The sequence below is a fragment of the Streptomyces sp. NPDC006487 genome, assembly GCF_042870555.1.
In the GTDB taxonomy this organism is placed as follows: Bacteria; Actinomycetota; Actinomycetes; order Streptomycetales; family Streptomycetaceae; genus Streptomyces.
In genome coordinates this window covers 284,325-340,817 of the sequence record NZ_JBIAHN010000010.1, presented here as the reverse complement: position 1 = coordinate 340,817, position 56,493 = coordinate 284,325, and the positions used below count along the sequence as shown (strand labels likewise).

The following is a 56,493-nucleotide window of genomic DNA, read 5'->3' as shown; positions in this document are numbered from 1 at the left end:
CCGGAGCGGGCCGCGGACACCTCCACGGTGCCGCCCTCGCCCTGGGTGAAGGCGTGCTCCAGGGCGTTCTGGAGGATCTCCGTCAGCACCATGGACAGCGGGGTGGCGACCTCCGCGTCCAGGATCCCGAAGCGGCCGGTGCGCCGGCAGTCGACCTTGCCCGGGGAGATCTCGGAGACCATCGCGATCACGCGGTCGGCGATCTCGTCGAACTCGACCCGCTCGTCAAGGTTCTGAGAAAGCGTCTCGTGCACGATCGCGATCGAACCGACCCGGCGGACGGCTTCGTTCAGCGCCTCGCGCCCTTGCGGCGAATCCATGCGACGGGCCTGCAGGCGCAAGAGCGCGGCCACGGTCTGGAGGTTGTTCTTGACCCGGTGGTGGATCTCCCGGATGGTCGCGTCCTTGGTGATCAATTCACGTTCGCGACGGCGCAGTTCCGTGACGTCGCGGCACAGGACGAGCGAGCCGATCCGGGTGCCCTTGGGCTTGAGCGGGATGGCCCGCAGCTGGATGACCCCGCCGCTGCCTTCGGCCTCGGTCTCGCGGGGGGCCCAGCCGCTGGCGAGTTTGACCAGGGCCTCGTCCACCGGGCCCCGGGAGGGGGCGAGTTCGGAGGTGATGGTGCCCAGGTGCTGGCCGACCAGGTCGGAGGCGAGCCCGAGCCGGTGGTAGGCGGAGAGCGCGTTCGGGGACGCGTACGTCACCACGCCCTCGGCGTCGAGCCGGATCAGGCCGTCGCCGACGCGCGGGGAGGCGTCCATGTCGACCTGCTGGCCGGGGAAAGGGAAGGAGCCCGCCGCGATCATCTGGGCCAGGTCGGAGGCGGACTGGAGGTAGGTGAGCTCCAGCCGGCTCGGTGTACGCACAGTGAGCAGGTTGGTATTGCGTGCGATCACTCCGAGGACCCGGCCCTCGCGGCGCACGGGGATCGACTCGACGCGGACCGGCACCTCCTCGCGCCACTCCGGGTCGCCCTCGCGCACGATGCGGCCCTCGTCGAGCGCGGCGTCGAGCAGCGGGCGGCGGCCGCGCGGGACCAGGTGGCCGACCATGTCGTCCTGGTACGAGGTGGGGCCGGTGTTCGGGCGCATCTGCGCGACCGAGACGTACCGGCTGCCGTCGAGGGTGGGAACCCACAGCACGAGGTCGGCGAAGGAGAGGTCGGAGAGCAGCTGCCACTCCGAGACCAGCAGGTGGAGCCACTCCAGGTCGGTTTCACTGAGAGCGGTGTGCTGGCGTACGAGGTCGTTCATGGAGGGCACGTGGCGAGCGTACCCCGGGTACGGGCCATGACTTTCCTCAGCGCGATTCTCCGGAGTATCCAGGAGACCCCGGTTCCGCGTAGGGTTGGAGGAAGTGACGGGAACCAGGGTTCCGTCATTGGATGGACAGAACAGATTGGTCTAGTCCACAATTGCATCAAAGCTTCCGCCCTCCCCGCACAGGAGGACGGATCGAGGTAAGCCGCGCGCTCTGCCCTGACCGCGCGTCACCTCCCACCGGCCGCCGGGCACCGCACACCCGTCGGCCGTAAGTACTCCGGGCTACGGTGCCGGGCGGGCTGAGGGTCCCGTTCGGCACCGTGGCCCAGAGGAACGTGCACCGCCCGGAGGGCGGCCCCTACTGCGGCCAGGCCCCCATGGCGAGCTCCGCCACCGCCTCCAGCTCCTGTCGCCCCGCGCCGTCGCGCGACTGCTGGGACATCCCCTGCAGCACCGCTCCGACGTAGCGCGCCAGCGCCCGGGTGTCCGTGCCGCCCGGCAGTTCTCCCGCGGCCACACCGGCCCGGATCCGGCTCTCGAACGCCACCAGGTTCGCCTCGCGCCGTGCGCGCAGCGCCTGCGCCACCTCCTCCGAGGTGGTGTTGACCGCCGCGCTGATCACCATGCAGCCCGGCGGGTGGGCGGCGTCGGTGTAGACCTCCGCCGCCTCGCGCAGGATCCGGCCCAGCGCCCCGCGGGCGGTGGGCTCCTCGGCGAGGGCCACGGCCCCGAAGTCCCCGTAGCGGCCGCCGTAGGCCACCACGGCCTCGTCGAAGAGCTTGCGCTTGTCGCCGAACGCCGCGTAGAGGCTCGGGGCGCTGATTCCGAGCGAGGCCGTCAGGTCGGAGATCGACGTCGCCTCGTAGCCGCGCTCCCAGAAGGCGAACATCGCCTTGTCGAGCGCCGCCTCACGGTCGAAGGAGCGGGGCCTGCCGCGCTGTCCGGTCACCATGGAACGCATTCTATAGCGGGCGCTACGAAATCGAATGGGTCCCCGCCGTGACGCGGTGGCGGCCGGAGAGCCCGTGGGAGCCGCCGGGGCGGCCGGGGGCCGCGACTCCGCGGCAGGGGGCGGAGGTCCGGCCCCGAGGGCGGCGCGGGGCCCTCCGGGCGGCTTCAGGGGGGTCGCGGACGCCGCTGCCCGCCCGGCCTCCCCGCACTCGCACCGGGTCGCGGGCCCGGGAGGCCGGAGCGGCGGATCCGGCCCACCATGGAATGTGCGAAGACCCGGCAACGGGGCCCCGCCTCTGCTAGATTGGTCTATACCACAACGTCACACACTCCAGATCGGCAGGCCCCGCGTGGAAGTTGTCATCGTCCCGGACGCCAAGGCAGGCGGCGAGCTCATCGCGGAGGCCATGGCCGCCCTGGTCCGCCGCAAGCCCGACGCCCTGCTCGGCGTGGCGACCGGCTCTACCCCGCTGCCCATCTACGAGGCGCTCGCCGCCAAGGTCAAGGCCGGACTGGTCGACGCCTCCCAGGCCCGCGTCTGCCAGCTCGACGAGTACGTCGGCCTGCCGGCCGGGCACCCGGAGTCCTACCGCGCCGTCGTCCTGCGCGAGGTCGTGGAGCCGCTGGGCCTGTCCGAGGCCTCCTTCATGGGCCCCGACGGCTCGGCCGCGGACATCGTCGGCGCCTGTGACGCCTACGACCGCGCCCTCGCGGAGGCCGGCGGCGTCGACCTCCAGCTGCTCGGCATCGGTACGGACGGGCACATCGGCTTCAACGAGCCCTGCTCCTCCCTCGCCTCCCGCACCCGCATCAAGACGCTGACGGAGCAGACCCGCGTGGACAACGCGCGCTTCTTCGACAACGACATAGAGCAGGTGCCTCACCACGTCATCACCCAGGGCATCGGCACCATCCTCGACGCCCGCCACCTGGTCCTGCTGGCCACCGGCGAGGGCAAGGCCGAGGCGGTCGCGCAGACCGTCGAGGGCCCGCTGTCCGCCCTCGTCCCGGCCTCCGCGCTCCAGCTGCACCGCCACGCCACGGTGATCGTGGACGAGGCCGCCGCGTCCAAGCTGAAGCTTGCGGACTACTTCCGCCACACCTACGCCAACAAGCCCGCTTGGCAGGGTCTGTAAGCCCGTAGGAACGTAGACCCGTCAGGTACGGCGAAGGCCGGGTCCTCCCCAGGGGGAGGACCCGGCCTTCGCCGTGTCCGCGCACCCGGCGGGCCGGACGCGGCGGAGCCGGGCACCCCCGTGACGGGTGCCCGGCTCCGGTCCCTGCCTTCGGCTACACGCCCGCGATGACCTCCGCGGCGGCCCGCCCGCAGACCCGGGCTGCGCCGTGCGTCGCGATGTGCAGCGCGCCGCGCGGCTCGGCCCGCGGCACGCCCATCTCGACCACGATCGTCTTCGGCCGCGCCGCGACGAGCGCGTCCAGGGCCTCGGTCATCCAGGGGTGCCGGTGCGCGTCGCGGACCACCGCGACGACGGTGCGGTTCCCCGCGGCGGCCAGGATGCCGTCGGCCGTCGACCCCTCCGGGTACACGCCCGACTCGGTGCCCGGGATCAGCGCGGACACTTCCCCGGCCACCCCCCACGGGGTCTCGTCGCCGACCGCGAAGTTCGCCACCGGGGTGAGCGTGGCGATGTACGGGGCGTTCACCGGGGAGGCCGCCTTCGGCGAGCCCGTCACGACCACCGCGCGGCGGGCCGCCGCCAGTCCGATGCCGGGCGCGCTGCTCCCCTCCGGCCGCGCGCCCTGACGGACCTGACGGGTCCACTCGGCCAGCGAGCGGACCCGGGCGGCGGCCTCGGCGAGCCGCTCCTCCGGGAGCGATCCCTCGCGGACGGCCGCGACCAGCGCGTCGCGCAGGCGCAGCACGGTGCCCTCGTCGGCGAGCCCGCCGCCGACGCAGATGGCGTCGGCGCCGGCCGCGATGGCCAGCACCGAGCCGCGCTCGATGCCGTACGTCCCGGCGATGGCCTTCATCTCCATGCCGTCGGTGACGATGAGGCCCTCGTAGCCGAGCTCCTTGCGCAGCAGACCGGTCAGGATCTGCGGGCTGAGGGTGGCCGGGCGGGTCGGGTCCAGGGCGGGCACCAGGATGTGGGCGCTCATGACGGCCTTGGTGCCGGCCTCGATGGCGGCCCGGAACGGAACGAGTTCCCGCGCGGTCAGGGTCTCGAGGTCCACGTCGATGCGCGGCAGCGCGTGGTGCGAGTCGACGTTGGTGTCGCCGTGGCCCGGGAAGTGCTTGGTGCAGGCGGCGACGCCGGCGGCCTGGAGGCCCTCGACGTACGCGGCGGTGTGCCGCGCGGCGAGGTGGGTGTCGGCGCCGAAGGACCGTACGCCGATGACCGGGTTGTCCGGGTTGGAGTTCACGTCGGCGGACGGGGCCCAGTTGAGGTTGACCCCGCACTCGGCGAGCCGGCGGCCCAGTTCGCGGGCGACGTCGCGGGTCAGGTCCACGTCGTCCACGGCGCCGAGCGCCAGGTTGCCGGGGAAGGACGAGCCGCCCCGGACCTCCAGGCGGGTGACGTCGCCGCCCTCCTCGTCGATGGCGACGAGGACGTCGTCCCGCTCGGTACGCAGCTGCGCGGTCAGCGCGGCGAGCTGGTCGGGCGAGGTGATGTTGCGGCCGAAGAGGCCGACGGCGGTGAGTCCTTCGGCGACCTGGCGCAGCAGCCAGGCGGGGGCGGTGGTGCCCTCGAAGCCGGGCTGGAGGACCGCGAGCGCGTCCCGGGTCAGGGTGTCTGTGCGGTGCGCAAGGACAGTCATGGGCCGTTATCCCTTCACGGCGCCGGCGGTCATGCCGCCGACGGCCTTGCGCTGGAGGAAGACGAAGATGAGCAGCACCGGGACCGCGAAGAGCGAGGAAGCGGCCATGGTGGCGCCCCAGTCGTTGCCGAAGGCCGTCTGGAACTGGGTCAGCCACAGCGGCAGGGTCTGCGCGGTCTTGTCCTTGTGCAGGATCAGGACCATCGCGAACTCGTTCCAGGCCGTGATGAAGCCGAAGAGCGAGGTGGACATCAGGCCGGGGGCCAGCAGCGGGAAGATCACCTTGCGGAAGGCCTGCCCGCGGGTGCAGCCGTCGATCTGGGCCGCCTCCTCCAGGGTCACCGGGACCGCGGCGATGAAGCCGCGCAGGGTCCAGATGGTGAAGGGGAGGACCATCACGAAGTAGATCGCGGTCAGCACGCCGAGGTTGTTCAGCATCTCGGCATCGCGGACGATCATGTACATCGCGATGACCATGACCTCCCAGGGCGCCATCTGGGCCAGCATCACGGCGAGCACGAGGCCCTTGCGGCCCTTGAACTTCATCCGGGCGATGGCGAAGCTCGCGGCGAGGGCGACGAGCAGGGCCAGCGCGACGGCGCCGACGGTGACGATCAGGCTGTTCGTGACGTAGGTCCAGAACAGGTCGACGCCGGTGGCCTTGGTGAAGTTGTCCAGCGTCGGGGTGAAGACGAAGACGGGGTCCTTGGAGAGGATCTCGCTGGACGGCTTGAGCGCCGAGGAGAACATCCAGTAGACGGGGAAGACGAAGAGGACGGCCAGGAGCAGGGCGCCGATGTTCTTGGCGACGGCACCGGGACGGACCGGCCGGCGGTTGCGCTGCTGTGCCGTCTTCGCGGACGCGGCGGGCTTCGCGGACGGCGCGGGCTTCGGGGCGGTGGTGGTGGTCACTGCTCCTCCTCCTGCTTCAGGATCAGACGGAAGTAGAAGGACATGACGATCACGAGCATCAGGATCGTCAGGACGGAGATCGCCGCGGCCAGGCCGTAGTGGAACTGGCTCTGACCCTCGACGTAGGCGAAGACGGGCAGGATCTCGGAGCCGCGGTCGGGACCGCCGGCCTTCATCGCGTACACCTGGGTGAAGGCCTTGAAGACCCAGATCACCTCGAGGAACGTGGTGACGAGGAAGAACGACTTGAGGTTCGGGAAGACGACCTTCCAGAAGGTCTGCCAGCCGTTGGCGCCGTCCATCCGGGCCGCCTCGTACAGCTCGCCGCTGACGGTGGTCAGACCGGCGTACATGTTGAGGGCGACGAAGGGGATCGAGCCCCAGACCACCAGGACCGTCACGATCACGAGGGTGGAGAAGCCGGTGCCGAACCAGTTGTGCTGGTCGTAGCCGGAGAAGCCGAGCGTGCGCATCAGCCAGTTCATGACGCCGAACTGCTCGTCGAACAGCCACTGGAAGACGGTCACCGAGGCGACGATCGGCATGGCCCAGGCCATCACCAGCGCCATCGACAGGACCAGGCGCATCCATTTGCCGAGCTTGTTCAGCAGGATGCCGATGAGGCTGCCGATGATCATGATCAGCGCGACGTTGGCCGCGGTGAAGGCGAAGCTCCGGGCCACCACGGTCCAGAACTGCGAGTCGCCCAGCAGCTGGGTGTAGTTGTCCAGACCGGTGAACGGCGACTTCCGCTGAATGAACTCGATCTTGTCGACCTTCTGGAACGACAGGATGATGTTCTTGATCAGCGGGTACAGCAGCAGGGCGGCCATGCTGAGCACGGCCGGCCCGACCAGGAGGTAGGGCCACCACCCCGCGGGGAGCGACTTTCTGCTCTTTCTGCTCCCGCGAGGAGACGTGGACGTTTCCTTGGCACCGGCGGGCGGCGGCGTCTCGGCCACCCCTGCGGACTTCTGTGGTGCGTCCTGTGGAGCGGAGGTCGCCGCTCCCTGGGAGTGCACGGTCATGTCTGGCTTCCTCGCGGTTGACTGTGGCGACCCGCACCCGCTTCCCCGCTCGGAGCAGGCGGCTCTTACTTCCGTCAATGCGCGACCGGGGGCGCGGCGGGCGCTCGGGGCGCCCGCCGCACCCCCCGGTGCGATCACTGCTGGTACTGCGTACTTCAGGTGATGCCGGGTGTTACTTGTTGATGCGGTTCGCGATCTCGGCGTCGGCGTCCGCGCCGGCCTTGGCCGGGTCGGTGCCGTTCAGGACCTTGGTCATGAAGTCCTTGATCGGGTTCGGCTCGGTCTCGACGTTCGCCCAGCCCGCGGTCACCGGGGTGATCTTGCCGTTGGCGCCGGCCTTGGCCATGGCCTCGGCGAAGGAGCCCGCCGGCGGGGTGAAGTTCGCACCCGCCTGGTTGGGGAGCAGCGCGCCCTTGGTCTCGGCGGCGTACTTGGTCATCTGGTCCTTGCCTGCGGCGAGGGCCAGCCACTCCTTGGCGAGCTCCTTGTTCTTGGAGCGCTCGGCGATCGCCAGGTTCGAGCCGCCGAGGAACACGGTGCCCGTCTTGTCGGCGGTCTTGCCCGGGATCGGGAAGTAACCGAAGTCGGCTTCCTTGCCCGCGTCCTTCAGCGCCTTCTCCGCGCCGCCGGCCTCCCAGCCGAGACCGATCCAGGACGAGACGCCGCCCTTGGGAACGATGTCGGTGGACTGCTGCGGGGTCGCCTCGTCCTTGTCCTTCGGGGCGGTGGAGAAGGACTGGAGCTTCTTGTAGAAGTCCATCGCGGAGGCGGCCTGCGGGGTGGCGAGGCCACCCTTCCACTTGGCGCCGTCCTTGGTGGCGAGGTCGCCGCCCTCGTCCCAGATGAAGCCCGCGAGGACGTACCAGCTCTGACCGGGCAGGTAGATCGGCTGCGACTTCGGGTCGGCCGCCTTCAGCTTCTCCAGACCGGCGACCCATTCGTCGCGGGTGGTCGGCGGGGTGACGCCGGCCTTCGCGTAGGCCTTCTTGTCGTAGATGACGACGCGGTTGGCCGCGTACCACGGAGCCGAGTAGAGCTTGCCGTCCATCTCGGCCGAAGCCAGCATGCCCTTCGCCCAGGCGTCCGCGCCGAGCTTCGCCTTGTCCTTCGTCAGCTCGGCGAGGCCACCGGTGACCGCGTAACCCGCGGTCTGGGTGTTGCCGAGCTCCAGGACGTCCGGCGGGGTGTCCTCGGAGAGGGCCGTCGTGACCTTCTCCTGGATGCCCTTCCACTGCTGCGTCTCGACCTTGACCGTGACGCCGGGGTGCTTGGCCGAGAACTCGGCGTTGACCGCGTCGATCCAGGCCTTCGGCGCAGAGCCGTCCATCACCCAGACGGTGATCTCCTTGGGGCCCGCGTCGGCCTTGGCCTTGCCGTCGCCGTCGTTGCCGCACGCCGCGACTCCGGCCATCATGCCCACGACACTGACCGCCACGATGAGCTTGCGCTTCACGCCACCCTCCTCAGGGATGCTGCCTGCAACTTCCCTTGCCCGCCGCGGTGACTCAAAAAGCACCAAGTACTGCCCGTGGGGCCGGGATCCGATCCATATTGGTGTAGACCAGTAGCTGGAGCTTGGCCTAGACCTTTAGGGGTGTCAAGGGTCTAATGAGCGGGTGATCGGTCCGTTATCGGACCGACACCTGGGGGAGGGAGGAGGCCTGCCCTCCCTCCCGTGTCACGATGTGACCGCACATATCGGAGGAGCCGGTGACGGCAACGAAACTGGAGTCGGGAAGGCGGGCGGCGATGGCCACCGAAGGGGCGATCACGGAGCCGGACAGCGGGGCGGCCACCCGCACGGCACGCGTGCCCAAGTACTACCGGCTCAAGCGCCACTTGCTCGATATGACCGAAACCCTTCCACCCGGTACACCCGTACCGCCCGAGCGCACGCTCGCGGCCGAGTTCGACACCTCCCGCACCACGGTGCGACAGGCCCTCCAGGAGCTCGTCGTCGAGGGACGGCTGGAGCGGATCCAGGGCAAGGGAACCTTCGTCGCCAAGCCGAAGGTCTCCCAGCCGCTCCAACTCTCCTCGTACACCGAGGACATGAGGGCGCAGGGCCTGGAACCCACCTCCCAGCTCCTGGACATCGGCTACGTGACGGCCGACGACACCCTCGCCGGCCTCCTCAAGATCGCCACCGGCGGCCGGGTCCTGCGCATCGAACGCCTCCGCCTGGCCAGCGGGGAGCCGATGGCCATCGAGACCACGCACCTGTCGGCCAAGCGCTTCCCCGCGCTGCGCCGTTCGCTGGTCAAGTACACCTCCCTCTACACCGCCCTCGCCGAGGTGTACGACGTGCGCCTCGCCGAAGCGGAGGAGACCATCGAGACCTCGCTGGCCACCCCGCGGGAGGCCGGACTGCTCGGCACCGACGTCGGACTGCCGATGCTGCTGCTTTCCCGCCATTCGCTGGACACCGACGGGGAGCCCGTCGAGTGGGTGCGTTCCGTATACCGCGGCGATCGTTACAAGTTCGTCGCCCGACTCCAGCGCCCCGCCGTCTGATTCGTAGTTGACTCTCGTTCCGCTATACGGACGGGGGGTTACGTCCAGCGGTCGGCCCCCCGTAGATTCCCTGCGCCATTACGCAGATGATCAACGAGGGGACGAGGATCATGACGGAACCACGACCGGAAGCAACACCGCCGGAAGCAACACGGCCGGAAGCCGCACAGGCCGTACGGGACGCGGCGAGTCCGGGAACCACGCCGGGCTCGCCTTCTCCATCGGGGGGCACGTCCCCCAAGGCCGTGGCCGTGTGGGTGCTGGTCGGGCTCGTGGGGGCCATCGGCTGGGGCGTGCTGGCGCTCTCGCGCGGCGAGGAGATCTCGGCAGCCTGGCTGCTCGCCGCCGCCCTGGGTTCCTATGCGATCGGCTACCGCTTCTACGCGCGCTTCATCGCGCACCGCGTCCTGAAGGTGGACAAGACCCGCGCCACCCCCGCCGAACGCCTTGACAACGGTGTCGACTTCCACCCGACCGACCGGCGGGTGCTTTTCGGCCACCACTTCGCCGCCATCGCCGGCGCAGGACCCCTCGTGGGCCCCGTACTCGCCTCGCAGATGGGCTACCTGCCCGGCACCATCTGGATCGTCGTCGGCGTGATCTTCGCGGGCGCCGTCCAGGACATGGTCACGCTCTTCTTCTCCACCCGGCGCAACGGCCGTTCGCTCGGCCAGATGGCCCGGGACGAGATCGGCCCGGTCGGCGGCGCCGCTGCTCTGATCGGCGTCTTCGCCATCATGATCATCCTGCTGGCCGTGCTGGCCCTGGTCATCGTCAACGCGCTGGCGCACTCACCGTGGGGCGTCTTCTCCATCGGCATGACCATCCCGATCGCCCTCTTCATGGGCTTCTACCTGCGCGTCCTGCGCCCGGGCAAGGTCACCGAGGTCTCCGTCGTCGGCGTCGCGCTGCTGCTGCTCGCCATCGTCGCGGGCGGCTGGGTCGCCGAGTCCTCGCTGGCGGACACCTTCACCCTGGAGAAGGAGACGCTGGTCATCTGGATGATCGCCTACGGCTTCGTGGCGTCCGTCCTGCCGGTGTGGATGCTGCTCGCCCCGCGCGACTACCTCTCCACCTTCATGAAGGTGGGCACCATCGGACTGCTGGCCGTGGGCGTGGTCATCGCCATGCCCACGCTGAAGATGCCGGCGGTCACCGAGTTCGCCTCGCGCGGCGACGGCCCGGTCTTCGCCGGCTCGATGTTCCCGTTCGTCTTCATCACCATCGCCTGCGGAGCCCTGTCCGGCTTCCACTCCCTGGTCTCCTCGGGCACCACCCCGAAGATGATCCAGAAGGAGACCCAGGTCAGGGTCATCGGCTACGGCGCGATGCTGACCGAGTCCTTCGTGGCCATCATGGCGATCATCGCGGCCTGCATCATCGATCCCGGTCTGTACTTCGCCATCAACTCCCCCGGCGGGGTCGTCGGCGCCACCGTCGAGACGGCCTCGCAGGCGGTGACGAACTTCGGCTTCGCCATCTCCCCCGAGGCCCTCGCGCAGGCCGCGAAGGACGTCGAGGAGACCAGCCTGCTGTCCCGTACGGGCGGCGCGCCGACCTTCGCACTCGGAATGTCGGAGATCTTCTCGTCCGTGGTCGGCGGCTCCTCGATGAAGGCCTTCTGGTACCACTTCGCGATCATGTTCGAGGCCCTGTTCATCCTGACCACGGTCGACGCGGGAACCCGCGTGGGCCGGTTCATGCTCCAGGACACCCTCGGGAACGTGCACAAGTCCTTCAAGGACGTCAGCTGGAAGCCGGGCGTCTGGTTCGCCAGCGCGATCGTCGTCGGCGGCTGGGGCTACTTCCTGTGGGTCGGCGTCAAGGACCCGCTGGGCGGCATCAACCAGCTCTTCCCGCTGTTCGGCATCGCGAACCAGCTGCTCGCGGCAGTAGCCCTGGCCGTCTGCACCACCCTGCTGATCAAGTCGGGCCGGCTCAAGTGGGCCTGGGTGACGGGCGTTCCGCTGGCCTGGGACCTGGCCGTCACGCTGACCGCCAGCTACCAGAAGATCTTCTCCGACAACCCGAAGATCGGCTTCTTCGCGCAGCGGGACGTCTACCAGGACGGCATCGACGCGGGCAAGGTCCTCAAGCCCGCCAAGAACATGGACGAGATGCACACCGTCGTCACCAACGCCACGGTGGACGGCGTCCTGTCGGTGTTCTTCGCCCTGCTGATCATCATCGTGCTCGTGGACGCGGCCCGGACCTGCCTCCGGGCCATCCGCAAGCCCGAGTCGGTCACCCTTGCCGAGGTCCCCTGGACCGAGTCCAGGCTCGTCGCCCCGGCCGGGCTCATCCCGACCGCCGAGGAGCGCGCGGAGCTCGCCGCGGCCGGCCTCGACTCGGGCGGGGGCCGGGTGGAGGACCCCGTGCGGGAACCGGCGTGACGCGCCTGCGTCACGTGCTGACCCGGGCCCGGTACTTCGTACGGGAGTTCTCGGGCGAGGCGGCCTACGACCGCTACGTCGCCCACGCCCGTACGCACGACCCCGACGCCGAGGTCCAGTCGCGCCGGGCCTTCGAGCGGGCCCGTACGGACGCCCGCGAGGGCGATCCGCGCGAAGGGTTCCGCTGCTGCTGAGCCGGAGCACCCCCGGGGCCGCCGCATCACCGTCCAGCCGACGGAATGCGGCGGCCTCTTTCCTTGCCCTGTCGCACACTCGGAGCCATGGACATCATCATCAGGACGGCGACGACCGCCGAATACGAAGAGCTCGCCGAGATCACCGCACGGGCCTACCTCGACGACGGACTGCTGACCTTCGGCGAGAAGGACCCCTACCTGGGCCGGCTGCGCGACGTCGCCGGCCGCGCCCCCGACGGGGAGGTGCTCGTCGCGGAGTACGAGGGCACGCTGCTCGGCGGTGTGACCTTCGCCCCTCCCGGCAGCCCGCTGTGCGACATCGCGGGGCCCGGCGAGGCGGAGTTCCGGATGCTGGCCGTCTCCCCGGCGGCGCGCGGACGCGGCGCGGGCGAGGCCCTCGTACGGGCCTGCGTGAGCCGCGCCCGGGAGCTGGAGGGCGTGGGCCACCTGGTGCTGTCCACCACCGAGAAGATGCTCGGGGCACACCGGATCTACGACCGGCTGGGCTTCGCACGGACGCCGGAGCGGGACTGGTACCCGGTTCCGGGCCTCCCCCTGCTCACCTACCGCCTGGAGCTCTAGCGGCGCAGCGCCCACGGGGAGCGACACAACATGTGGGGGCTACCGCAAGCACCGGCCCCCACATGTATGCTCATGCTCGCTGTCGTCGCAGGGGAATCCGGTGAGAATCCGGAACTGTCCCGCAACGGTATGAAATGCACCGACTCGCTCGGCGCATCCGCAAGTCCGAGGACCTGTCGACAGTGCGCCCGGCTCGACCGAACCGGGTGCAGACACGTCCGGGCCTCGCGGTTGGGCCGGTGGACGCCACGTGGCGCACGCGCATTGCCCTGCCAGGCACGCGCTCCCCCACGTGCGCCCCCTCGCGCCCCGCACCAACGGTGTTCCCGGAGCCGAGCGAGGGAGAGCTCCCCCCGTGACCATCGCGCCTTCCGCACCGCGCGCCGAGTCCGACCCGTCCGCCTATGAGGGTCCGGGGGCCGCGCTCCTGCGCACGCTCACCGAGCTGACCGCCGATCTGCCCGACACCGACCCCGGCCGGGTCGCCGCCGCCGCGCTGCGCGGCCGCAGCGCCGCCGCCGACGAGGCGGAGCTCCGTACGCTCGCCACCGAGGCGGCCGCCGGGCTGATCTCCGAGGACCCGGCATACTCCCGCCTCGCCGCCCGCCTGCTGACGCTGGCCGTGCGCGACGAGGCCGCCGGCCAGGGCGCCACCTCCTTCTCCGGCGCCGTCGAGGTCGGCCACCGCGAGGGGCTGATCGCCGACCGCACCGCGGACTTCGTACGCCTGCACGCGAACCGGCTCGACGCCCTGGTCGACCACGCGCTCGCCGAGGGCGCGGACGACCGCTTCGGCTTCTTCGGCCTGCGCACCCTGCACAGCCGTTACCTGCTGCGCCACCCGATCACCCGCCAGGTCATCGAGACCCCGCAGTTCTTCATGCTGCGCGTGGCCTGCGGCCTCGCCGAGGCCGGCCCGGACGGCGAGGTGGGCGGCATCCAGGCCGTCGAGGAAGTGGCCTCGCTCTACCGGCTGATGAGCCGCCTCGACTACCTGCCCTCCTCCCCCACCCTCTTCAACTCCGGCACCCGGCACCCGCAGATGTCCTCCTGCTACCTGCTGGACTCCCCGCTGGACGAGCTCGACTCGATCTACGACCGCTACCACCAGATCGCGCGCCTCTCCAAGCACGCCGGCGGCATCGGCCTCTCGTACTCCCGCGTCCGCGCCCGCGGTTCGCTGATCCGCGGTACGAACGGCCACTCCAACGGCATCGTGCCGTTCCTGAAGACCCTCGACGCCTCCGTCGCCGCCGTGAACCAGGGCGGCCGCCGCAAGGGCGCCGCCGCCGTCTACCTGGAGACCTGGCACGCGGACATCGAGGAGTTCCTGGAGCTCCGCGACAACACCGGCGAGGACCAGCGCCGTACGCACAACCTGAACCTGGCCCACTGGGTGCCGGACGAGTTCATGCGCCGCGTGAACGCCGACGCCGACTGGTCGCTGTTCTCCCCGGCCGACGTCCCCGAGCTGGTCGACCTGTGGGGCGACGCGTTCGACGCGGCCTACCGCAAGGCCGAGGAGTCGGGCCTGGCCCGCAAGACCATGCCCGCCCGCGACCTGTACGGCCGGATGATGCGCACCCTCGCGCAGACCGGCCAGGGCTGGATGACCTTCAAGGACGCCTCCAACCGCACGGCGAACCAGACCGCCGAGCCGGGCACCGTCGTCCACTCCTCGAACCTCTGCACCGAGATCATCGAGGTCACCAACGACGGCGAGACGGCCGTCTGCAACCTCGGTTCGGTCAACCTCGGCGCCTTCGTCGTGGAGGGGGAGATCGACTGGGAGCGCCTGGACGAGACCGTCCGCACCGCGGTCACCTTCCTCGACCGCGTCGTGGACATCAACTTCTACCCGACCGAGCAGGCCGGCCGCTCCAACGCCCGCTGGCGCCCGGTGGGCCTGGGCGCGATGGGCCTCCAGGACGTCTTCTTCCAGCTGAAGCTGCCCTTCGACTCCCCCGAGGCGAAGGCCCTGTCCACGAAGCTCTCCGAGCGCATCATGCTCGCGGCGTACGAGGCCTCCTGCGACCTGGCCGAGCGCAGCGGCCCGCTCCCCGCGTGGGAGCAGACCCGCACCGCCCGCGGTGTCCTGCACCCGGATCACTACGACGTCGAGCTGAACTGGCCGGAGCGCTGGGACGCGCTGCGCGCCCGCGTCGCGAAGAGCGGCATGCGCAACTCCCTGCTCCTGGCCATCGCCCCGACGGCGACCATCGCCTCCATCGCGGGCGTGTACGAGTGCATCGAGCCGCAGGTCTCCAACCTGTTCAAGCGCGAGACCCTGAGCGGGGAGTTCCTCCAGGTCAACGGCTACCTGGTACAGGAGCTCAAGCGGCTCGGCGTCTGGGACGCCCAGACCCGCGAGGCGCTGCGCGAGGCCTCCGGCTCGGTCCAGGGCTTCGGCTGGATCCCGGCCGAGGTGCGCGAGCTGTACCGCACGGCGTGGGAGATCCCGCAGCGCGGCCTCATCGACATGGCGGCCGCGCGCACCCCCTTCCTGGACCAGTCGCAGTCGCTGAACCTGTTCCTGGAGACGCCCACCATCGGCAAGCTCAGCTCGATGTACGCGTACGCCTGGAAGCAGGGCCTGAAGACCACGTACTACCTGCGATCCCGCCCCGCGACGAAGATCGCCCGCGCCGCCTCCGGCAGCACGGTCCCGGCGGCCGCCACCCCGCTCCCGCAGGCCGTCGACGCCGACGCGCTGGCCTGCTCCCTTGAGAACCCCGAGTCCTGCGAGGCCTGCCAGTAATGAGTTCCACCGACAAGACGAAGAACCTGCTCGACCCGGGCTTCGAACTGACCCTCCGTCCCATGCGCTACCCGGACTTCTACGAGCGCTACCGGGACGCGATCAAGAACACCTGGACCGTCGAGGAAGTCGACCTCCACTCGGACGTCGCGGACCTCGCGAAGCTGACGCCCTCCGAGCAGCACATGATCGGCCGCCTGGTCGCGTTCTTCGCGACGGGCGACTCGATCGTCTCGAACAACCTCGTGCTGACCCTGTACAAGCACATCAACTCCCCGGAGGCGCGCCTGTACCTGTCGCGCCAGCTCTTCGAGGAGGCCGTGCACGTCCAGTTCTACCTGACGCTGCTCGACACCTACCTGCCCGATCCGGACGACCGCGCGGCCGCCTTCGACGCCGTCGAGGAGATCCCCTCGATCCGCGAGAAGGCGCAGTTCTGCTTCCGCTGGATGGACTCGGTCGAGAAGATCGACCGTCTGGAGACGGCCTCCGACCGCCGCCGCTTCCTGCTGAACCTGATCTGCTTCGCCGCGTGCATCGAAGGCCTGTTCTTCTACGGGGCGTTCGCGTACGTGTACTGGTTCCGCTCGCGCGGCCTGCTGCACGGCCTGGCGACGGGCACCAACTGGGTGTTCCGCGACGAGAGCGCCCACATGAGCTTCGCCTTCGAGGTGATCGACACGGTCCGCAAGGAGGAGCCGGAGCTCTTCGACGACGCGCTCCAGCAGCAGGTCGTCGACATGCTGAAGGAGGCCGTGGAGGCGGAGCTGCAGTTCGGCCGCGACCTGTGCGGCGACGGCCTGCCGGGCATGAACACCGAGTCGATGCGCGAGTACCTGGAGTGCGTCGCGGACCAGCGCCTGGTCCGCCTCGGCTTCGCGCCCGTCTACGGCTCGCAGAACCCGTTCACCTTCATGGAGCTCCAGGGCGTCCAGGAGCTGACGAACTTCTTCGAGCGCCGCCCGTCGGCCTACCAGGTCGCGGTCGAGGGCACGGTCGACCTGGACGAAGACTTCTAGGCCCCGTCCCCGCTTGCCGGCGTCCCCGCCCGTGGAAAGATCCACCTGGTTCACCAGGTCCTCGGGCGGGGACGCACTGCTTCCGACACAGGTGACGATCCAGGCCTTGGTCGCCAGACCGGGGACCGGGATCCGGTTCTCGGCTGACCGCGCTGTCCGCGCTGTACGCGCCGTCCTCGGCCGCTCTGACCGGCCGCACGGATCTGCCGGTCGAGGCGGCGCTCGCGCAGGGCCCCGTAGAGGGCCGGGCCCGCCAGGAGGGCGGCGACGGCGAGGACGAGGAGGGAGTCGAGGAGTGTGTTCATGAGTCCACTCTCGCCACGGCGGCCGAAACCGGACAGTGGCAGGACTGTCATGAAAGAGCGAATTACTGCCACACTGAGGACATGGTGAAGCCTTCCTCCCTCAGCAACGTCGCCGTGGCCGTGGTGAACGGGGTCACGCCCTTCGAGATGGGCATCTTCTGCGAGGTCTTCGGGGTCGACCGCAGCGGCATGGGCCTGCCGACCTACGACTTCGCCGTCTGCGCGATGGAGGACAACCCGATCACCGTGGGCGACGCCCACTACCGCCTCACGCTCCCCTACGGCCCCGAGCGGCTGGAGGAGGCGGACCTGATCTGCCTGCCCGCCGACCGCGAGGCCCCCACCCGCGTGTACCCGGAGCCGCTCCTCGAAGCCTTGCGGCGGGCCGTGGACCGGGGCGCGCGGGTGCTGAGCGTGTGCAGCGGGGCCTTCATGCTGGGCGCGGCCGGGCTGCTGGACGGCCGGCGCTGCACCACGCACTGGATGCACGCCCCGGCCCTGGCCCGCCGCTTCCCGCGGGCCCGGGTCGACCCCGACGTGCTCTACGTCGACGAAGGCCAGGTGATCACCTCGGCCGGCACCGCCTCCGGCATCGACGCGTGCCTGCACCTCGTCCGGCAGGAGCAGGGCTCCGAGGTGGCCAACACCATCGCCCGGCGGATGGTCGTACCGCCGCACCGGGACGGCGGGCAGGCGCAGTACATCCGGCGTCCGCTGCCCCGCACCTCCTGCGACACCGTGGGCGAGGTGATCGGATGGATGGCCCGCCACCTGGACGAGGAGATCACGGTCGAGCAGCTCGCGGAGCGGGCCCACATGTCCGCACGGACCTTCGCCCGCCGCTTCCTCCAGGAGACGGGGACCACTCCGTACCAGTGGGTGCTGCGCCAGCGGGTCCTGCTGGCGCAGGAGCTGCTGGAGGCCACCGACGAGACGGTGGACGCGATCGCGGGCCGCTGCGGCTTCGGTACCGCGGCCGCCCTGCGCCACCACTTCCTGCGCACGCTGAGCACCACCCCGAACGCCTTCCGCCGGGCGTTCCGGGGGCCCTCCGCGGCCTGAGGCCCCGCCGACCCCCGTCAAGCGACCGGGAACGTACCCGACCTTGATCGTTTTGCCCTAGGGTTTGCAGGTTCGCACACGACAGGGGGGTTTCCCATGACACGCACCGTCCGGACCGTCGGCCGGCACCCGGCCACGGCCGACCCGAGCGACCTCGGCTGGGACTGACGCCGCGCCGCTCCACGGGAAGGGCGCCCCGCTCCTGACCGGAGCGGGGCGCCCTTCGCGTACCGCGCGAGCCGTACCGCGCAGCGCGTACGGGGAGGTGCGGCTACGCGTTGGGAACCGTCTCGTAGCGCGCGGTGCCCTCTTCCATCTGCCGCAGCGCGTCCTTGCGGTCCCGCTTCGAGAGCCGGTCGATGTACAGGTAGCCGTACAGGTGGTCGGTCTCGTGCTGGAGGCAGCGCGCGAAGTAGCCGGTGCCCCGCACCTTGATCGGGTTGCCCTGCGCGTCCTGGCCGGTCACCTCGGCGTAGTCCGGGCGGGCCAGCGAGGCGTAGGCGGTCGGGACCGACAGGCAGCCCTCGTTCGAGTCGTCCAGGATCCGGGCGCCGGCCGGCAGCTCGACGAGCTTCGGGTTGATCACCACGCCCGTGTGACGGTTGCCGTCGTCGTCCGGGCAGTCGTAGACGAAGACCTTGGCGTCGACGCCGATCTGGTTCGCGGCGAGGCCCACGCCCTCGGCGGCCTTCTGGCTGGCGAACATGTCGTCGATCAGCTGCGCCAGCTCGTCACCGAACTCGGTGACGTCCTTGCACTCCCGGTGCAGGACAGGGTTGCCGACCACCGTGATGGGGCGGGCCGTGCCGCGCTCGCGGTGGGCGAGCTCGCGCGCCTCACAGTCCTCGGTGTCCACGACGTACCCGTCGTTCACCTCGCCGGCCACACCGACCTCGACAACGTCGTTCTCCTGCTGCGCCATGTCCGCCGTACGCCTTCCGTAATTCCACCAGTCACCGATGTGCCGGTACAGACTACGGCCCCGGCTCAGCAGACCTCTTCGAGATCCCGCCACTCCCTGCTGTCCGGGCTGTCCGCGACCCAGCCGTCGAGCAGCCCGCGCACCAGGCCCGCCGGCGCCGCGATCCCGCACTCCCGCTCGGGCACCCACAGGGATCCGGACCCCGTCGTACGGTGGCCCAGCGGGCCCGGGTGGCCCGGTTCGCTGTGGTCGTGCGGGTCCAGGTGCTCGCCGTCCCCCTCGCCGCTCGGCATCGCGCTCTCCGAGCAGGTCCGGCACAGCAGCCGCACCGAGGAGGACCAGTCCTCGGCGGCGAAGCCGGCGTCGGAGGCCAGCTGCTCCAGGGCGTTGCGGTCGGCCTCGGTGGCCGCCTCCAGGAGCACCACCCACGTCGGCACCGGGGAGGGCGCCCACAGCTCGATCTCGTCGAATACGGGGTACGAGGGCCCGGCCGCGGTGACGCGCTCGCCGTGCGGCACCCCGTCGTGCAGGACGACCTCGCCCCAGCGCCGCCCCGAGGAGGGCAGCGGGATCGACAGGACCTCCATGCGGGCCGGGTCCAGCCTGCGGCCCCAGACCACCTCGGCCTCGCCCTCGGGCGACAGCCGTACGGCCGCGCTCCCGAGCTCCATGCCGACCGGTTCGCCGTTGGCGTGCGGGCCGCCGCCCGCGCCGTGCGGGTCTCCGGGCACCTTCAGCCCGTACGCCTGCCACGCGCGGCGGGCCAGCGGCCAGTCCTGCAGCGCGGTCGCGGCGATCCCGACGTTCCACCAGTCCGGGGCGCCGGTCTCCCGGTCGAGCAGGGCCACGGCACGCAGCCCGGCGGCCCGCGCCTGCTCCCAGTCGTGGCGGAACTTGTGGAGCAGCGCCAGGTTGAACCAGGACTCGGACAGCCAGGGCTCCAGATCCGCCGCTCTGGTCAGGAGCGCACCCGCGTCCTCGTACCGACCGTCGCCGATCAGCGTGAACGCGCGGTCGGTGGCCTGCCGCCACGAGGCGGAGGGCCGATGCCGTACCTTCCCGAAGATCCTCACGATTCCCGCCTGCCGGACACTCTTGCTCGGGACACTGCTCCTGGGAACACTCTCACTGGCATCCAACCATGCCCACTCGGACGGCCGCTCATTACCCATGGGTTACCCAGGCGGGACGGGTACGACTCTGGCACGCCCGCCCCGGGCGAGCACCCTGGCAAGACATTCCACGACTTCGGGCTGGTAATCGCGCCCGGTCCCCAGGCGCAGCCGCTCCAGGGCCTCCAATGAGCCGCCCGGGTGACGGGCACCGCCGACGTGCCTGCTGAGGTCCTCGTACGCGTTGACCACGCGCACGATCCGGGCGGCGACGGGCTGCTCGCGGTACGGGTCCGCCTGCAGCTCCACCACCACCGCGACCTCGGCCGGGACCCCGGTCTGGCGGGCCACCTCCCCGCCGAGCCCGGCGATCCTGCGGGCCTCGGCCTCGGGCAGCTCGGCGGTGGCCCCGGCCGGAACCGGGTCGACGAGGGAGAGCTGCCCGATGTCGTGCATGAGGGCGGCGTACTCCAGCACCCTGAGCTCCCGCTCCGAGAGGCCCAGCTCCCGTCCCACGGCGCAGCTGAGGGCGGCGACCCGGCGGGAGTGGCCGGGCCGGGTGTAGCCGGCGATCTCGGTGGCCCGGGCGAGGGAGGTGATGGTCTGGCGGTAGGTGGTGCGGATGGCGGTGATCCGGTGGAAGGACATCTGGGTCAGGAGCAGCGGCACGCTGAAGACGGGCACCGCCCAGAGGCCGGCGACGGCGACGCCGAGGGCCATGACCACGCCCGTGGCACAGATCGCGGAGCCGATGCCCAGCTGGGCGCGGAGCTCGTCGCGGAGCAGCGGGGCGAAGGGCCAGCCGGTGCGGGCCCCGGCGAGGACGGCGCCGAGGACCGCGTCGCACAGGGCCGTGAGGCCGAGGACGAGGACCAGGAAGAGCACGAGGTACGGGCCCTGGCCCACCCATTGCTCCAGCCGCCCGGAGTTGTAGAGCGGCTGGAAGCAGACGGCGGCGAAGGTGACGGTGAGGACGCGGCGGGCCAGGTGGTCGAGGGCGGGTCCGCGGCCCCGGGCGATGTGCGGGACGATCCCGAGGAGCGCGGCCGTGACGACCACGGCGACGATCTGCAGGACCCCGTGGTGGGTGGAGGCTCCGGCGTTCTGCCCGAGCAGGGCGTACGCGAGCGCCCCCGCGGATCCGAGCGGCGCGGGCTGCTGACGGGCGGCGTCGCCGCTGTCCCGGCGGGCGAGCTCTCCGATGGTGATCAGGGTGCCGAAGGCGAGGGCGATGCCCGGCTCCTGCAGCCCGGTCCACACGGTGTGCCCGAGCGCGGCCGCGGTCAGCGCCCCGGCGGACCCGCGCACGACGGCCACGGCCCAGCGCCTCACGCGTTCGCTCCCGCGGCGGGGGCGGGCGGGGATCCTGGGGCTCCCGGCGCTTCCTTGACGGCCGCTCCGGGCTCGGCGCCGGGCCCCGGCACGCCGTGGCAGGGGTCCCCGGTCCCGGCGGCCGGCAGCGGGCTCCCGGCCGCGCGGGCCTGGACGGCGGCTCCGCCCGGGGCGGCCTGGGCGGGCAGTGCGGTCAGCGCCGCGCCGGCGGGCACGGCCTCCCGTACGGCCACCGCTTCGGCCCCCTCGGTCCCGGCGGCGGGAACCCCGTCACCGCCGGCCGGGATCACCTGGAGGTCGTCGTCCGAGGTCACCTTCGGATGCCAGCCCTGGCTGCCGATCGCGTCGACCAGCGCCCGCACCATCTCCGGGTCGAACTGGGCCCCCGCGCACCGTTCCAGCTCTGCCAGGGCCACCGGCACCGGCCGCGCCCTGCTGTACGACCGGGTCGAGGTCATCGCGTCGAAGGCGTCGGCGACCGCCACCACCCGGGCCAGCACCGGGATCTGCTCCCCGGTCAGCCCGTACGGGTAGCCGGAGCCGTCCACCCGCTCGTGGTGGTGCAGGATCGCCGCCCGCGCCTCCCCCAGGAAGCCGATGCCGCGCACCATCTCGTGTCCGTACTCGGGGTGCAGTTCGATGATCCGGCGCTCTTCGGGGGTCAGCGGTCCGTCCTTGCGCAGCAGTCGGGTCGGTACGCCGAGCTTGCCCACGTCGTGCAGGATCCCGGCGATGCGCACGACCTCGAGGCGTTCCTCGCCCATGCCCAGCTCGCGGGCGATCATCGCCGAGGCCTGGCCGACCCGCTCGCTGTGGCCCCGGGTGTAGCGGTCCTTGATGTCGACGGCCTGGACCAGCGCCCGGATGGTGGCCTGGTGGGCGGCGCGCTCGCGGTGGTACTGGGCGAAGACCCAGCAGGAGATGTACATCGGCAGCATGACGAGCAGGGCGGCCGGAAGTCCGTACGGGCTGCGCCACATGACGGCCATCATCAGCCCGGCGAGGCCGTGCACGCAGTGCGGGGCCAGGGACCGGGTCGCGAGGCCCCGCCAGGCGGTGGCGGCGGGCCTGCGTTCGGCGGCGGCCAGGATGCCGCCGTCCAGGGCGGTCAGCACCAGGCAGAAGGCGACGGCCGCGGCGGCGGCGGGGAGCATCACGTACGGGAAGTCGGCGACCCAGGCGGCCGGGCCCGCGGCGCCGTCCGGGCCCGGTGGCCCGGTCCCGCCGGAGGAGCCCGCGCCCAGTGCCCCGGGCCCGCCCAGCAGCCCGTAGAGCTGTCCGGCTGTCCAGGCGGCTATGGACTGCTGCGCCCCGTGCCAGACGCGCCGCACCCAGGCGGGCCGCGCCGTCACGGTCCCGGCGAGTCCGCCCGGCAGTGCGACGAGGGCGGCGGCGGCCGGCGGAAGGAGGAACACGGCGGCCAGCACCACCGGGAAGAAGGAGCCGAGGCCCTCGGGCACGCGGCGGCCCATGAGCGGGCAGACCTTGACGAGTTCGCAGCCGAGGTAGAGCACGGAGAGCAGGCCGACGCCGGGCCACGGGGTGGCGGAAGCGGTGACGGCGGGAGCGGCGCACGCGCAGGCGGCGATGACCGCGCACAGGACGTAGGCGCGCGCCAACGGCGGAAGTACCCGCATGGCGCTCTCCTCCCCCTGAGCCGTGCAAGTCAGGTACGAATCAAACCAGTACCCGAATGGGGAGAATAAGTGGGGCCGGGAGCGAGGTGGGCCACATTTTTGCATTGCGCCATGCGGACGCCCCCGGATTACCACCTTCGAGTGAAGGAAGTGCCCTTCCGGGGGCGGCTGTTCAAGATTGTTCAATCGGGTACTACTTCATCGGCGAACTCGGCCGACTTTCAACTTTTCAGCCCGACGCGGATCTCGGCATCGGCTCGGCGACGGCCGGTTCGGGCGGAGCGGCCGTGATGTCATGATCCGGCACGGCCTGCCCGGAACGGATGAGCTCGATCCGCCCCATCACCTTCGAGCGCAGGTCGGTCGGCACGTCGTCCGATCCGCAGCAGCGCTTGACCAGCTTCTTCACGGCCTGTTCCAGGCCGTACTTCTCCAGACAGGGATTGCACTCGCCGAAGTGCGCCTCGAACTTCGTGCAGTCGCTGTCGGGCATCTCCTGGTCCAGGAACTCATAAAGATGGTCCAGGACCTCGGAGCACTCCGTCTCGTGCGCATCTCCGCAGCTCATGAGCCCGAGCCTTTCAGGTCGTTCGACTCTCCCGCGCCGGCCGGGACGAGCCCGCGCTCACGGGCGTAGTCCTCAAGCATTCCACGGAGTTGACGGCGGCCACGGTGCAGTCGCGACATGACCGTACCGATGGGTGTACCCATGATGTCCGCGATCTCCTTGTACGCAAAGCCCTCTACGTCGGCAAGATAGACGGCGATGCGGAACTCCTCCGGAATGGCCTGGAGTGCTTCCTTCACATCCGAATCGGGCAGGTGATCGAGCGCCTGCGACTCGGCGGAACGCAGCCCCGTCGACATGTGCGACTCGGCGCGCGCCAGCTGCCAGTCCTCGATCTCCTCCGCCGCACTGCGCTGGGGTTCGCGCTGCTTCTTGCGGTAAGAGTTGATGAAGGTGTTGGTGAGAATGCGGTACAGCCACGCCTTCAGGTTGGTGCCCTCGCGGAACTGGTGGAAGGACGCGTACGCCTTCGCGTACGTCTCCTGGACCAGGTCCTCGGCGTCGGCCGGATTGCGCGTCATGCGCAGGGCGGCCGAGTACATCTGGTCGAGGTAGCCGAGGGCATCCCTCTCGAAGCGCGCATTGCGCTCCGGGGTCGTCTCCTCCGCGTGGCCTTCGTCGGTCCCGGCGACAGGACCCACCTCCTCCGACTGCGTGGCGGCTCCGAAAGCGGACCCGCTCGAATCGGAGAATAGTCGACCATCCCGGTCGTCCGCCGCCCGAACCGTGCCGCGCTTGGGCGCAGGCAGCACTGTCCAGTCCAGGTCAGCGGCCTGCGGACGGTTCTGGCTGATGACCTGGGTCATGCGTTGCCTCTCCTCCGACGTGTTCCTGTGCGTACCGACATCCGGGACAACAGACGGCCTGGGTGGCGCATTCCCCGTCGGGGCCCGGTGTGCGGACGAAAGTCATGTCGGGACCCGGTCGTAGGTCACACCGGGAGCCGCCCGAGCCACCCGGCCACCGCCCCGGTGATCACCGAGAGGGCCTCCTCCTGGGTGGGACCGGTCCTCTTCGGCACGGCGAAGCCGTGGTCCCCGCCCTCCACTTCCACCAGCTCGTACGAGGCTCCGCGCGCTCCCCGCTCCGGGAACTCCTCCGGCCGCCCGAAGGCGTCGCGGCCGCCCTGGACCACCAGCGCCGGCCGCCCGGCGCCCAGCAGCTCCTCGGCCCGGGACTTCTCCGGACGGCCCGGCGGGTGCAGCGGGAAGGCCAGCGCGAGCACCCCGGCCGCGCCCAGTTCCGCGGCGGTGCGGCAGGCCACCCGGGCCCCGGCGCTGCGGCCGCCCGCGACGACGGGCAGACCGGGCTCCGTGAAGGCGGGCCACAGGGCGGTCCAGCTCTCGTCCAGCACCTTGGGGGCGGCGGCGACCTTCTTCCCGGCGACCCGCCAGGGCTGCTCGGCCAGCGCCACGCTGATCCCCAGGGCGGGCAGGGCGGCGGCCAGGGCCTGGAGGTCCCGGGCCTCGATGCCGCCGCCGGCTCCGTGGCCCAGGGCGAGCACCAGGCGGGCCTTGTCCGCCGGGGCCGGGTGCCAGGTGACGCGGGCCTCGCCCGCCGGGGTGTCGATGGTCTCGGTGCGCTCGGCGCGCGTGCTGCTCATGCCCCCGATCATGCCGGTCGGCGGCGGCCGCCGGGGTGACGCCGGGGCCGCCGGGAGCGCCGGGTCGGCCGGGCCGCCGGGAGCGCCGACAGGGCCGGGGTGGCCGGCCGCCCCCCGGCGTCACCCCGGGGCGCACGCCGGGGCCGTCAGAAGAGCGTGCCCTCCTCGGGCCCCTCCAGTTCCTCCAGCAGCTCGGGCCCGTTGTTGCGGACGTTGCTCGCGGCCGTGGACACCGGATAGGCACGCATCAGCCCGCCGGGCGGCGGGGCCAGCAGGGCCTGGAGCTCGTCGGGGTCGGTCCGCGCCGGGTCCAGCCAGGCGTCCCACCGGTCCGGGGTGAGCATCAGCGGCATCCGGGGGTGGATGTCGGCGAGCGAGCGCGGACCCTCCGCGGGGGCGACGCCGAGCGGACCGGTTTCGGCTTCGGCGGTGATCACCGAACAGGTCACCCACCAGGCGAGCGGGTGCGCGTCGGGCAGGGTCCGGTCGCGCCAGAACTCGTATATCCCGGCCATGGCGAAGACGGAGCCGTCGGAGGGGAGGACGAAGTAGGGCTGCTTGCGCGTCCGCTTCTTCTTGCCCTCGACCTCGAGCTGCCGCTCGTCGTGGGCGGTGACCCACTCGTAGTAGCCGTCCGCCGGGATGATGCAGCGGCGCTGCGCGAAGGGGCGGCGGAAGGACGGCTTCTCGGCGATGGTCTCGGACCGGGCGTTGATCATCCGGGCGGCGCCGTCGGGATTCTGTGCCCAGGACGGGACGAGCCCCCATTTCAGGACCCGCAGCTGGCGAACCGGACGCGGGCTCGGAGCGTCTTTCAGTGGACGGTCGAGGACGACGTGGACCTCTTTCGTCGGGGCCACGTTCCAGTCGGGTGCGAGCACCTCCTCGGGCTCCCACCGCTCCACCCCGAAGACCTCGGCCAGCTCCTCCGGCCCACGACTCGCTGCATACCTTCCGCACATGGCTGCCACACTGCCATGTCACCCGATCGCCACCACAAGGAGTCCGCCACCTCATGAACACCAGCACCGCGGCCGGCCTCTGGGACCGGCTCACCGGCATACAGGCGGCGCCCGACCAGTGGCTGGTGATCGCGACGGGGCTGGTGGCGCTCGTCGCGGTGGGCCCCCGGCCGGTGTGGAAGCTGTCGCGCAACGCGATCACCATCGCGCACGAGGGCGGCCACGGGCTGCTGGCGCTGCTGACGGGCCGCAGCCTGGACGGGATCCGGCTGCACTCGGACACCAGCGGGGTCACCGTCAGCCGCGGCAAGCCCACCGGCCTCGGCATGGTCCTCACCGCCGCCGCCGGGTACACGGCGCCCTCCCTGCTCGGCCTCGGCGGGGCGGCCCTGCTCTCGGCGCACCGGATCACCCTGCTGCTGTGGGCGGCGACCGCCCTCCTGCTGGCCGTGCTGGTGATGATCCGCAACGCGTACGGGCTGCTGACGGTGGTGGTCACGGGCACCACCTTCGTACTGGTCTCCTGGCTGGCCCCGGCGGACGTGCAGGCGGTCTTCGCGTACGCCGTGGTGTGGTTCCTGCTCCTCGGCGGCGTCCGGCCGGTCTTCGAACTCGGGGCGAAGCGCCGGGGCGGCGGGGCGCCCGACTCCGACGCGGACCAGCTCGGACGGCTCACCCACGTGCACCCGGTGGTGTGGCTCCTGCTCTTCCACGTGGTGGCGCTGTGCTCGCTGATCGGCGGCGGCCGCTGGCTGCTGGCCCTGTGACCGGCCCCCGACCGATCGCCCACCGGCCGCCGCTCACCCCCTGAGCGGCGCCTGCCCGACCGCGGACCGGCCCCGCCCGGCGGGTGTCCGCCCGCCGAGACTCCCCCGGTGATCAAGATCTGCGGCCGTGGGAAGCCACTAAAGTGGTGGCCATGACCGAGACTCCCGCTCTCCCCGCCCTCTGGCCCGCCCCGCTCGCCGACACCGCCGTCCAGGCCACCGTCACCGTGCCCGGGTCCAAATCGGTCACCAACCGCGCCCTCGTGCTCGCCGCGCTCGCCTCCGAGCCGGGCTGGGTCCGCCGCCCGCTGCGTTCGCGCGACTCCCAGCTGATGTCCGACGCGCTGCGCGCGCTGGGCGTCGGCATCGAGGAGACGGTCTCCTCCAGCTCCGCGGGCGAGGGCGACGCCGGAGAGGCCTGGCGGGTCATCCCGGCCGCGCTGCACGGCCCGGCCACGGTCGACGTCGGCAACGCCGGCACGGTCATGCGGTTCCTGCCGCCCGTGGCCACCCTCGCCTCCGGCGACATCCGCTTCGACGGCGACCCGCGCTCCTACGAGCGCCCCCTGGGCCAGGTCATCACGGCGCTGCGCACGCTCGGCGCCCGCATCGACGACGACGGACGCGGGGCACTGCCGCTGACCGTCCAGGGCGGCGGCGCCCTGGAGGGCGGGACCGTCGAGATCGACGCGAGCAACTCCTCGCAGTTCGTCTCCGCACTGCTGCTCTCCGCCCCGCGCTTCAACCAGGGCGTCGAGGTCCGGCACGTGGGCACCAACCTGCCGTCCATGCCGCACATCCGGATGACGGTGGAGATGCTGCGCGCGGCGGGCGCGCAGGTCGACACCCCCGAGGCCGGCGGCGAGAAGAACGTCTGGCGGGTCGCCCCCGGCGCCCTGCTCGGCCGCGACCTGGTCGTGGAACCGGACCTGTCCAACGCGCAGCCGTTCATGGCGGCCGCCCTGATCACCGGCGGCACGGTCACCATCCCGGACTGGCCGCGCCGCACCACGCAGCCCGGTGACGCGCTGCGCCGGATCTTCACGGAGATGGGCGGCTCCTGCGAGCTGACGGACGCGGGCCTGGTGTTCACCGGCACCGGCAAGATCCACGGCATCGACGTGGACCTGCGCGAGGTCGGGGAGCTCACCCCGGGCATCGCTGCGGTCGCGGCACTGGCCGACTCGGAGTCGGTGCTGCGCGGAGTCGCTCACCTGCGGCTGCACGAGACGGACCGGCTGGCGGCGCTCACCAAGGAGATCAACGGGCTGGGCGGCGATGTCACGGAGACCGCGGACGGTCTGCGGATCCGGCCGCGCGCGCTGCACGGCGGCACTTTCCACACGTACGACGACCACCGGATGGCCACGGCCGGCGCGGTGATCGGCCTGGCGGTGGAGGGCGTGCTCATCGAGAACGTGGCGACGACCGCGAAGACCCTGCCGGACTTCCCGAAGATGTGGGCGGACATGCTCGCCCGGGCCGAAGCGGCTCCGGCAGGAGTGGGAGCGTAGGGCCCGTCATGCGCAGGTACGGGAAGCACACCGACGAGGACGACATCCGCCAGCGGCCCAACCCCAAGGGCAACCGGCCGCGTACGACTATCCGCCCCAAGCACGAGGACGCGGCCGAGGGCTTCGTCCTGACCGTGGACCGCGGCCGGCTCACCTGCCTGGTCGAGGACCGTCCGGTGCACGCGATGAAGGCCCGCGAGCTGGGCCGCAAGGCGGCGGTGGTCGGGGACCGGGTCTGGATCGTCGGTGACCTGTCCGGCAAGAAGGACACCCTCGCCCGCATCGTGCGGATCGAGGCGCGCAAGTCCGTCCTGCGGCGGACGGCCGACGACGACGATCCGTACGAGCGCGTCGTCGTCGCCAACGCCGACCAGCTGGCCATCGTGACGGCGCTGGCCGACCCGGAGCCGCGCCCCCGCATGATCGACCGCTGCCTCGTGGCCGCGTACGACGCCGGGCTGGAACCGCTGCTGGTGCTCACGAAGTCCGACCTGACCTCCGCGGACAAGATCCTGGAGATCTACTCGACCTTCGGCCTGAACTACGTGGTCACCAACCGCGAGGAGCTGGCGACGGGCGACGCGGCCGAACGGGTGCGCGAGCGCCTGAACGGCCGGATCACCGCCTTCGTCGGCCACTCGGGCGTCGGCAAGACCACGCTGGTGAACTCGCTGGTCGCCGAGGGCCGCCAGCGCGCGACCGGCGTGGTGAACGCGGTGACCGGTCGCGGCCGGCACACCACCACCTCGGCGCTCGCGCTGCCGCTGCCGGGCGGGGACGGCTGGGTCATCGACACCCCGGGCGTACGGTCCTTCGGCCTGCACCACGTGGACCCGTCCCGGGTCATCCTGGCCTTCCCGGAGCTGGTCCCGGGGACCGAGGGGTGCCCGCGCGCGTGCAGCCACGACGAGCCGGACTGCGCGCTCGACAAGTGGGTGGAGGACGGTCACGCGGATCCGGCGCGGCTGTACTCGCTGCGACGGCTGCTCCAGACGCGGGAGCGCCGCGAGGGCGACTGATCGATGGGCGATCGACCGGCGGGGTTTGCCGTACCCGATGTCTGGTAAATGCATAATCGCACCAAGTGACGCTCGGGCCCGCCCCGTGAACGCGTCACATGACGCGGGGAGGCGTACGCCATGGCGTGGCTGCTGGTCGTGGTCGCCGGGATCCTGGAAACGGGGTTCGCGGTCTGCCTCAAGCTGTCGCACGGCTTCACCCGGCTGTGGCCGACCATCGCCTTCGCGTGCTTCGCCCTCGGCAGCTTCGGCCTGCTGACGCTGGCCCTGAAGAAGCTGGACGTGGGGCCCGCCTATGCGGTGTGGACCGGCATCGGGGCGGCCGGTACCGCAATCTACGGGATGGTCTTCCTCGGGGACCTGGTCTCCACCCTCAAACTCGTCTCGATCTCGCTGGTGATCCTCGGCGTCATCGGGCTCCAGCTCTCGGGCTCGTCGCACTGAGCGGGCCGAGCAGGCCGAGCAGCCCGGCGTGGCCCGGCGGCTCGGCCGGGGCCACCAGGTAGGACAGCGCGAGCCGCACCGCGAGCTCACACCGCTGAGCCCCCTCCTGCGCCCCGAACACGGCGTCGGCCCGCTCCCGGACCCCGCGGATCAGCTCGGCGGGCCCCAGCGCGGGCAGCCCCGGCCGGACCCCGCGGCCGGCCGGGACGGGTAAGTTGCCGTTCCAGCACCCGGTCAGCAGGGCCCGCGCGAGGGGGCGCTCGAGGCCCGCGCGCACGGTCCACTCCACGACCGCCGCCAGCCGCTCTGCCGGGGCGCCCGAGGAGGTCAGGGCCCGGTCCACCCCGTCGAGGTACCAGGCCGCGTCGCGCCGGACCAGGGCGTGGCCCAGGCCCGTCTTGCCGGCGAACTCGTTGTAGAGGGTCTGCCGCGAGACCCCGGCGGCGGCGGCCACGTCGATCATCCGCACGGCCGGCCACGGGCGCGCCGCGAGCGCCGCTCCCGCCGCTTCGAGCAAGGACTCCCGGGCCGTCGGCACCGTCGCCTCCCCTTCGACGCCTCCGGTCGACGTCTCCGCCAGAGTTGACGGACCGGCAGATCCTGTCAAGGGTGCCCGTGCCGCACCGTGGACGCCTTCCGCGTCGCCCCGGCCGCCTCGGTAGGGTTCTGGCATGCCCGAGTATGACGATGACCTGCGCCTTGCCCTCGAACTCGCCGACGCGGCGGACACCGCCACGATGGAGCGGTTCCGCGCCCTCGACCTGAAGGTCGAGACCAAGCCCGACATGACCCCGGTGAGCGAGGCCGACACCGCCACCGAGGAGATCATCCGGGCCGGGATCTCCGCCGCGCGGCCCGCCGACGCCATCCTGGGCGAGGAGTACGGACTCAAGGGCGACGGCCCGCGCCGCTGGGTCGTGGACCCGATCGACGGTACGAAGAACTACGTGCGCGGCGTTCCGGTGTGGGCGACGCTGATCTCGCTCATGGAGGAGCAGGCCGACGGTGCCTTCCGCCCCGTCGTCGGCGTGGTGTCCGCGCCCGCGCTGGGCCGCCGCTGGTGGGCGGCGCGCGGCCGGGGCGCCTTCACGGGCGGCGCGCTCGGCGAGACCACCGCGCTCGGCGTCTCCAAGGTCGCCACCCTCGGCGACGCCTCCTTCGCCTATTCCTCGCTGAGCGGCTGGGAGGAGCAGGGGCGCCTGCCCGGCTTCCTGGACCTGACCCGCGCGTGCTGGCGTACGCGGGGCTACGGCGATTTCTGGCCGTACATGATGGTCGCCGAGGGCTCGCTCGACCTGTGCGCCGAGCCGGAGCTGAACCTGTGGGACATGGCGGCCCTGGCCGTCGTGGTGGAGGAGGCCGGCGGCCGCTTCACCGCTCTGGACGGGGTGGACGGCGTGCACGGCGGCAACGCGGCGGCCTCCAACGGGCTGCTGCACGCGCAGATGCTGGACCTGCTGCGCCCGCGCGGCTGACGCGTAGGGGCCGGGCGCCCGCCTCCGCGGCGGTGGCCGGCGCCCGCGGGCGCCGAAAGCGCCCCTCACGCGCCTCCTTGCTGGCTTCCCCTGTGCGTGGGAATCTGAGACTCCTCCGCTTGTGCGCTTGTGAAGGACTTCTCTAAGTGCGGCCCTTCACGCGCACCTCACCCAAGCGGAGGGACTCACCAGGAGGTGGCTCTCTTCATGCTCGTCCGCGACGCCATGAGCACCGTGATCCTCACCCTCGGCCCCACTCACACCCTGCGGCAGGCGGCCTGCCTGATGTCCGGCCGGCGCGTCGGCGCCGCCGTCGTCCTCGATCCCGAACACAGCGGCATCGGCATCCTGACCGAGCGCGACATCCTCAACTCGATCGGCGCGGGCCACGATCCCGACCGGGAGTCCGTGGGCGCGCACACCACCAACAACGTGGTCTTCTGCACCCCCGACGCCACCGTGCAGGAAGCCGCCGAGGCGATGGCCCACGGCGGCTTCCGTCATCTGATCGTCCTGGAGCAGGGCGGCCCGGTCGGCATCGTGTCCGTACGCGATGTCATCCGCTGCTGGGCCCCGGCGCGGCGCACGGGCACACCCGCCGCCGTGCCCGCGTAGGAACGGCCGACGGGCCGGCGCCCCCTCTCGGGGAGCACCGGCCCGTCGGCCTGCTACGGCAAGGCGTCCATCAGGCGCGGAGGGCCTGGACCGCGGCCTCCAGACGCTTGCCGAAGTCACCGTCCGCCTGGCGGAAGTTGTTGATCGCACGCTCGACGATGTCGTCGCGGGAGACCTTGGCGATGAAGCCGGAGAGGTTCTCGATCAGACGGGCCTTCTCGTCCTCCGAGTACAGGCGGTAGAGGTTGCCCGCCTGGACGAAGTCGTTGTCCTCGGAGTGCGAGGGCGCGGCGTGGTTGCCCGTGCCACCGGTGACGGCGGAGGAGACCCACAGCGGACGGTCCGTCTGGTGCGGGCCGCCGAAGCTGTTCGGCTCGTAGTTCTTCGCACCCGCGTGGCGGCCGTCGTACAGGTAGCCGTCACGGGAGTTGGTGCGCGCCTCGGTGGCGTGCGGGCGGTTCACCGGCAGGTGGTCGGCGTTGATGCCGACGCGGTAGCGGTGGGCGTCGCCGTAGCCGAAGAGACGGCCCTGGAGCATCTTGTCCGGGGACGGACCGATGCCGGGGACGAAGTGCGCCGGGGAGAAGATCGACTGCTCGACCTCGGCGAAGACGTTCTCCGGGTTGCGGTTGAGCTCCAGCTTGCCGATCTCGATCAGCGGGTAGTCCGCGTGCGGCCACACCTTGGTGAGGTCGAACGGGTTGAAGCGGTACTCGGCCGCCTCGGCCGCCGGCATGACCTGGACCTGAACGGTCCAGGACGGGAAGTCGCCGCGCTCGATCGACTCGCGCAGGTCGCGCTGGTGCGAGTCGGGGTCCTCACCGGCGAGCTGGTTGGCCTCGGCCTGGGTGAGGTTCTTGATGCCCTGGTCGGTCTTGAAGTGGTACTTGACCCAGAAGACCTCGCCGGCCTCGTTGTTCCACTGGAACGTGTGCGAGCCGAAGCCGTTCATGTGGCGGTAGGACGCCGGGATGCCGCGGTCACCGAACAGCCAGGTCACCTGGTGGGTGGACTCGGGCGACAGACCCCAGAAGTCCCAGACGTTGTCCGCCTCCTGCGAGCCCGTGTACGGGTCGCGCTTCTGGGTGTGGATGAAGTCGGGGAACTTGATGGCGTCCTTGATGAAGAACACCGGGGTGTTGTTGCCGACGAGGTCGTAGTTGCCCTCTTCGGTGTAGAACTTCAGGGCCCAGCCGCGGGGGTCGCGGACCGCGTCGGCGCTGCCGAGGCTGCCCGCGACGGTGGAGAACCGCAGGAAGGTCTCGGTCTCCTTGCCGACCTCGGACAGGAACTTCGCCCGGGTCCACTGCGAGACGTCACGGGTCAGCGTGAACGTGCCGTACGCACCGGCGCCGCGGGCGTGCACCACGCGCTCCGGGATGCGCTCGCGGTTGAAGTGCGCGAGCTTCTCCAGCAGCAGCTGGTCCTGAACCAGAACGGGGCCGCCGATGCCGGCGGTCTCGCTGTTCTGGTTGTCAGCTACCGGAGCTCCGGCCTCCGTGGTGAGCGGTCCCTGCGTCGTCACTATGCGCCTCCTGCGTAAATTTGCTGCAAACCTGTCCTGCGCCCTAACCTAACCGATCCTATGATGGACTCTGTCTAAGTCAAGCGAGCATCCAAGTTGACACAGATTCGGGAGTTACACCGAATCCCCTCGCTGTTACGCTGGCGTGCATGAGTGACCTGCTGGAACGACTTCGCGGACGCGGATGGCGCATGACCGCACAGCGGCGCGTCGTGGCCGAGGTGCTCGACGGTGACCACGTTCACCTGACGGCCGACGAGGTGCACGCGCGCGCCGTGGACAGGCTGCCGGAGATCTCCCGCGCGACCGTCTACAACACGCTGGGCGAGCTCGTCACCCTCGGCGAGGTCCTGGAAGTTTCCACGGACCGGCGCGCCAAGCGGTACGACCCGAACGCCCACCGCCCCCACCAGCACCTGGTGTGCGCCCAGTGCGGGGCGATCCGCGACGTCCACCCGGCGGGCAACCCGCTGGCCGACCTGCCGGACACGGAGCGCTTCGGCTTCACGGTGTCGGCGGTCGAGGTCACGTACCGCGGCGTGTGCCCGAACTGCGCCGGGGCCTGAAGAGCGACGACACGACGAAGGGCCGGGGCTCACGGAGCCCCGGCCCTTCCTTTTCGCGCATTGCATCCAGAAACGACCGAAGGCCCGGATCCAGAGGATCCGGGCCTTCGAGCCTTCAGTAGCGGGGACAGGATTTGAACCTGCGACCTCTGGGTTATGAGCCCAGCGAGCTACCGAGCTGCTCCACCCCGCGTCGGTAAACCTGACTCTACGTGAACGGGGACGGCAGATGCAAATCAGTTGGCGGGCCCTACGCGGACAGCTCCTCGGCCAGGGCCTCGCGCAGCCGGCCGGCCCGCTCCGAGACCTCCGCCGGGCCCAGCTCCATGGCCCGGACGCACCACTTCTGCCCCTCCGTGAGGTCTCCCTGCCGGGCCGCGAGCAGCCCCAGCCGCAGCGCCGCCCGCCCGTGCCCGGCCACCGCCGCCCGGGTCCACCACAGCGCCGCCTCGGGCTCGTTGCCCTCGCGCGCCAGCAGCAGCCCCAGGTTGAAGGCGCCGTTGCGGGAGCCGGCCTCCGCCGCCTCCCGGTACCACCGCGCGGCGGCCGCCAGCTCGCCCCGCGCGGCGGCCAGCATGCCGACCCGGACCTGGGCACGCCGGTGCCCCAGCTCCGCGGCCCGCTCGTACCACTCCTCGCTCTCGGTGCGCGCGGCTCCGCCCACCGGCTCGCCCAGGGCGACCGGCTCCGGCGGCGGCGCCAGCGACTCCAGCAGCGCCGCCAGCCGGAAGGCGGCCTCCGCGCTGCCGCCGCCGGCCGCGCACCGCAGGTGGCGTTCCGCCGCCCGCTCCTCGCCGTCGCGGACCAGCGCGATGCCGACCTGGAGCGCCGCGTCGGTGTGTCCCGCCGAGGCCGCCCGCTCGTACCACTTCAGGGCCGTGCGGTCCTCGTCCCGGCTGGCGAAGAGGATCCCGAGGTTGAAGGCCGCGTCCACGCTCCCCGCCTCCGCCGCCTTCGAGAACCACGGCTCCGCGCCCTCCGCGTCGCCGCCCTGCAGCAGCAGGATGGCCAGCGCGTTGGCCGCCTCGCGGTGTCCCGCGTACGCGGCGCGCCGGTACCACTGCTCGGCGGGCCCGGTCCGCTCCTGGGCGGCGCAGAGCAGCGCGAGGTTGTACGCCCCGTTCTGGTCGCCCGCGTCCATCGCGGCCCGGTACCACTTCTCGGCCGTCTGGGTCTCGCCGCGCGCGGCGTGCAGGGCGCCGAGCGCGTTGGCCGCGTTGCCGTCGCCGTCCTGTGCGGCGCGCAGCCACCAGGTGGCCGCGTTCTCCTCGTCGCCGGCGTCGCGCAGCAGGAAGCCGAGGGCGCAGGCCGCCCGCGCCTCGCCCTGCTTGGCGGAGGTCAGGTACCAGCGCCCGGCCTCCTTCAGCTCCCCGCGCGCCTCCAGCAGCGCGCCCAGGTGCAGCCCGGCGCGCCGGTGGCCGCGCGCGGCGGCCTGCCGGTACCACTGCTCGGCCTCGGCCGGGTCGCCCTTCCTCAGGTGCCGGGCCAGCCGGTACGCGGCCTCGCGGTGCCCCTGCTCGGCGGCGGCGCGGAACCACCGCTCGACGCCCTTGTCCCCGCGGTGCTCCAGCAGGTCGGCGAGGCCGTAGGCCCCCAGGGCGTGGCCGGATTCCGCCGCCTGGCGCATCCAGTACTCGGCGGCGGGCTCGTCGCCCCGCTCGCGGTAGTAGCGGCCCAGGGCGTGCGCGGCGGGAGCGGATCCGGCCACGGCGGCCACGCGCCACCAGCCGGCGGCCTCCTCGGGGTAGCCGCGCTGGTGCAGCAGCACGCCCAGGTTGTTGGCGGCCGCGCGGTCGCCCTCCCCGGTCGCCCCGCGCAGGTACGGCTCGGCTCCCGCGAGGTCGCCGCGGCGCAGCAGGAGGGCCCCGAGTACGCTCATCGCGCCCGGGTCCCCCTTGTCGGCGGCGACCCGGTGCCGGGCCTCCAGCGCGGCGTCGCCGGCCGCGTCGGTCAGCCCGAAGACCGCGTCGTCGAACAATGCATCGACTGACACGTCTGACACGTCTGACACGTCCGGCGTGGTCGGCGCCGCGGCCGTGGTCCGTACCGGCCGCGTGGTCATCGCGGTCCGCACGTCAACGGCCTGAGCCGCCCCATCGGCCTCCGCATCCGATTCGGAGTCCGCCCTCACAAACCGCCCTGTCTCCAGCAGAGTTGACCTGTCCCCCATAAATCCCATCGTCGCATCACCTGCTACCCGCGTACACCTGGTATGTCGCAGTCAGTGAGGTCACTACAGCGTTTTGTCGACATGCCCACAGAGAGACAAGTCAAACACGCTCACACCCCAACTCACCCACCCCAGTGACCCGCGTCGGCGAAAAACTCGATCGGGCATGACGAAGGCCCGGATCCATCGGATCCGGGCCTTCGTCTTCAGTAGCGGGGACAGGATTTGAACCTGCGACCTCTGGGTTATGAGCCCAGCGAGCTACCGAGCTGCTCCACCCCGCGTCGGTAAACCAACAGTAGCACGACGCGGGGTGGAACCATTACCGCTATCCGCTGGGCGTCGGGGTGGGCGCGGGCGCCGCCACCTTCGCCTCGGCCTCGATCGCTCGCTTCAGCGCGGCCTGCAGGTCGCTCTGGGCCTTTCCGTACGCCGCCCAGTCGCCGGCCTTGAGCGCCTTGTCGGCTTCGTCGACCGCCTTCTGCGCATCCGCGAGGGCCGCCTTGACCGTCGGGTCCTGGCTGGCCGGCGGCGGGGTGGTGGTCCCGTCGCCCGGCGGGGTCGTGGTCCCGTCGCCCGGCGGCGTGGTCGCCGACTCGGCCCCGAACACCACGTTCAGCGCCTTCTCCAGCGTGTCCTCGAAGGCCGTCTGGTCCCCGTAGGTCACCAGGACCTTCTTCAGCAGCGGGTACTTGAGGCCGCCACCGCGCACGTACACCGGCTCGACGTAGAGCATCCCCTTGTCGAGCGGGACCGTGAGCAGGTTGCCGTACTCCACCTGGGAATCGCCCCGGCTCAGGATGTTGATCTCCTGGGCGATTTCCGGCTTGGAGTTGAATCTCGCCTGGACGAGCTTCGGGCCGTCCACCGGGTTCTGGGTGGGCAGCTTCAGCAGCTGGATCTTGCCGTAATCCGCGGTGGTCGGGTCGGCGTTGACCGCCATGAAGGCGCTCAGGTTGTCCCTGCCGTTCGGCGTGAGCGTCGTGGTGAGGGAGAAGGCCTGTTCGGGAGCCTTCTGGCCCGGCATCTTCATGGAGAGGTAGTACGGCGGAACGGCCGTCCCCGCCTTGGTGGTCGGGTCGTCCGGCACCGCCCAGACCTCGCTGCCGCTGAGGAAGGTCTGCGGGTCCGTGACGTGGTAGCGGGTCAGCAGCTCACGCTGGACCTTGAAGAGGTCCTGCGGGTAGCGCAGGTGCTCCATCAGGGTCGGCGAGATCTCCTTCTTGTCCTTCACCGTGCCGGGGAAGGCCTTCATCCACGTCTTGAGGACCGGGTCCTTGGTGTCCCACTGGTACAGCTTCACCGTGCCGTCGTAGGCGTCGACGGTGGCCTTGACCGAGTTCCGGATGTAGTTGACCTGGTTCTCCTGCGCGACCACGGCGCGCTGCGAGTTGGTCAGCGAGTCCGCCGTCGTGTCCCCGAGCTGGGTGCGGGACGCGTAGGGGTAGCCGTTGGTGGTGGTGTAGGCGTCCACGATCCACTGGACGCGGCCGTCGATCACCGCCGGGTACACGGCTCCGTCGATCGTCAGCCACGGGGCGACCGCCTCGACCCGGGCCTTGGGCGTCCGGTTGTAGAGGATCTTCGACTTGTCGTCGATGGCGCCGGAGTAGAGGATCTGCGGCTCGCTGAAGGCCAGGGCGTACGCGGCGCGGTTGACCGGGTTGCCCAGGCTCACCCCGCTGTCGCCCTGGTACGTGGTCTCCTTCTCGCCGGAGTCGTTGGCGTAGTCGAGCTCCTTCTGCGGTCCGCCGACGATCGAGTACTGCTTCGTCTGCTCGCCGTAGTAGATCCGCTGCTCGTACTCCCCGAGGTTGCCCTGCGCGGGCAGGCCCGACTCGGTGAACAGCGGCTCCCCGTTCGAGGTCACCTCGGTGCCCTTGGCCGCGACCACACCGAATCCGTGGGTGTAACGGAAGTGGTCGTTGATCCAGTTGTTCTTCGGGATGCCCGCGAGGTTGATCTCACGGAGCCCGATGACCGTGTCCTGGCCCTTGTACCGGTCGACCGCCAGCGTGGCCGGGAAACCGTAGTAGCCCTTGTTCTGCTGGAGCTGCTGGAAGGCCGGGGACACGATGTTCGGGTCGAGCAGGCGGATGCTCGCCGTGGTGTCGGCGTCCTGGCGGAGCTTCTTCTTGTCCGCCTTGGGGTCCGGCAGGCCCGGGTAGTCCGTGACCGAGGCGTCGGCGACCCCGTAGGCGTCGCGCGTCGCCTTGATGTTCTTCTGGACGTACGGGGATTCCTTGGCCTGCTCGTTCGGCTGGACCTGGAACTTCTGCACGATCGCCGGGTACAGCCCGCCGATCAGGATCGCCGAGAGCACCATCAGGCCGAAGCCGATGACCGGGAGCTGCCAGGTGCGGCGCCACAGCGTCGCGAAGAACAGCACCGCGCAGATCGCGGCGATGGCGACGAGGATCGTCTTGGCCGGCAGGTAGGCGTTGGCGTCGACGTACCGCAGGCCGGTCCAGTTGTCAGCGGCCTTGAAGTCGCTGGACTTCACGGCGAGGCCGTACCGGTCGAGCCAGTACGCGACCGCCTTGAGCGTGACGAAGAGACCGAGCAGCACCGACAGGTGACCGGTCGCCGCGGCGGTGGCCCGCGCACCCGGGCTCGTGACGCGCAGTCCCCCGTAGAGGTAGTGCACGACCGCTGCGGCGATCACCGAGAGCACGACGGCGGCGAAGCCGAAGCCGAGCAGGAAGCGGTACCAGGGCAGGTCGAAGGTGTAGAACGACACGTCCAGGTTGAACTGGGGGTCCTTCGTGCCGAAGGGCACCCCGTTCACGTACATCAGCCAGGTCTTCCACTGGCCCGCCGCCGAAGCACCCGCGATCAGGCCGACCAGCGCGGAGATGCCGAGCAGCAGCCACTTGCGGTACGGCGCGACGGTCATCCGGTAGCGGTCGAGGCTCTGCTGCTCCATCGACATCGCGCTGAGCGGCGGCCGCAGCCGGTGCGCCAGCCAGATGTTCAGCCCGACGGCGCCGGCCATGAGGAGGCCGAAGACGGCGAAGAGGCCGACCTTGGTCCACAGGGTCGTCGTGAAGACGGTGGAGTAGTTGACGGAGCGGAACCAGAGCCAGTCCGTCCAGAAGCCGGCGAACATGATGAACGCCATGGCCAGGACGGCCAGCACGCCCAAGGTCATCAGAAGAGTCCGGGCGCGCCGGGACGGGCGGCCGACTCTCATCCGTGGCCCGGAGGGGCCTCCGCCGCGGTCCGGCATCTGGAAAGCCAAGGTGCGCACCTCGAAAGTCGCTGTGTGTAAGTGATGCGATGAGTTTTCAAAGCATGGGCCCCCGATCGTAGGGCCCACTCATGGAACTTACTGAGGCTTTAGTCAGTTCCCGGTATCCCGGGGAAAGGAGGCAGGATGTTGCCCATGTCCAACCTTTCGCCGTCCCCCGGCACCCCTATGGCGGCAAGCCCGCTGACCCGTGCCGTCCTCGAAATCGACGAGTACGCCTCCACCCTCGGCTGGGACAAGCCCGCCCGGCTCTTCGCCCTGGTCGACACGGGCAAGCTCCGCAAGGAGGCGCCGGGCGTCGCCCGCCAGCTCGGCCTCGACCAGGACGACACGGGCAAGAACCAGCTCACCCCGATCGAGCAGGACGAGGTGCCGGCCGGGACCCCGCTGGACAAGTTCCTGGGAACCATCGCCTGGCCCGCCTCGATCCTCGGCTGCGCGCTGACCGTGGAGCGCCTGATGCTGCCGCCGTCCGCCGAGTCCTCCGTACCGGAGGGGCTCACCGACAAGCAGCTGACCAAGTGGGTCGCCACCCACCCGGAGCGCCAGGAGGTGCGGCTGACCGTGGGCGTCCTGCGCGACGGATCGCGGGAGTCGGCCGTACGGCTGCGGGACAAGGACTCGGCGAACGAGGTGCTGACCGGCGCGACGCTGGTGCCGGGGCTCGCGGAGGCGCTGGCCGCGACCTTCCTCGACTAGCGGGCAGCGCCTCGGCGAGGCTGCCGAAGGACCGCGGCCGCCGAAGGACCGCGGCCGCCGAGGGATGCGGTCAGGGCTTGGCGCACTGCGTCAGCCCGGCCGTGTCCCCCTTGCTGATCTTCTCCAGCGCCTTCACGGCGTCGTCGATGGTGGAGACCTTGACCAGCGTCAGCCCGTCCGGCACGTCGCCCGCGGCGGAGGCGCAGTTCTCGGCGGGCGTCAGGAAGTACTGGGCGCCGGCCTGGCGGGCGCCGATGGTCTTCATCTGGATGCCGCCGATCGGGCCGACCTTGCCCGCGTCGTCGATGGTTCCGGTGCCGGCGATGAACTTGCCGCCGGTGAGGTTCTCCGGGGTGAGCTTGTCGACGATGCCGAGCGCGAACATGAGACCGGCGCTGGGGCCGCCGACGTCGGCGAGCTTGATGTCGATGGTGAACGGGAAGGTGTGGTCGGTGCCGGCCCGGATGCCGACGATCGCGTGCCCGTCGTCCTCCGCCTTGCCCGCGATGATCGTGACCTTCGTCGTGCCGGTGGGCTCGCGGTGCGCCTTCTCGGCCTCGGCCGCCTCGGGGGCGGGCACGATGGTGAACTCGACCGGCTCACCGGGCTTGTGCTTGGTGACCAGCTTGGCCACGTCCTCGGGAGCCTTGACGGGGGTACCGTCCACGGCCTTGATGACGTCCCCGGCGTGCAGCTTGCCCTCGGAGGGGCTGCCCTTGACCACGGAGGCGACGATCACCCGGGCGGCGACCGGGATGCCGAGCTGCTTGAGGGCGGCCACCTTGGCGCTCTCCTGCGACTGGCTGAACTCCTCGGCGTTCTCCTGCGTGGACTCCTGCTCCGTCTTGCCGTCCGGGTACAGGTTCTCGTGCGGTACGACGATGTTGTCGCCCGCCGCCCAGCCGTAGACGGCCTCCAGCAGGTTCATGTCGTAGTCCGCGCCGGTGACGCGGACCGTCGTCATGTTCAGGTGCCCGCTGGTCGGGTACGTCTTGTGCCCCGAGATGTTCAGAACGGGCTCGCCGTGCGAGTCCCCGAGCGTGTTCACGGTCGGGCCCGGACTCATCTCGGAGTACGGGGCCTTCATGAACACTCCCGCGCAGAGCAGCGCGAACAGCATGAGGGTGGAGGCGAGCATCGTCGCAGTGCGGCGTGGCATGGATCGACAGTACGTGACGGCCCTGAAGAGCGGCCCCCGGGGCCGGTCCGTCCGGGGCCTCGCTCCGCGTCAGACGGAGTCGACCGTGTCCTTCTTGCGGTCAGCGTCCGCGGCCGCCTTCGCCGAGCCCGGTTCGTTCTGGCCCATGGCCTCACGGAACCGCGCGTAGCCCGCGAGCTCGGATATGTCACCGGCCGTGCGGTCGCGTGCCGCCCAGCTGCCCCATATCGCCGCTCCGATCGCGGCGAACAGCGGAATCAGCAACCACGCCAAAGACGCCATGGGCGTGTCTCCCTACCCCGAATTACGTGTTGTTGGTGGCTTCAACGCTGCTGCCCGGGAGGGGGTTACGCAAATCGAGGGCGTGTTGCGCGTCCGAACGGGGCAAAACGGGCCCCGGCCCCTGCCTCAGCAGGCGCCGACCCACTCCTCCGTGCCGTCGGCGAAAGTCTGGTGCTTCCAGATCGGGACCTCGTGCTTGAGGTCGTCGATCAGCATCCGGGCGGCCTCGAAGGCCTCGCCGCGGTGCGGGCAGGACACGGCGACGATCACCGCGAGGTCCCCGACGGACAGGTCGCCGATGCGGTGGACGGCGGCGAGGGCGCGAACCGGGTACTTCTCCACGACGCGCTCGGCGACGCGGCGCATCTCCGCCTCGGCCGAGGGGTGGCAGGAGTAGCCGAGCTGGTCGACGTCCGCCCCGCTGTCGTGGTTGCGCACCGTGCCGACGAAGAGCGTCGTACCGCCGGTCGCATCGTCGCCGACGGCCTGGAAGACCTCGTCGATCGAGAGCGGGGTCTCACGGATTTCGAGCAGCCGGATCGGGTCCGGAGCGGCGTGCTCGCCGGGGTGATCGAAGTGCGGTGCCATACCTTCCATCGTGCCTTAGCCACTGACCGGGCGGAATAGCAGTTTCACCAGGGCCCCACCGGCCCCCTTGGGAGCCTCCTACAGAAACCCCCGTTCGCGGGGCAGGCGCAGCCGGCCCCGGCGGAATCCAGCCCCGCCGGCATGTGAGGCGCGGGGGTCCGGGCGCGGCACCCCCGGGAGCGGTGCCGCACCGGAGGCCGCGCCCCGCACCCGCCCCCGGGGTCAGATGCCCCGGCGCCGGCGCGCGGCGCGGATCGCGGCCGCGGCGCCCAGCAGCGCGACCGTCGCACCCGCCGCACCCGCGGCCGTCGCGTCCTTGCGTCCCAGTCGGCGCCCCGCGACGGTGTGCCGCCCCGCGACCTCCTGGAGCAGCTCCGCCAGCACCTCCTCGTTGGTCCAGCGCGGCCGCCACCCCGCCGCGTGCAGCCGGCTGACGCTGACCACCCACGGGTGCATCGTGTAGGCGAGGTCCCCGGCCGGGGACGGGGTGAGGCCGATCCGGTGCAGCCGGGCCGCCGCGCCCAGGGCCACGGCCGACGGGAGCTCCATGCGGCGGATCCCGCTCAGCTCCTCGACCTCCTCCTGCTCCAGCCAGCCCTCGCAGCCGACCGCCAGCTCCCCCTCGACCTTTTCCAGGGCCGCGTACTCCAGTGCGCTGACCAGGTCCTCGACGTGGCAGAACTGCCAGGTCGGGCGGGAGCCCGCCACCACCAGCAGGCGAGGGGACTCGAAGTAGCGGGTCAGCGCGGTGTCCGTGCCGCCGACCAGTACCGCCGGGCGGACCACGGTGACGTTCAGGCCGGGGTGCGCGCGCGGCGCCCGGCGGCCCAGCCGCTCGATCTCCAGCAGGTCGCCGACGCCGGTCGCCTCGGCGGTGGCGCGCAGCTCGGCGTCCTCCGAGAGCGGGATGTCGTTGTCCGGCAGGGCCCCGTAGACCATCGCGGACGTGGAGAGCACGACCCGGTGCACTCCGGCCGCCGCGGCGGCGGTGAGCACGGTCTGGGTCCCCCGCACGTTGTACGCCGTACGGGCCGCCGGGTCCGTCTCCAGGTCGAGGTCGAGGGCGAGGTGCACCACGACGTCCGCGCCGCGCAGTTTCTCCGCGATCGCGGGGTCCCGTACGTCCAGGAGGTGCCACTGCGCGTCGGTGCAGTCCCCTCGCCGCTCGTCGATCGCGACGACCTGCTTGACCTCCTCGGACGCGGCCAGCCTGGTCACCAGAGCCGCCCCGACCCCCGCGGCGGCGCCGGTCACGGCGATCACGGGGCCTCGGCGCGCGGAACCGCCCGGGTTTCGCGTCCGGCGAACGCCGTGGGCGTCCTCGCCGTGCTCAGGGCGGTTTTCCGGTCCCTGCTCGTCCAAAGCGTGCGGATCTGGGGAACTCACCAGGCGTCTCCAGCGGTTGTCTTCAGTAGGGACGCGCCGTGACGCGGACCCACCAGTCGATGTCCATCCTGCCGCAGCCCAGGAGCCGGCGGAGCACCGAGCCCGGAAGCGGGTCTGGTGTCTACGCTGGGTGGTGTTGTCGACCCATTGCCCGCCGGCTCCCGCCGGCGGCCCTACGAGCCGAGGAAACCCGTGAGCGACACCCCATTCGGATTCGGCCTTCCGCCCGAGGAGCCGGACAACGGCGACGAGGGCAAGAAGAAGGGCAACCAGGGCGGTCAGAGCGGCCCGAATCCGTTCGGATTCGGCACGGGCCTGCCCGGCGGCTCCGGCCTGCCCGGCGGCTCCGGCGGTCCGGGGGACGCCGACAACCCCTTCGCCGCGATGTTCGGCTCCATGAACCCGAACGACCTCGGCGCCGCCTTCCAGCAGCTCGGCCAGATGCTGAGCTACGAGGGCGGTCCGGTCAACTGGGACATGGCCAAGGACATCGCCCGCCAGACCGTGGCCCAGGGCACCTCGGACGGGGTCAAGGACGCCAGTGTGGGCATCGCCGAGAAGTCGGCGGTCGAGGAGGCCGTGCGCCTCGCCGACCACTGGCTCGATGACGTCACCTCGCTGCCTTCGGGCGCCGCCACCGCCGTGGCGTGGAGCCGCGCCGAATGGGTCGAGGCGACCCTGCCGGTGTGGAAGGAGCTCGTGGACCCGGTCGCCGAGCGCGTCGGCGCGGCCATGGGCGGCGTCCTGCCCGAGGAGATGCAGGCCATGGCGGGCCCGCTGCTCGGCATGATGCGCTCCATGGGCGGGGCCATGTTCGGCCAGCAGATCGGCCAGGCCGTGGGCACCCTCGCGGGCGAGGTCGTCGGCTCGACCGACATCGGGCTCCCGCTGGGCCCGGCCGGCAAGGCCGCCCTGCTGCCGCTGAACATCGAGAGCTTCGGCAAGGACCTGGGCGTCTCCTCCGACGAGGTACGGCTGTACCTGGCCCTGCGCGAGGCCGCCCACGCGCGGCTCTTCGCGCACGTGCCGTGGCTGCGCTCGCACCTCTTCGGCGCCGTCGAGGGGTACGCGCGGGGCATCAAGGTCGACACCTCGAAGCTGGAGGACGTGGTCGGCCAGCTCGACCCGTCGAACCCGGAGCAGCTCCAGGAAGCCCTCCAGGGCGGCATGTTCCAGCCGCAGGACACCCCCGAGCAGAAGGCCGCGCTGGCCCGTCTGGAGACGGCGCTCGCGCTGGTCGAGGGCTGGGTGGACGCGGTCGTCCACGAGGCCGCCAAGCCCCGGCTGACCTCGGCCGACGCCATGCGCGAGACCATGCGCCGGCGGCGCGCCTCGGGCGGCCCGGCGGAGCAGACCTTCGCCACGCTGATCGGGCTGGAGCTGCGGCCGCGCCGGCTGCGCGACGCGTCCCGGCTGTGGGCCTCGCTCACCGACGCGCGCGGCGTGGACGGGCGCGACGGGCTGTGGGAGCACCCGGACATGCTGCCGACCGCTTCCGACCTGGACGACCCGGACGGGTTCGTGCACCGCGAGCAGCTCGACTTCTCCGAGATCGACAAGATGCTGGGCGAGGCCGCCCAGAAGCGCGAGCAGGACGGCGACGACACCAAGTGACCCTGTACGACGACGCGGTCCTCGTCCTCAAGGGCTACCAGGGCCAGCCCGAACTGCGCGAGGTCTACCTGGAGCACCTGGCAGCCCATCCCGACGGGGTCTACAAGCCCTGCGAGGCGGGCCACATCACCGGCAGCGCGCTGGTGATCGACCCGGAGCGCGAGCGCGTCCTGCTGACCCTGCACAAGAAGCTGGGCATGTGGCTCCAGATGGGCGGGCACTGCGAGCCGGGTGACGCCACCCTCGCCGACGCGGCCATGCGCGAGGCCCACGAGGAGTCCGGGATCACCGCCGGGCTGACCCTGGTGCCCGGCGGACCGGTGCGCCTGGACCGGCACCCGATCCCGGCTCCGTGCAACTGGCACCTGGACGTGCAGTACGCGGTGCTGGCGCCCGCCGGGGCCCTCGAAGCGATCAGCGACGAGTCGCTGGACCTGCGCTGGTTCCCGTACGCGCAGGTGGCGGAGGTGGCCGACACCTCGGTGGTGCGGCTGCTGGAGGCGACCCTGGCACGGCTCTGAGCCGGCGGGAACAGCGGGAACGGGAGGAAGGGGCGGCCCCGCCGATGCGGGGCCGCCCCTTCCGTCCGTCCGTACCCGGAGGTCCGTCCGTACCCGGATCAGTTCCAGGCGTTGTTCTGGTTCTGCGCGTGGGCGCCGTGCTGGCCCATGCCGAACTGCGCGGCCGCGCCCTGACCGATCTGGGCGTTCTGCGGCGGGAGCGCCTCGCTGGGCTGGACCAGGGCGAAACCGGTGCCGAGGAAGCTCAGCTCCCAGCCCTCGCCGGTGTTGCCGCGCCGCCGCCAGACGCCGGTGGAGTGCGTCTGGGCCTGCATCTGCACGCGCAGCGAGGTGGACCAGGCGACGATGGCGTCCGCGTCGGCGTTGACGTACTTGTCGGGCGTGACCTGCAGCATCAGCGGCTGACCGGAGGTCATCAGCGCGACCTTGCCGCGGCCGGTGATGTTGAGCTGGTACTTGCCGGAGCCGGAGATCCCGTACTGACTGTCCACCGCGATGGCCTCGGTGTGCAGGGTGGAGTCCAGAGCCAGCACGTAGCTGCTGTCGACCGTGAGGCCTTCCTGGTCCACGTCGACGACGTGGACGTACTGCGCCAGGTTGGCGAGGTAGACCGTGCCCTGGCCGGAGCAGCGCATCAGGTCGAGGCCCTCGCCGGTGCGGGCGCGGGCATTGCGCTGGGTGGTGCTCTGGTACTCGCCGTCGAAGTCGATGATCCCCTGGTAGGCGACCATCGCGCCCTTGCGGGCGAGGACGTCGTCGGAGCCGCTCAGCGAGACCCGCAGCAGCTGCGGGTTCTGGACCGCGTACCGCTCCTGGGACTGCGCCTCTGCGTGGGCGAAAAGTGAGCTCTGCATGGTGTGTCTTCTCCCCCTCAGCCCCGGGCCCGGAGCCGGTCGGTGCTGTCCTCGCTGGGCTGTACGACGACGATGCCCTGGCCGGAGAAGGCCATCTGGTAGGCCTCCCCGCTGCCCCGGCCGAGCATCGACGAGGCCTTGAAGCTGCGCTTGCCCTTGACCTTGAGGTTCGGGGACCAGGCGACGAGCGCGTCGGGGTCGACGTACGTCTCGTCCTCGCCGCGGCCGCAGTCGACCACGATCGGCGTGCCGCGCGAGGTGATCGCGACCCAGCCGGTGCCGGCGACCGACACGTTGAACAGGCCCTGGCCGGCGAACTTGGCCATGCCCTTGACCCGCTCCACGCCCCACTGGAGGTGGGCGTCGAAGGCGAGCAGGTTGGTGCCGTTGACGGAGAGCGAGTCGTTGTTGAGGTTGATCACGACGACGTCCGCGCCGTAGTCGGCGAGGTAGAGCAGGCCGTCGCCCGTGCACTTCATGAGCGGGGCGCCCTCGCCGGTGAGCCACTGCGAGGCCATCTGGCGGACGGCCGGCGGATTGGGCTCGTACTGCACGAAGCCCTCGTAGGCGACCATCGATCCGGTGCGCGCGAAGAGGTCCTGGCCGCTCTGCATGGCGACCTTGAGCATCGCGCGGCCGTGGTTCTCCATGCGGGCCGTGACGGGGGTCGGGGCGTAGCCCGCGAGCTGCTGGTTCATTGCGTTCATGGCATTCATGTGGGGCTCCCTCAGACCTCGTACGGCTGGACGACGATGAAGTTGCCGGGAGCGCCGCGGAACTGGAGGTTCACGGTCTCCCCGCTGTGGCCGGGATACGCGTTGCGGCGCAGCCGGACCTGGCTGGAGATGATCACCTGGGAGGCGGCCGACCACGCGACGATGGCGTTGCTGTCCGCGAAGGTGGTCGGGGTGACGGGCAGGACGACGGGCACGCCGTGCGTCTTGACGATCACCGTGCCGGTGCCCTGGAACTGCATGGTGAACAGGGCGCCGCCCGGGATGCCGTGGCCCTCGATGCGGCGGACCTCGTGCTGGAGCGACTCGTCGAAGGCGAGGACGTTCTCGGCGGAGACGCAGATGCCGTCGCCCTGGAGCTCGATGGCGTGCAGGTGGGCGCCGTCCTCCGCGAGGAAGACCTGGCCGCGGCCGGCGCAGCGCATCAGCTGCATCTCCTGGCCGGTGGCGTTGCCGACGACGCGGCCGGCGAAGCCCGCGCCCTTGTAGCTGAAGTCGACCTTGCCCTGGTAGAGGACCATGCTGCCCTGGCGGGCGAGGACGGCCTGGCCGCCCATGGCCAGGTCGACGCGCATGAGCTGCTGGTTCTGCGGGGTCCAGCGGGCACCGGTGGGTGCTTCCTTGTACGGCTGGAGGGCGGCGGCGAGTCCGGCGCCGGCGGCGGGCACCGCCATCGCGGGCTGGCCGTAGCCCTGGGGCTGCTGGCCGAAGCCGGGCTGCTGGCCGTACGGGGGCTGCTGCTGGCCGGGGACCTGGCCGTACGAGGGCTGCGGCTGCTGCCCGTACGGCGCCGGGGCCGGGGCCGGCGGCGGAACCTGCCCGTAGGGCGCGGGGGCGGGCGGGGCCAGGGGGGCGCCCATCGGTGCGGCCATGGTGGGGGCCGCGTGGACGGGCTGCTGGTACGGCGCGGGGGCCGGGACCTGTGCCGGGGCGGGGGCCTGGGCGGGCGCCGGGGCCTGGGGCGGCGCGCCGAAGGAGGGCGCCGGGGCCGGGGGCTGTGCCGGGGCGGGAGCACCGAAGGAGGGTGCCGGGGCGGCGGCCTGCGGGGGCGGGGCGAAGCCGGGCGCTGCGGCCGGGGCCTGCGCCTGCGGTGCGGGCTGCTCCTCCTCGGCGACCTCGCCGCCGAAGTTCTGGAGCAGCGCGGCGAGGCCGCCGTCGAAGCCCTGGCCGACGGCGGCGAAGCGCCACACGTCCTTGAGGTAGAAGTCGCCGATCATCAGCGCGCGCTCGGTGCTGAACTCCGAGCCCGAGAAGGAGTACCGGACGACCTCCTCACCGCCCGCCACGATGCGGATGTAGCCGGGGCCGATCTGCGACATCTGCCCGGCGCCGTCGATCGACGCGGCGAAGGAGAGCTTGTGGATGCCGGCCGGAATGCGGTCCAGGGTCACCCGGAAGGACTCCGTGTCGCCGGCCTGCGTGCCGAGCTGCTGGATGGACTCCTCGGGCGACTTCGGCTGGTTGAAGAAGACGAAGTAGCGGTCGTCCGAAAGCTGTTCGTTGACGTCGAGGCCGAAGCAGCTGATGTCGATGGCGAGTCCTGGCCCGGCGATCTGGACACCCACATAGAGGTCTGTGCCCGGTGTCAGATCACTGATTTTGGCCTTGTGACCGCGTTGGAATTCCCTGGCCATACGTAAGACCGTCCCCCATCCCGACTGTGAATGCGTGCCGCTCAGGCTAACGGCAACCTCGGACATCCGGCCAAGTCGGTACCGACCCGGTACATATCACGAGGCGTGACATGACGGGCATATAGCGGACAAATATGGATCATTCCTCGCGGGCGGCGGGGACCTTCGGAAGGCGTTCGGCGGCGACGACGCCTTCGAGATATCCGCGCGCCCGCTCGGTGCGCGGATACGCCTCCAGGAGTTCCCAGAAGCTGGGGCCGTGGCCGGGCACCAGGAGGTGTGCCAGCTCGTGCAGCAGCACGTAGTCGACGACGTACTCCGGCATCCCCTGGATGCGGTGCGAGAGCCGGATGCTGCCTTCGGCCGGGGTGCAGGAACCCCAGCGGGTGTTCTGATTGGTGACCCAGCGGACCGTGCGGGGGCGGGCACGGCCGCCGAAGTACTGCTCGGACAAACGCTCGGCGCGCTCGGCGAGTTCCGCGTCCCCGAGGGTGCGTTTGCTCTCCTGGGCCGCCAGCTTGTCGAGCATGACGCCCACCCAGCGCTGCTCCTCCGCCTCGGACATCCGGGCAGGAATGAGGACGACCGTACGATCACCCTCGCGGTAGGCGGATACGGTCCTTCGGCGGCGTGCGCTCCGGCGGACTTCGACGGCGCGCTGCGGTGGATCGGCGGACACGCCATGACGGTACCCGCTCGCCCCGGCCGAAGTCCCGCCCCGCCCGCGGTCGAACACGAACCGATGCGCAGTCGGCGGCACGGTTACTCCAAAGAACCCCAACCATTCATTTCATATGCCTGATACCCCTCACCTGTGGACAAATTTGAGCAGGCCTTTCGCAGGCCGGGCAATCTTGCGGAAAGCGACGCGGCCGCAAGGGAATGCGGGGCGCGAATCGAGTGGCGAATCGAGGGAGGACCGCGATGTATCCGAAGGTGAAGCCGGCGCTGGCCCGGGCCTGGCGGGATCTGCAGACGGTGCAATTCGGTGTGACGCCCGCGCATGCGGTGGTGCTCGGCCCGGTGGACACGGCCACGGGCTCGCTCCTCGACCTGATCGACGGGACGCGGGGCATGGAGCTGCTCCGGTCGGAGGGCGCGGCGATGGGGCTCCCGGACGGCCGGGTCGACGAGGTGGTGCGCAGGCTCGCGGCGGCCGGGCTGCTCGACGATGCCACGGCGGGCGGGCCCCGCGCCCAGGCGGTGCGGGACCGACCCGAGGCTCTGGAGCGGCTCGGCCCGGACCTGGGGTCGCTGTCCTTGGTCCGCCCCCGGCCGGGCGGGGACTTACAGGGGGTCGCCGCCCGCCGGGTGATACGGGTTCAAGTGCGCGGGAGCGGCCGGGTGGGCGCGGTGATCGCCTCGGTCCTGGCCGGAGCGGGCATCGGCCGGGTCGAGGTGCTCGACGGGGGCCGCGCGCAGCCGGCGGACGTGGCGCCTGGCGGTCTGGGCCCCGGCAGCGTGGGGCGCCTGCGCGCCGAAGCCGCGCGGACGGCGGTCCGCGACGCCGCCCCCGGACGCGGGCCGCGGACCGGGGAGAGCGAGGGACCGGAGGCGGGGCTGGCCCTGGTGGTGGTCGCGCCCCGGGACGGACTGCAGTCCTGGGCCCCCGATCCGGAGACGGCGGCCGACTGGGTCACCACCGGCACCCCGCACCTGTACGCGGGGGTACTGGAGGGCACCGGGCTGGTGGGGCCGCTGGTCCTGCCCGGAGCCACGGCTTGCGCCGGCTGCATGGAGCGCGACCGGATCGAGCGGGACCCGGCCTGGCCGCGCATGCTGGTCCAGTGGCGCTCGGCCCACCGCCGCCGGACGGCCGCCGCCTGCGATCTCGGCCTCTCCACGGCCGTGGCCGGCCTGGCCGCGGCCCACGCCCTGTCCTTCCTCGACGGCGAACTCCCCGCCTCCACCGGCACCCGCTGGGAAGCCTCCCTACCGACCCTCACCTGGCAGTCCACCCCGGTCCACCCGCACCCCGACTGTCCGTGCGCGGCGGCCGGTGTCCTGGTCGAGCAGGGGGTGGGTGCATGAGGGGGCTACTGGAATGGGGGCGCCGCGATCCTCTCTTCGACGACCTGGCAGAACCGCGCGATGCGGTGGCCGGCCGAGGGGACCACGAGGACGAGGCTGCGGAGATTGACGATCAGCGCGCTCAGCTGCCCGGGGGTCGGGGTGTCCGCGAGAAACTCCGCGAGGCGCTGCTCGGCCTGCTCCCAATGCGGCCACAGGCAGTGGGCGAGCAGGAGGCTGTCCGCTTCGAGGACGCCCGGTGCTTCCGCGTCCGCAGAGCTCCGCAGTTCCACCACGCGCGTCAGGTGGTGGTCACGGTCCGGGTGCCGGAGCCAGGTCTTGACCACGGCCATCTCGTAGTGCGTCCAAGCGTCGTGGGGATCGAGGCCGATGGAACGGGCGAGGTCGTCGAGCGCCTCGTCGTAGTGGCCGAGCAGACGGTGGGTCAGACCGCGGGCAGTCAGTGTGGAGGCGCTGGCGGGAAGGAGCTCCACCGCCCGGCCGTAGTCGGCCAGGGCTTCCTCGTACGCGCCGAGCACGCGGTGGCAGTCACCTCTCCGTCTGATGCCCCACCCCCTCTCATGGCTGATCTCTTGAAGGCGGTCGTAGTCCGCGAGAGCCGACTCGAACCGGCCGAGCTTCAACCACGTCATCGCGCGCAGGAGGAACGCCAAAGGCAGGTCCGGCTCGTGGGCGATGGCGCGCCCGAATTCGTGCAAGGCCTCGTCGTACCGTTCCAGCGACAGGAAGACCTCGCCGCGGCCGGCGTGGGCCCAGCCGGAGCCCGGGTCGAGCTCCACCGCCCTGGCGTAGTCCGTCAACGCATCCTCGTGCTGCCCCAGTCTGCGGTGCATGTCGGCTCGCAAGGTAACGGTCCAGGCGTCGTCGGACCTCAGTTGGACAGCCCGCGTGATGTCGGCCAGGGCCTCTTCATAGCGCTCCAGTTTTCGCAGCGCGAGGCCGCGGCGGATGAAGGCCCAGCCGTCGTCAGGGGAGAGCTCGATGGCCTGCCTGTAGTCGTCGAACGCCTCCTCGTGGCGGCCCATCGACTCAAGGGTGACCGCGCGATCCACCAAGATCGAGGCCTCGTCGGCGGGTTGACCGGCGAGTCCCCGCGTGAAATCGGCCAGGGACTCCTCGTAACGGGCCATGAACTGATAGGTGATTCCACGGCGGCAGAGCACCGTCGGATCGTCCGGGAGGAGCGCGAGAGCGAGGTCGAAGTCGGCGAGGGCTTCCTCGAACCTGTCGGCCCAGTGGTGCAGCATCCCCCGGCTGACCAGACTGGAGACCCGGCCCGGATCGAGCTCTATGGCCCGGGTGTAGTCCGCGATCGCCGCGTCGTCGCTCGATGTGAGCATGTGTGTCACGGCCCGTCCGGAGTACGCGCGCTCGGCGCGGGGGTTCACCGTGACGGCATCGGTGTAGTCGGTCAGGGCCTGTGCGTACTCCTCGGCACGACGGTGGTCCCGGCCGCGCAGGGTCAGGGCCATGGCCCGCCCTTCGGGGGCGAGTCCGCCGCGGGCCAGGAGCAGCGTCAACGCCGCTACCCCCGGGGCCGGCTGGTCCAGGGCCGTGCCGAGGTCCCGGGACCAGCGGGTGAGGTCCGGGGAGTCCGTGTCGCGGCCCGCCGCTGCCAGGACGGCGGTCCAGCGGCGGAGGGTGGTGATGCCGTGGTCGTAGGCGTCGACGAGGTCCCGGAGCAGGGCGGGGAGGGCTGTGCGGGGGTCGGCGCAGAGGCGGTGGTAAGCCTCCTGCAGGCGGTGGCCGCGCCAGGTTTCGTCCGACCACCACCCCTCGGCCGGGGCCGTCGCCTGCTCCAGGTGCTCGCGGCGCCGCCGGAAGGCGTCGGCCAGGCGGGTGTGGAGCTGCTCCCACCGGATCGGGGACTGCCTGCGCTGCAGGCGCAGCATCGCGCCGCGGACCACCTCGTGGTAGCGGCAGTGACCCGAGCGGTCGGTGACGAAGGGCATCGACCGGAGCCAGCCGAAGAATTCGGCCGCTTCCTCCTCGACCGCGGCCCGGTAGACGTCCTCGTCCAGCTCCTGCGGGAACGCGCAGGCCAGGGCCGCGGCCCGGCGGGCGGGGTCGGGCACCCACTTGAGGAACCGCTCGACGGCGGTGCCGCTCGGGTCCCCGATCTCCTCCACCTCCTCCACCGTGCCCGGCTGCGTCTCGGCCAGGGTCGAGACCAGGACCGGAAGCCGGCCCGACAGGCGCAGGATCACCTCCACGACCCGCTCGTCGGTGACTCCCTTTCCGGTGAGCAGGAGACGTGCTTCGGTCTCGGTGAAGACCTCCAGCGGCCAGTCGGTGACCAGGTCGTGCCAGTCCTCCCAGGTGCGGGCGGCCAGCTTCGACTGTCCGGCCAGGGTGACCAGCACGTTCGCGGGGAACTCCCCGTAGCGTTCGCTGCCCAGTACGTCGCGCAGCCAGGTGTCCAGCATGGGGCCGGTGCGCTCGTAGGTGTCGAAGAAGAGCACGATCCACGGGTGTTTGCGTGCCACCTCGGCGAGGTCTTCGAGGAACACCGGGGTCAGCGTGTCCAGCGGGGAGAGGACCAGCTCCACGTCTCCGTGGCTGCGCAGTCGGGTGCTGAGGAGGGCCTTGACCCGGTCCGCGCCGGCGGCGACCTGGTTCGGGTCGACCACGCCGGTGAGCGCACCGACGCCCGGGATCATGCCGAGCCCGGCGAGGCCGAGCTGCGAGGCGATCATGCTGGAAGGGGATGGCGGCGGGGGCCCTCCGGGCACCGGGTCGGGCCCGGTGGCGGCCGCGAGGACTCCGGCGTCGGCCTCGTGCCGGCGCTGGCGATAGGTGGTCAGCAGCTTGTCGAAGCCCTTCATGGCCAGGCCGCGCTGGGCGAACTGGGCGCTGACGGCCTCCATCGTCTCGATGACGTCCGCGGCCGACTCGTCCACGTACGCGGTGACCGCCCCGGACTCGCGGGCGATGGTCTCCAGATGCCGCACCAGGGTCGATTTGCCGACACCGCCGGGGCCGCGAATGTGGAAGAGGAACTGCGCCGCTTCCTCGGGGGGCTGTCTGAGGGCCTCGCGAAAGGCGCTGACCTCGCCCTGTCTGCCGATGAAGCCGATGGAACGGCGTCGCCGGATCAGCTCCTGCCTCGAAGGTCCCCGTCCCGCCATCCCCCAGTCCTTCCACCGGCATTGCGCGGCCCGCTCCACCACCATGCTGTCCCATGGGGGCGGCCGCCGTCCGCCGACCGGTGGATTCCCGCAGGGTTCCCGGCAGGAGACTCGGCCGGGGTGGTCGCCAGGGGCCATGACAGGATGCCTTTGGCCGGAAAGGCCTTCGGAGGACTCCCCCGAACGCCGCTTGCGGCTCAGCTGTCTGGGAATTGGAGGGGCTCATGTCTGATCTTCCCCGGAAGGCGGTCACCCGTACCGTCAAGCTGGCCGCGCTGCCGCTCGGCATAGCGGGCCGGGCCACCTGGGGGCTCGGCAAGCGGATCGGCGGCAAGTCGGCGGAGATAGTGGCGCGTGAGCTCCAGCAGCGCACCGCCGAGCAGCTGTTCCGTGTACTGGGAGAGCTGAAGGGGGGCGCCATGAAGTTCGGCCAGGCGCTCTCGGTCTTCGAGTCGGCGCTGCCCGAGGAAGTCGCCGGGCCCTACCGGGCCGCGCTGACCAAGCTGCAGGAGGCCGCCCCGCCGCTGCCCGCGGCCACGGTGCACCAGGTGCTGTCGGAGCGGCTCGGCGCGGACTGGCGGGATCTGTTCGAGGAGTTCGAGGACAAGCCCTCGGCGGCGGCCTCGATCGGGCAGGTGCACCGGGCTGTCTGGCACGACGGCCGCCAGGTGGCGGTCAAGGTCCAGTACCCGGGGGCCGGCGAGGCCCTGCTGTCGGACCTGAAGCAGCTGAGCCGGTTCGCGGGACTGCTCGGGCCGCTGATCCCGGGCATGGACATCAAGCCCTTGATCAAGGAGCTGCGCGACCGGGTCTCGGAAGAGCTGGACTACGAGCTGGAGGCAGAGGCACAGCGGACGCACGCGGACGCCTTCGACGGCGACGAGGACGTGGTCGTGCCGGACGTGGTGCACCAGGGCGACCAGGTGCTGGTGACCGACTGGATCGAGGGAACCCCGCTGTCGGAGGTGATCGCCGACGGCACCCAGGAGGAGCGCGACCGCGCCGGACAGCTGCTGGCCCGGTTCCTCTTCTCCGGCCCCGCGCGCACCGGGCTGCTGCACGCCGATCCGCACCCGGGCAACTTCCGGCTGATCGCCGGTGCGGACGGCCGGACGCGGCTGGGCGTACTGGACTTCGGGACCGTCGACCGGCTGCCGGGCGGCTGGCCCAAGCCCATCGGCCGGTCACTGCGGATGGCTCTGGACGCCGATGCCGAAGGGGTCTACGGGCACCTGCGCGCGGAAGGGTTCGTGCGCGAGTCCATCGAGCTGGAAGCCGGCGCGGTGCTCGACTACCTCAGGCCGATGCTCGAACCGGCCGAGGCCGAGGAGTTCACCTTCACGCGGACCTGGCTGCGCGGCCAGGCCGCGCGGATCGCCGATCCCCGCTCCCCCGCGCACCAGTTGGGCCGGCAGATCAACCTGCCGCCCTCCTACCTGCTGATCCACCGGGTGACGCTGAGCACCATCGGGGTGCTGTGCCAGCTCGGCGCCACGGTCAGGCTCCGCGAGGAACTGGACTCCTGGCTGCCGGGATTCCCGCCCGACGAGGCCTGAGCCGGGCCGCGGCAGGCGGGCGCGGACGGGCGTTCACCACCAGGCGGAGTCGAGGCGGCCTTCGATGGCGCGAAGGTTCGCACGCGCGCAGTCGACGCAGAAGTACTGTCTGGTCCCGTTCTCCACGGAGCAGGTCCAGGTGGGCGGGGCGCCGGCCGGGGACTGGGCGCCGCAGCGCGCGCAGACGACGGGCGGGGCCTCGGTTCCCGGCGGTGCCGGGTGGGGAGTCGGCTGGTCCACCTCCAGACGATATCCCCGCGGCGGCCGGCGGGCGGTCCGCAACGCACCGGGGGGACCGGCCCGTTCGGGCCGGTCCCCCCGGTGGTGTGTTTCGAGCCGTCTTCCAGCTCTGCCTTAGTGCATGACGGCCATGGCCAGCGCGCGCCGGGCGCGCAGCGAGACGCGCTCGGCTCGGCGCTGCATGCGCCGCGCGGCGACCAGGCGCACGGCGCGACGCTCGGCGTCGACCTCACGCATGCGGTCGTCCATATGGGCACGAGCCATGGCTTCTGGGATGAGTTGCATTTCGCGGGTCCTGTTCTGACGCGAGGTGATCGCGCCGGCGGTGATGAAGTCTGCGGTGGCGGAGCCGTGCGGCTGCTCGCTCGTGGTGGCGTGGGGGGACATGAGGGCCTGCTTCAGGGGGTCGTGCGTCAGGGGGCGGTCGATGGTTCCGTGGGCGGTCATGCCGCAACGACCGGGTTCTTGCGCGGACGGCCACGGGGGCGCTTCCGGGCGACGACGACACCCTGGACGAAGAGCTCGCCTCCCCAGACACCCCAGGGCTCGCGGCGCTCCAGCGCACCGGCGAGGCAGGCCTCGACCAGCGGGCAGGTGCCGCAGAGGGACTTCGCGTACTCGACGTCGGCCGGGGACTCGGCGAAGAAGACCTCGGGGTCGTAGGTGCGACAGGCGACGGGCACGCCGAGGTTCTCGATGGCGTCGTCGAGCGCGGTGAGCGCGGTGAGGGGGGTCAAGGTGGAGTCCTCCGGGACTGCGGGCGGGGAGAGGGTCTGGGTCTTCGGTACGGACGGGGCGTGCGCTTCGAGTTGCACGGTG

General features: G+C 71.4%; 50 protein-coding genes, 2 tRNA genes and 1 riboswitch (1 of these 53 cut by a window edge). Of the genes, 20 read left to right on the top strand and 32 right to left on the bottom strand.

Features of this window, described 5'->3' with window-relative positions; translation table 11 throughout:
* Together ACFYM0_RS19805 and ACFYM0_RS19800 are read right to left on the bottom strand one after the other, a co-directional pair.
* Positions 1-1,256, bottom strand: the 5' portion of a protein-coding gene (locus ACFYM0_RS19805) for a sensor histidine kinase (protein ID WP_388503055.1). Its footprint begins 214 nt before the window's first position; only the first 1,256 of its 1,470 coding nucleotides appear in the window; it begins with the start codon at positions 1,254-1,256; its stop codon lies off the left edge, out of view.
* Between the two features lie 367 nt (positions 1,257-1,623).
* Complete coding sequence (locus ACFYM0_RS19800; protein ID WP_388502973.1) at positions 1,624-2,217, bottom strand: TetR/AcrR family transcriptional regulator; 594 nt, start codon at positions 2,215-2,217, stop codon at positions 1,624-1,626.
* 349 nt (positions 2,218-2,566) lie between these two features.
* Between ACFYM0_RS19800 and nagB the strand changes: the two genes are divergently transcribed.
* Positions 2,567-3,352, top strand: coding sequence for a glucosamine-6-phosphate deaminase (gene nagB, locus ACFYM0_RS19795; protein WP_388502970.1), 786 nt, complete (start codon positions 2,567-2,569; stop codon positions 3,350-3,352).
* Positions 3,353-3,506: 154 nt separating this feature from the next.
* On the opposite strand, the gene ACFYM0_RS19790 is transcribed toward nagB, so the two are convergent.
* The 4 genes from ACFYM0_RS19790 to ACFYM0_RS19775 all read right to left on the bottom strand — a co-directional run bounded on the left by ACFYM0_RS19790 (position 3,507) and on the right by ACFYM0_RS19775 (position 8,390).
* Positions 3,507-4,997 carry a glycoside hydrolase family 3 protein gene (locus tag ACFYM0_RS19790; RefSeq protein ID WP_388502968.1) on the bottom strand — a complete coding sequence of 497 codons (1,491 nt, stop codon included), beginning with the start codon at positions 4,995-4,997 and terminating at the stop codon, positions 3,507-3,509.
* 6 nt (positions 4,998-5,003) lie between these two features.
* Positions 5,004-5,795 carry a carbohydrate ABC transporter permease gene (locus ACFYM0_RS19785; RefSeq protein WP_388503053.1) on the bottom strand — a complete coding sequence of 264 codons (792 nt, stop codon included), beginning with the start codon at positions 5,793-5,795 and terminating at the stop codon, positions 5,004-5,006.
* 110 nt (positions 5,796-5,905) lie between these two features.
* Positions 5,906-6,937, bottom strand: a complete 1,032-nt coding sequence (locus tag ACFYM0_RS19780; RefSeq protein ID WP_388502967.1) for a carbohydrate ABC transporter permease — start codon at positions 6,935-6,937, stop codon at positions 5,906-5,908.
* A 172-nt stretch (positions 6,938-7,109) separates the two neighbouring features.
* A complete protein-coding gene (locus ACFYM0_RS19775; protein ID WP_388502964.1) occupies positions 7,110-8,390 on the bottom strand; it encodes an extracellular solute-binding protein in 1,281 nt (426 codons plus the stop codon).
* A gap of 296 nt (positions 8,391-8,686) precedes the next feature.
* Between ACFYM0_RS19775 and ACFYM0_RS19770 the strand changes: the two genes are divergently transcribed.
* From ACFYM0_RS19770 to ACFYM0_RS19740, 7 genes are all read left to right on the top strand, one after another.
* Entirely contained in the window at positions 8,687-9,451 is a 765-nt protein-coding gene (locus ACFYM0_RS19770) for a GntR family transcriptional regulator (RefSeq protein WP_243336098.1), read from the top strand.
* 110 nt (positions 9,452-9,561) lie between these two features.
* Positions 9,562-11,844 (top strand): carbon starvation CstA family protein, encoded by a 2,283-nt coding sequence (locus ACFYM0_RS19765; protein ID WP_388502962.1) that lies wholly within the window; start codon positions 9,562-9,564, stop codon positions 11,842-11,844.
* Complete coding sequence (locus ACFYM0_RS19760; RefSeq protein WP_388502958.1) at positions 11,841-12,038, top strand: CstA-like transporter-associated (seleno)protein; 198 nt, start codon at positions 11,841-11,843, stop codon at positions 12,036-12,038. Before ACFYM0_RS19765 ends, ACFYM0_RS19760 begins: the two co-directional genes overlap by 4 nt.
* A gap of 87 nt (positions 12,039-12,125) precedes the next feature.
* Positions 12,126-12,623 carry a GNAT family N-acetyltransferase gene (locus tag ACFYM0_RS19755; protein ID WP_388502955.1) on the top strand — a complete coding sequence of 166 codons (498 nt, stop codon included), beginning with the start codon at positions 12,126-12,128 and terminating at the stop codon, positions 12,621-12,623.
* A gap of 91 nt (positions 12,624-12,714) precedes the next feature.
* Positions 12,715-12,797, top strand: a riboswitch (cobalamin riboswitch).
* A 181-nt stretch (positions 12,798-12,978) separates the two neighbouring features.
* Positions 12,979-15,381: a ribonucleoside-diphosphate reductase subunit alpha gene (locus tag ACFYM0_RS19750; protein ID WP_388502952.1), complete on the top strand. Its 2,403-nt coding sequence runs from the start codon at positions 12,979-12,981 to the stop codon at positions 15,379-15,381.
* On the top strand, positions 15,381-16,400 hold the full coding sequence (locus ACFYM0_RS19745; protein WP_388502949.1) for a ribonucleotide-diphosphate reductase subunit beta: 1,020 nt from the start codon (positions 15,381-15,383) through the stop codon (positions 16,398-16,400). The genes ACFYM0_RS19750 and ACFYM0_RS19745 overlap by 1 nt, the downstream gene beginning before the upstream one ends.
* Before the next feature lie 386 nt (positions 16,401-16,786).
* Positions 16,787-17,767, top strand: a complete 981-nt coding sequence (locus tag ACFYM0_RS19740; RefSeq protein WP_388502947.1) for a helix-turn-helix domain-containing protein — start codon at positions 16,787-16,789, stop codon at positions 17,765-17,767.
* A 271-nt stretch (positions 17,768-18,038) separates the two neighbouring features.
* Here the strand turns inward: ACFYM0_RS19740 and def are convergent, their stop codons facing one another.
* From def to ACFYM0_RS19700, 8 genes are all read right to left on the bottom strand, one after another.
* Complete coding sequence (def, locus tag ACFYM0_RS19735; RefSeq protein WP_266904664.1) at positions 18,039-18,689, bottom strand: peptide deformylase; 651 nt, start codon at positions 18,687-18,689, stop codon at positions 18,039-18,041.
* Between the two features lie 65 nt (positions 18,690-18,754).
* On the bottom strand, positions 18,755-19,762 hold the full coding sequence (locus ACFYM0_RS19730; RefSeq protein ID WP_327254876.1) for a hypothetical protein: 1,008 nt from the start codon (positions 19,760-19,762) through the stop codon (positions 18,755-18,757).
* Positions 19,763-19,864: 102 nt separating this feature from the next.
* Complete coding sequence (locus ACFYM0_RS19725) at positions 19,865-21,133, bottom strand: HD-GYP domain-containing protein (protein ID WP_388502944.1); 1,269 nt, start codon at positions 21,131-21,133, stop codon at positions 19,865-19,867.
* On the bottom strand, positions 21,130-22,770 hold the full coding sequence (locus ACFYM0_RS19720) for an HD-GYP domain-containing protein (RefSeq protein ID WP_388502942.1): 1,641 nt from the start codon (positions 22,768-22,770) through the stop codon (positions 21,130-21,132). Before ACFYM0_RS19720 ends, ACFYM0_RS19725 begins: the two co-directional genes overlap by 4 nt.
* 229 nt (positions 22,771-22,999) lie before the next feature.
* Complete coding sequence (gene rsrA / locus ACFYM0_RS19715) at positions 23,000-23,338, bottom strand: mycothiol system anti-sigma-R factor (RefSeq protein ID WP_327254873.1); 339 nt, start codon at positions 23,336-23,338, stop codon at positions 23,000-23,002.
* Positions 23,335-23,979 (bottom strand): sigma-70 family RNA polymerase sigma factor, encoded by a 645-nt coding sequence (locus ACFYM0_RS19710; RefSeq protein ID WP_008741505.1) that lies wholly within the window; start codon positions 23,977-23,979, stop codon positions 23,335-23,337. The genes rsrA and ACFYM0_RS19710 overlap by 4 nt, the downstream gene beginning before the upstream one ends.
* 290 nt (positions 23,980-24,269) lie before the next feature.
* Positions 24,270-24,941: an alpha/beta family hydrolase gene (locus ACFYM0_RS19705; RefSeq protein ID WP_388502938.1), complete on the bottom strand. Its 672-nt coding sequence runs from the start codon at positions 24,939-24,941 to the stop codon at positions 24,270-24,272.
* Positions 24,942-25,087: 146 nt separating this feature from the next.
* Positions 25,088-25,903 carry an SOS response-associated peptidase gene (locus ACFYM0_RS19700; RefSeq protein ID WP_388502936.1) on the bottom strand — a complete coding sequence of 272 codons (816 nt, stop codon included), beginning with the start codon at positions 25,901-25,903 and terminating at the stop codon, positions 25,088-25,090.
* A gap of 53 nt (positions 25,904-25,956) precedes the next feature.
* Here ACFYM0_RS19700 and ACFYM0_RS19695 point away from each other — a divergent pair, with 53 nt between their 5' ends.
* The 4 genes from ACFYM0_RS19695 (at position 25,957) to ACFYM0_RS19680 (ending at position 29,647) form a co-directional block, all read left to right on the top strand.
* Positions 25,957-26,670: a M50 family metallopeptidase gene (locus tag ACFYM0_RS19695; protein WP_388502933.1), complete on the top strand. Its 714-nt coding sequence runs from the start codon at positions 25,957-25,959 to the stop codon at positions 26,668-26,670.
* Between the two features lie 152 nt (positions 26,671-26,822).
* Positions 26,823-28,184 carry a 3-phosphoshikimate 1-carboxyvinyltransferase gene (aroA, locus tag ACFYM0_RS19690; protein WP_388502931.1) on the top strand — a complete coding sequence of 454 codons (1,362 nt, stop codon included), beginning with the start codon at positions 26,823-26,825 and terminating at the stop codon, positions 28,182-28,184.
* Between the two features lie 8 nt (positions 28,185-28,192).
* Positions 28,193-29,203 (top strand): ribosome small subunit-dependent GTPase A, encoded by a 1,011-nt coding sequence (gene rsgA / locus ACFYM0_RS19685; RefSeq protein ID WP_250750325.1) that lies wholly within the window; start codon positions 28,193-28,195, stop codon positions 29,201-29,203.
* A 120-nt stretch (positions 29,204-29,323) separates the two neighbouring features.
* Positions 29,324-29,647 carry a multidrug efflux SMR transporter gene (locus ACFYM0_RS19680; protein ID WP_112447780.1) on the top strand — a complete coding sequence of 108 codons (324 nt, stop codon included), beginning with the start codon at positions 29,324-29,326 and terminating at the stop codon, positions 29,645-29,647.
* Here the strand turns inward: ACFYM0_RS19680 and ACFYM0_RS19675 are convergent.
* Positions 29,613-30,185, bottom strand: coding sequence for a TetR/AcrR family transcriptional regulator (locus ACFYM0_RS19675; RefSeq protein ID WP_388502927.1), 573 nt, complete (start codon positions 30,183-30,185; stop codon positions 29,613-29,615). The two genes, ACFYM0_RS19680 and ACFYM0_RS19675, sit on opposite strands and share 35 nt — an antisense overlap.
* 133 nt (positions 30,186-30,318) lie before the next feature.
* On the opposite strand from ACFYM0_RS19675, the gene hisN reads away from it, so the two are divergent.
* Together hisN and ACFYM0_RS19665 are read left to right on the top strand one after the other, a co-directional pair.
* Positions 30,319-31,122, top strand: a complete 804-nt coding sequence (hisN, locus tag ACFYM0_RS19670) for a histidinol-phosphatase (protein WP_388502924.1) — start codon at positions 30,319-30,321, stop codon at positions 31,120-31,122.
* 207 nt (positions 31,123-31,329) lie between these two features.
* On the top strand, positions 31,330-31,737 hold the full coding sequence (locus tag ACFYM0_RS19665) for a CBS domain-containing protein (RefSeq protein WP_327257662.1): 408 nt from the start codon (positions 31,330-31,332) through the stop codon (positions 31,735-31,737).
* 70 nt (positions 31,738-31,807) lie between these two features.
* Here ACFYM0_RS19665 and ACFYM0_RS19660 read toward each other — a convergent pair whose 3' ends face one another.
* A complete protein-coding gene (locus ACFYM0_RS19660) occupies positions 31,808-33,262 on the bottom strand; it encodes a catalase (RefSeq protein WP_388502921.1) in 1,455 nt (484 codons plus the stop codon).
* A 149-nt stretch (positions 33,263-33,411) separates the two neighbouring features.
* Here ACFYM0_RS19660 and ACFYM0_RS19655 point away from each other — a divergent pair, with 149 nt between their 5' ends.
* Positions 33,412-33,828, top strand: a complete 417-nt coding sequence (locus ACFYM0_RS19655; RefSeq protein ID WP_327254864.1) for a Fur family transcriptional regulator — start codon at positions 33,412-33,414, stop codon at positions 33,826-33,828.
* A 119-nt stretch (positions 33,829-33,947) separates the two neighbouring features.
* On the opposite strand, the gene ACFYM0_RS19650 is transcribed toward ACFYM0_RS19655, so the two are convergent.
* The 4 genes from ACFYM0_RS19650 to ACFYM0_RS19635 all read right to left on the bottom strand — a co-directional run bounded on the left by ACFYM0_RS19650 (position 33,948) and on the right by ACFYM0_RS19635 (position 39,248).
* Positions 33,948-34,021: transfer RNA gene (locus ACFYM0_RS19650), tRNA-Met, on the bottom strand.
* A gap of 57 nt (positions 34,022-34,078) precedes the next feature.
* Entirely contained in the window at positions 34,079-36,007 is a 1,929-nt protein-coding gene (locus ACFYM0_RS19645; RefSeq protein WP_327254863.1) for a tetratricopeptide repeat protein, read from the bottom strand.
* Positions 36,008-36,208: 201 nt separating this feature from the next.
* Positions 36,209-36,282 (bottom strand) — tRNA-Met (locus ACFYM0_RS19640).
* Between the two features lie 44 nt (positions 36,283-36,326).
* On the bottom strand, positions 36,327-39,248 hold the full coding sequence (locus ACFYM0_RS19635) for a UPF0182 family protein (protein WP_388502918.1): 2,922 nt from the start codon (positions 39,246-39,248) through the stop codon (positions 36,327-36,329).
* 126 nt (positions 39,249-39,374) lie between these two features.
* Here ACFYM0_RS19635 and ACFYM0_RS19630 point away from each other — a divergent pair, with 126 nt between their 5' ends.
* A complete protein-coding gene (locus ACFYM0_RS19630) occupies positions 39,375-39,947 on the top strand; it encodes a PPA1309 family protein (RefSeq protein WP_388502915.1) in 573 nt (190 codons plus the stop codon).
* Between the two features lie 70 nt (positions 39,948-40,017).
* Here the strand turns inward: ACFYM0_RS19630 and ACFYM0_RS19625 are convergent, their stop codons facing one another.
* The 4 genes from ACFYM0_RS19625 to ACFYM0_RS19610 form a co-directional block, all read right to left on the bottom strand.
* Positions 40,018-41,106, bottom strand: a complete 1,089-nt coding sequence (locus ACFYM0_RS19625) for a PDZ domain-containing protein (protein WP_388502913.1) — start codon at positions 41,104-41,106, stop codon at positions 40,018-40,020.
* 69 nt (positions 41,107-41,175) lie between these two features.
* Complete coding sequence (locus ACFYM0_RS19620) at positions 41,176-41,388, bottom strand: hypothetical protein (protein WP_388502910.1); 213 nt, start codon at positions 41,386-41,388, stop codon at positions 41,176-41,178.
* Between the two features lie 126 nt (positions 41,389-41,514).
* Positions 41,515-41,976: a molybdenum cofactor biosynthesis protein MoaE gene (locus tag ACFYM0_RS19615; protein ID WP_388502907.1), complete on the bottom strand. Its 462-nt coding sequence runs from the start codon at positions 41,974-41,976 to the stop codon at positions 41,515-41,517.
* A gap of 222 nt (positions 41,977-42,198) precedes the next feature.
* Entirely contained in the window at positions 42,199-43,362 is a 1,164-nt protein-coding gene (locus ACFYM0_RS19610; RefSeq protein ID WP_388502904.1) for an SDR family oxidoreductase, read from the bottom strand.
* A 192-nt stretch (positions 43,363-43,554) separates the two neighbouring features.
* Between ACFYM0_RS19610 and ACFYM0_RS19605 the strand changes: the two genes are divergently transcribed.
* Both ACFYM0_RS19605 and ACFYM0_RS19600 read left to right on the top strand, forming a co-directional pair.
* Positions 43,555-44,976, top strand: coding sequence for a zinc-dependent metalloprotease (locus tag ACFYM0_RS19605; RefSeq protein ID WP_388502902.1), 1,422 nt, complete (start codon positions 43,555-43,557; stop codon positions 44,974-44,976).
* A complete protein-coding gene (locus tag ACFYM0_RS19600; RefSeq protein WP_388502899.1) occupies positions 44,973-45,497 on the top strand; it encodes an NUDIX hydrolase in 525 nt (174 codons plus the stop codon). The genes ACFYM0_RS19605 and ACFYM0_RS19600 overlap by 4 nt, the downstream gene beginning before the upstream one ends.
* A gap of 98 nt (positions 45,498-45,595) precedes the next feature.
* Here the strand turns inward: ACFYM0_RS19600 and ACFYM0_RS19595 are convergent, their stop codons facing one another.
* The 4 genes from ACFYM0_RS19595 to ACFYM0_RS19580 all read right to left on the bottom strand — a co-directional run bounded on the left by ACFYM0_RS19595 (position 45,596) and on the right by ACFYM0_RS19580 (position 49,398).
* Positions 45,596-46,351, bottom strand: coding sequence for an AIM24 family protein (locus tag ACFYM0_RS19595; protein ID WP_385376903.1), 756 nt, complete (start codon positions 46,349-46,351; stop codon positions 45,596-45,598).
* A gap of 17 nt (positions 46,352-46,368) precedes the next feature.
* A complete protein-coding gene (locus tag ACFYM0_RS19590; RefSeq protein WP_327257661.1) occupies positions 46,369-47,049 on the bottom strand; it encodes an AIM24 family protein in 681 nt (226 codons plus the stop codon).
* Between the two features lie 29 nt (positions 47,050-47,078).
* A complete protein-coding gene (locus ACFYM0_RS19585; protein ID WP_388502895.1) occupies positions 47,079-48,719 on the bottom strand; it encodes a TerD family protein in 1,641 nt (546 codons plus the stop codon).
* Positions 48,720-48,858: 139 nt separating this feature from the next.
* Positions 48,859-49,398 (bottom strand): M48 family metallopeptidase, encoded by a 540-nt coding sequence (locus tag ACFYM0_RS19580; protein WP_388502892.1) that lies wholly within the window; start codon positions 49,396-49,398, stop codon positions 48,859-48,861.
* A 245-nt stretch (positions 49,399-49,643) separates the two neighbouring features.
* Here ACFYM0_RS19580 and ACFYM0_RS19575 point away from each other — a divergent pair, with 245 nt between their 5' ends.
* Positions 49,644-50,750: a TOMM precursor leader peptide-binding protein gene (locus ACFYM0_RS19575; RefSeq protein WP_388502890.1), complete on the top strand. Its 1,107-nt coding sequence runs from the start codon at positions 49,644-49,646 to the stop codon at positions 50,748-50,750.
* A 5-nt stretch (positions 50,751-50,755) separates the two neighbouring features.
* Here the strand turns inward: ACFYM0_RS19575 and ACFYM0_RS19570 are convergent, their stop codons facing one another.
* Positions 50,756-53,878 (bottom strand): tetratricopeptide repeat protein, encoded by a 3,123-nt coding sequence (locus ACFYM0_RS19570; RefSeq protein ID WP_388502888.1) that lies wholly within the window; start codon positions 53,876-53,878, stop codon positions 50,756-50,758.
* A 224-nt stretch (positions 53,879-54,102) separates the two neighbouring features.
* Between ACFYM0_RS19570 and ACFYM0_RS19565 the strand changes: the two genes are divergently transcribed.
* Positions 54,103-55,434 carry an ABC1 kinase family protein gene (locus ACFYM0_RS19565; protein WP_388502885.1) on the top strand — a complete coding sequence of 444 codons (1,332 nt, stop codon included), beginning with the start codon at positions 54,103-54,105 and terminating at the stop codon, positions 55,432-55,434.
* 33 nt (positions 55,435-55,467) lie between these two features.
* Here ACFYM0_RS19565 and ACFYM0_RS19560 read toward each other — a convergent pair whose 3' ends face one another.
* From ACFYM0_RS19560 to ACFYM0_RS19550, 3 genes are all read right to left on the bottom strand, one after another.
* Positions 55,468-55,674 carry a hypothetical protein gene (locus ACFYM0_RS19560; RefSeq protein ID WP_243336061.1) on the bottom strand — a complete coding sequence of 69 codons (207 nt, stop codon included), beginning with the start codon at positions 55,672-55,674 and terminating at the stop codon, positions 55,468-55,470.
* 114 nt (positions 55,675-55,788) lie between these two features.
* Positions 55,789-56,121: a hypothetical protein gene (locus ACFYM0_RS19555; RefSeq protein WP_388502882.1), complete on the bottom strand. Its 333-nt coding sequence runs from the start codon at positions 56,119-56,121 to the stop codon at positions 55,789-55,791.
* On the bottom strand, positions 56,118-56,489 hold the full coding sequence (locus tag ACFYM0_RS19550) for a WhiB family transcriptional regulator (protein WP_214949242.1): 372 nt from the start codon (positions 56,487-56,489) through the stop codon (positions 56,118-56,120). Before ACFYM0_RS19550 ends, ACFYM0_RS19555 begins: the two co-directional genes overlap by 4 nt.
* Positions 56,490-56,493: the final 4 nt, after the last annotated feature.

Bases quoted from the DNA above. Each gene is read 5' to 3' on its own strand.
- ACFYM0_RS19740 (WP_388502947.1), top strand. From the start codon at position 16,787: ATGGTGAAGCCTTCCTCCCTCAGCAACGTCGCCGTGGCCGTGGTGAAC.
- ACFYM0_RS19575 (WP_388502890.1), top strand. From the start codon at position 49,644: ATGTATCCGAAGGTGAAGCCGGCGCTGGCCCGGGCCTGGCGGGATCTG.
- ACFYM0_RS19680 (WP_112447780.1), top strand. From the start codon at position 29,324: ATGGCGTGGCTGCTGGTCGTGGTCGCCGGGATCCTGGAAACGGGGTTC.
- ACFYM0_RS19555 (WP_388502882.1), bottom strand. From the start codon at position 56,121: ATGACCGCCCACGGAACCATCGACCGCCCCCTGACGCACGACCCCCTG.
- ACFYM0_RS19790 (WP_388502968.1), bottom strand. From the start codon at position 4,997: ATGACTGTCCTTGCGCACCGCACAGACACCCTGACCCGGGACGCGCTC.
- ACFYM0_RS19625 (WP_388502913.1), bottom strand. From the start codon at position 41,106: ATGCCACGCCGCACTGCGACGATGCTCGCCTCCACCCTCATGCTGTTC.
- ACFYM0_RS19765 (WP_388502962.1), top strand. From the start codon at position 9,562: ATGACGGAACCACGACCGGAAGCAACACCGCCGGAAGCAACACGGCCG.
- hisN (WP_388502924.1), top strand. From the start codon at position 30,319: ATGCCCGAGTATGACGATGACCTGCGCCTTGCCCTCGAACTCGCCGAC.
- ACFYM0_RS19615 (WP_388502907.1), bottom strand. From the start codon at position 41,976: ATGGCACCGCACTTCGATCACCCCGGCGAGCACGCCGCTCCGGACCCG.
- def (WP_266904664.1), bottom strand. From the start codon at position 18,689: ATGGCGCAGCAGGAGAACGACGTTGTCGAGGTCGGTGTGGCCGGCGAG.
- ACFYM0_RS19745 (WP_388502949.1), top strand. From the start codon at position 15,381: ATGAGTTCCACCGACAAGACGAAGAACCTGCTCGACCCGGGCTTCGAA.
- rsrA (WP_327254873.1), bottom strand. From the start codon at position 23,338: ATGAGCTGCGGAGATGCGCACGAGACGGAGTGCTCCGAGGTCCTGGAC.
- rsgA (WP_250750325.1), top strand. From the start codon at position 28,193: ATGCGCAGGTACGGGAAGCACACCGACGAGGACGACATCCGCCAGCGG.
- ACFYM0_RS19770 (WP_243336098.1), top strand. From the start codon at position 8,687: ATGGCCACCGAAGGGGCGATCACGGAGCCGGACAGCGGGGCGGCCACC.
- ACFYM0_RS19665 (WP_327257662.1), top strand. From the start codon at position 31,330: ATGCTCGTCCGCGACGCCATGAGCACCGTGATCCTCACCCTCGGCCCC.
- ACFYM0_RS19590 (WP_327257661.1), bottom strand. From the start codon at position 47,049: ATGAACCAGCAGCTCGCGGGCTACGCCCCGACCCCCGTCACGGCCCGC.
- ACFYM0_RS19595 (WP_385376903.1), bottom strand. From the start codon at position 46,351: ATGCAGAGCTCACTTTTCGCCCACGCAGAGGCGCAGTCCCAGGAGCGG.
- ACFYM0_RS19570 (WP_388502888.1), bottom strand. From the start codon at position 53,878: ATGGCGGGACGGGGACCTTCGAGGCAGGAGCTGATCCGGCGACGCCGT.
- ACFYM0_RS19655 (WP_327254864.1), top strand. From the start codon at position 33,412: ATGAGTGACCTGCTGGAACGACTTCGCGGACGCGGATGGCGCATGACC.
- ACFYM0_RS19620 (WP_388502910.1), bottom strand. From the start codon at position 41,388: ATGGCGTCTTTGGCGTGGTTGCTGATTCCGCTGTTCGCCGCGATCGGA.
- ACFYM0_RS19695 (WP_388502933.1), top strand. From the start codon at position 25,957: ATGAACACCAGCACCGCGGCCGGCCTCTGGGACCGGCTCACCGGCATA.
- ACFYM0_RS19705 (WP_388502938.1), bottom strand. From the start codon at position 24,941: ATGAGCAGCACGCGCGCCGAGCGCACCGAGACCATCGACACCCCGGCG.
- aroA (WP_388502931.1), top strand. From the start codon at position 26,823: ATGACCGAGACTCCCGCTCTCCCCGCCCTCTGGCCCGCCCCGCTCGCC.
- ACFYM0_RS19585 (WP_388502895.1), bottom strand. From the start codon at position 48,719: ATGGCCAGGGAATTCCAACGCGGTCACAAGGCCAAAATCAGTGATCTG.
- ACFYM0_RS19630 (WP_388502915.1), top strand. From the start codon at position 39,375: ATGTTGCCCATGTCCAACCTTTCGCCGTCCCCCGGCACCCCTATGGCG.
- ACFYM0_RS19720 (WP_388502942.1), bottom strand. From the start codon at position 22,770: ATGCGGGTACTTCCGCCGTTGGCGCGCGCCTACGTCCTGTGCGCGGTC.
- ACFYM0_RS19700 (WP_388502936.1), bottom strand. From the start codon at position 25,903: ATGTGCGGAAGGTATGCAGCGAGTCGTGGGCCGGAGGAGCTGGCCGAG.
- ACFYM0_RS19755 (WP_388502955.1), top strand. From the start codon at position 12,126: ATGGACATCATCATCAGGACGGCGACGACCGCCGAATACGAAGAGCTC.
- ACFYM0_RS19800 (WP_388502973.1), bottom strand. From the start codon at position 2,217: ATGGTGACCGGACAGCGCGGCAGGCCCCGCTCCTTCGACCGTGAGGCG.
- ACFYM0_RS19565 (WP_388502885.1), top strand. From the start codon at position 54,103: ATGTCTGATCTTCCCCGGAAGGCGGTCACCCGTACCGTCAAGCTGGCC.
- ACFYM0_RS19780 (WP_388502967.1), bottom strand. From the start codon at position 6,937: ATGACCGTGCACTCCCAGGGAGCGGCGACCTCCGCTCCACAGGACGCA.
- ACFYM0_RS19645 (WP_327254863.1), bottom strand. From the start codon at position 36,007: ATGGGATTTATGGGGGACAGGTCAACTCTGCTGGAGACAGGGCGGTTT.